The organism is Streptomyces sp. NPDC088746, from assembly GCF_044751065.1.
Classification (GTDB): Bacteria; Actinomycetota; Actinomycetes; order Streptomycetales; family Streptomycetaceae; genus Streptomyces.
Genome location: NZ_JBIVLA010000002.1, coordinates 1 through 56,224 on the forward strand (window position 1 = coordinate 1; position 56,224 = coordinate 56,224).

The 56,224-nt window shown below is 70.4% G+C and carries 53 protein-coding genes (1 of these 53 cut by a window edge); 19 read left to right on the plus strand and 34 right to left on the minus strand.

Annotated elements, in window-relative coordinates; all coding sequences use genetic code 11:
• Positions 1–235 precede the first annotated feature (235 nt).
• Positions 236–643: a YciI family protein gene (locus tag ACIP63_RS07270; RefSeq protein ID WP_401512307.1), complete on the plus strand. Its 408-nt coding sequence runs from the start codon at positions 236–238 to the stop codon at positions 641–643.
• A gap of 8 nt (positions 644–651) precedes the next feature.
• Entirely contained in the window at positions 652–1,794 is a 1,143-nt protein-coding gene (locus ACIP63_RS07275; protein ID WP_401514987.1) for an RNA polymerase sigma factor, read from the plus strand.
• 18 nt (positions 1,795–1,812) lie between these two features.
• Here ACIP63_RS07275 and ACIP63_RS07280 read toward each other — a convergent pair whose 3' ends face one another.
• Together ACIP63_RS07280 and ACIP63_RS07285 are read right to left on the minus strand one after the other, a co-directional pair.
• Positions 1,813–2,112: a hypothetical protein gene (locus ACIP63_RS07280; protein WP_401512309.1), complete on the minus strand. Its 300-nt coding sequence runs from the start codon at positions 2,110–2,112 to the stop codon at positions 1,813–1,815.
• A 107-nt stretch (positions 2,113–2,219) separates the two neighbouring features.
• Positions 2,220–3,200 (minus strand): TetR/AcrR family transcriptional regulator C-terminal domain-containing protein, encoded by a 981-nt coding sequence (locus ACIP63_RS07285; RefSeq protein ID WP_401512311.1) that lies wholly within the window; start codon positions 3,198–3,200, stop codon positions 2,220–2,222.
• A 158-nt stretch (positions 3,201–3,358) separates the two neighbouring features.
• On the opposite strand from ACIP63_RS07285, the gene ACIP63_RS07290 reads away from it, so the two are divergent.
• Positions 3,359–4,459, plus strand: a complete 1,101-nt coding sequence (locus ACIP63_RS07290; RefSeq protein ID WP_401512313.1) for an FAD-dependent monooxygenase — start codon at positions 3,359–3,361, stop codon at positions 4,457–4,459.
• Between the two features lie 53 nt (positions 4,460–4,512).
• On the plus strand, positions 4,513–5,067 hold the full coding sequence (locus ACIP63_RS07295; protein WP_401512315.1) for a GNAT family N-acetyltransferase: 555 nt from the start codon (positions 4,513–4,515) through the stop codon (positions 5,065–5,067).
• 22 nt (positions 5,068–5,089) lie between these two features.
• Here ACIP63_RS07295 and ACIP63_RS07300 read toward each other — a convergent pair whose 3' ends face one another.
• From ACIP63_RS07300 to ACIP63_RS07340, 9 genes are all read right to left on the minus strand, one after another.
• A complete protein-coding gene (locus tag ACIP63_RS07300) occupies positions 5,090–6,661 on the minus strand; it encodes a type VI secretion protein (RefSeq protein ID WP_401512317.1) in 1,572 nt (523 codons plus the stop codon).
• Position 6,662: 1 nt separating this feature from the next.
• Positions 6,663–8,081, minus strand: coding sequence for an ATP-binding protein (locus ACIP63_RS07305; protein ID WP_401512319.1), 1,419 nt, complete (start codon positions 8,079–8,081; stop codon positions 6,663–6,665).
• Positions 8,082–8,099: 18 nt separating this feature from the next.
• On the minus strand, positions 8,100–9,650 hold the full coding sequence (locus ACIP63_RS07310; RefSeq protein WP_104787694.1) for an SCO6880 family protein: 1,551 nt from the start codon (positions 9,648–9,650) through the stop codon (positions 8,100–8,102).
• On the minus strand, positions 9,647–10,993 hold the full coding sequence (locus ACIP63_RS07315) for a hypothetical protein (RefSeq protein WP_401512321.1): 1,347 nt from the start codon (positions 10,991–10,993) through the stop codon (positions 9,647–9,649). Before ACIP63_RS07315 ends, ACIP63_RS07310 begins: the two co-directional genes overlap by 4 nt.
• Entirely contained in the window at positions 10,983–11,852 is an 870-nt protein-coding gene (locus ACIP63_RS07320) for a hypothetical protein (RefSeq protein WP_401512323.1), read from the minus strand. Before ACIP63_RS07320 ends, ACIP63_RS07315 begins: the two co-directional genes overlap by 11 nt.
• Positions 11,853–12,022: 170 nt before the next feature.
• A complete protein-coding gene (locus tag ACIP63_RS07325) occupies positions 12,023–12,331 on the minus strand; it encodes a hypothetical protein (protein ID WP_014047394.1) in 309 nt (102 codons plus the stop codon).
• A 371-nt stretch (positions 12,332–12,702) separates the two neighbouring features.
• Complete coding sequence (locus tag ACIP63_RS07330) at positions 12,703–13,359, minus strand: DUF402 domain-containing protein (protein WP_401512325.1); 657 nt, start codon at positions 13,357–13,359, stop codon at positions 12,703–12,705.
• Complete coding sequence (locus ACIP63_RS07335) at positions 13,356–14,258, minus strand: aldo/keto reductase (protein ID WP_401512327.1); 903 nt, start codon at positions 14,256–14,258, stop codon at positions 13,356–13,358. The genes ACIP63_RS07330 and ACIP63_RS07335 overlap by 4 nt, the downstream gene beginning before the upstream one ends.
• Positions 14,255–16,867 (minus strand): polysaccharide lyase family 8 super-sandwich domain-containing protein, encoded by a 2,613-nt coding sequence (locus tag ACIP63_RS07340; RefSeq protein ID WP_401512328.1) that lies wholly within the window; start codon positions 16,865–16,867, stop codon positions 14,255–14,257. The genes ACIP63_RS07335 and ACIP63_RS07340 overlap by 4 nt, the downstream gene beginning before the upstream one ends.
• A 123-nt stretch (positions 16,868–16,990) precedes the next feature.
• On the opposite strand from ACIP63_RS07340, the gene ACIP63_RS07345 reads away from it, so the two are divergent.
• Together ACIP63_RS07345 and ACIP63_RS07350 are read left to right on the plus strand one after the other, a co-directional pair.
• Positions 16,991–17,620, plus strand: a complete 630-nt coding sequence (locus ACIP63_RS07345; protein WP_401512330.1) for a class I SAM-dependent methyltransferase — start codon at positions 16,991–16,993, stop codon at positions 17,618–17,620.
• Positions 17,621–17,973: 353 nt separating this feature from the next.
• Positions 17,974–19,278: an alpha/beta fold hydrolase gene (locus ACIP63_RS07350; RefSeq protein WP_401512331.1), complete on the plus strand. Its 1,305-nt coding sequence runs from the start codon at positions 17,974–17,976 to the stop codon at positions 19,276–19,278.
• Positions 19,279–19,383: 105 nt separating this feature from the next.
• On the opposite strand, the gene ACIP63_RS07355 is transcribed toward ACIP63_RS07350, so the two are convergent.
• The 4 genes from ACIP63_RS07355 to ACIP63_RS07370 all read right to left on the minus strand — a co-directional run bounded on the left by ACIP63_RS07355 (position 19,384) and on the right by ACIP63_RS07370 (position 22,654).
• Positions 19,384–21,066 (minus strand): hypothetical protein, encoded by a 1,683-nt coding sequence (locus tag ACIP63_RS07355; protein WP_401512333.1) that lies wholly within the window; start codon positions 21,064–21,066, stop codon positions 19,384–19,386.
• A 317-nt stretch (positions 21,067–21,383) separates the two neighbouring features.
• Positions 21,384–21,611, minus strand: coding sequence for a DUF397 domain-containing protein (locus ACIP63_RS07360; protein ID WP_401512335.1), 228 nt, complete (start codon positions 21,609–21,611; stop codon positions 21,384–21,386).
• The gene (locus tag ACIP63_RS07365; protein ID WP_401512337.1) at positions 21,604–21,792 is read right to left on the minus strand and encodes a DUF397 domain-containing protein; all 189 of its coding nucleotides are present in this window, start codon (positions 21,790–21,792) and stop codon (positions 21,604–21,606) included. Before ACIP63_RS07365 ends, ACIP63_RS07360 begins: the two co-directional genes overlap by 8 nt.
• 10 nt (positions 21,793–21,802) lie before the next feature.
• Positions 21,803–22,654, minus strand: a complete 852-nt coding sequence (locus ACIP63_RS07370; protein WP_401512339.1) for a Scr1 family TA system antitoxin-like transcriptional regulator — start codon at positions 22,652–22,654, stop codon at positions 21,803–21,805.
• 213 nt (positions 22,655–22,867) lie between these two features.
• Between ACIP63_RS07370 and ACIP63_RS07375 the strand changes: the two genes are divergently transcribed.
• Positions 22,868–23,332, plus strand: coding sequence for an ATP-binding protein (locus ACIP63_RS07375; RefSeq protein ID WP_401512341.1), 465 nt, complete (start codon positions 22,868–22,870; stop codon positions 23,330–23,332).
• A 12-nt stretch (positions 23,333–23,344) separates the two neighbouring features.
• Here the strand turns inward: ACIP63_RS07375 and ACIP63_RS07380 are convergent, their stop codons facing one another.
• The 3 genes from ACIP63_RS07380 to ACIP63_RS07390 all read right to left on the minus strand — a co-directional run bounded on the left by ACIP63_RS07380 (position 23,345) and on the right by ACIP63_RS07390 (position 26,422).
• Positions 23,345–23,728, minus strand: coding sequence for a VOC family protein (locus ACIP63_RS07380; RefSeq protein WP_401512343.1), 384 nt, complete (start codon positions 23,726–23,728; stop codon positions 23,345–23,347).
• 374 nt (positions 23,729–24,102) lie between these two features.
• Positions 24,103–25,680, minus strand: coding sequence for an adenosine deaminase (locus tag ACIP63_RS07385; RefSeq protein ID WP_401514989.1), 1,578 nt, complete (start codon positions 25,678–25,680; stop codon positions 24,103–24,105).
• 112 nt (positions 25,681–25,792) lie between these two features.
• Positions 25,793–26,422, minus strand: coding sequence for a histidine phosphatase family protein (locus ACIP63_RS07390; RefSeq protein WP_401512345.1), 630 nt, complete (start codon positions 26,420–26,422; stop codon positions 25,793–25,795).
• Positions 26,423–26,623: 201 nt separating this feature from the next.
• On the opposite strand from ACIP63_RS07390, the gene ACIP63_RS07395 reads away from it, so the two are divergent.
• The 6 genes from ACIP63_RS07395 (at position 26,624) to ACIP63_RS07420 (ending at position 34,829) form a co-directional block, all read left to right on the plus strand.
• Entirely contained in the window at positions 26,624–27,004 is a 381-nt protein-coding gene (locus ACIP63_RS07395; protein ID WP_401514992.1) for a hypothetical protein, read from the plus strand.
• Complete coding sequence (locus ACIP63_RS07400; RefSeq protein ID WP_401512347.1) at positions 27,001–28,782, plus strand: alpha/beta hydrolase; 1,782 nt, start codon at positions 27,001–27,003, stop codon at positions 28,780–28,782. The genes ACIP63_RS07395 and ACIP63_RS07400 overlap by 4 nt, the downstream gene beginning before the upstream one ends.
• A complete protein-coding gene (locus tag ACIP63_RS07405; protein ID WP_401512349.1) occupies positions 28,782–29,336 on the plus strand; it encodes a hypothetical protein in 555 nt (184 codons plus the stop codon). The genes ACIP63_RS07400 and ACIP63_RS07405 overlap by 1 nt, the downstream gene beginning before the upstream one ends.
• 115 nt (positions 29,337–29,451) lie before the next feature.
• On the plus strand, positions 29,452–30,441 hold the full coding sequence (locus tag ACIP63_RS07410; protein ID WP_401514995.1) for an NlpC/P60 family protein: 990 nt from the start codon (positions 29,452–29,454) through the stop codon (positions 30,439–30,441).
• Between the two features lie 301 nt (positions 30,442–30,742).
• The gene (locus ACIP63_RS07415) at positions 30,743–31,474 is read left to right on the plus strand and encodes a phosphatase PAP2 family protein (RefSeq protein WP_401512350.1); all 732 of its coding nucleotides are present in this window, start codon (positions 30,743–30,745) and stop codon (positions 31,472–31,474) included.
• Between the two features lie 268 nt (positions 31,475–31,742).
• A complete protein-coding gene (locus ACIP63_RS07420; protein ID WP_401512352.1) occupies positions 31,743–34,829 on the plus strand; it encodes a tetratricopeptide repeat protein in 3,087 nt (1,028 codons plus the stop codon).
• A 4-nt stretch (positions 34,830–34,833) separates the two neighbouring features.
• On the opposite strand, the gene ACIP63_RS07425 is transcribed toward ACIP63_RS07420, so the two are convergent.
• Positions 34,834–35,049 (minus strand): hypothetical protein, encoded by a 216-nt coding sequence (locus tag ACIP63_RS07425; RefSeq protein WP_401512354.1) that lies wholly within the window; start codon positions 35,047–35,049, stop codon positions 34,834–34,836.
• A 155-nt stretch (positions 35,050–35,204) separates the two neighbouring features.
• On the opposite strand from ACIP63_RS07425, the gene ACIP63_RS07430 reads away from it, so the two are divergent.
• On the plus strand, positions 35,205–36,089 hold the full coding sequence (locus ACIP63_RS07430) for a hypothetical protein (RefSeq protein ID WP_401512356.1): 885 nt from the start codon (positions 35,205–35,207) through the stop codon (positions 36,087–36,089).
• A gap of 99 nt (positions 36,090–36,188) precedes the next feature.
• Complete coding sequence (locus tag ACIP63_RS07435; RefSeq protein WP_401512358.1) at positions 36,189–36,398, plus strand: hypothetical protein; 210 nt, start codon at positions 36,189–36,191, stop codon at positions 36,396–36,398.
• A 22-nt stretch (positions 36,399–36,420) separates the two neighbouring features.
• Here the strand turns inward: ACIP63_RS07435 and ACIP63_RS07440 are convergent, their stop codons facing one another.
• On the minus strand, positions 36,421–36,768 hold the full coding sequence (locus tag ACIP63_RS07440) for a metal-sensitive transcriptional regulator (protein WP_322984270.1): 348 nt from the start codon (positions 36,766–36,768) through the stop codon (positions 36,421–36,423).
• A gap of 221 nt (positions 36,769–36,989) precedes the next feature.
• Here ACIP63_RS07440 and ACIP63_RS07445 point away from each other — a divergent pair, with 221 nt between their 5' ends.
• A complete protein-coding gene (locus ACIP63_RS07445) occupies positions 36,990–37,610 on the plus strand; it encodes a DUF47 domain-containing protein (protein WP_401512360.1) in 621 nt (206 codons plus the stop codon).
• 5 nt (positions 37,611–37,615) lie between these two features.
• Positions 37,616–38,614, plus strand: coding sequence for an anion permease (locus ACIP63_RS07450; protein ID WP_401512362.1), 999 nt, complete (start codon positions 37,616–37,618; stop codon positions 38,612–38,614).
• Positions 38,615–38,739: 125 nt separating this feature from the next.
• On the opposite strand, the gene pstB is transcribed toward ACIP63_RS07450, so the two are convergent.
• From pstB to ACIP63_RS07510, 12 genes are all read right to left on the minus strand, one after another.
• Entirely contained in the window at positions 38,740–39,516 is a 777-nt protein-coding gene (pstB, locus tag ACIP63_RS07455; RefSeq protein ID WP_401512364.1) for a phosphate ABC transporter ATP-binding protein PstB, read from the minus strand.
• 27 nt (positions 39,517–39,543) lie between these two features.
• Complete coding sequence (gene pstA, locus ACIP63_RS07460; protein WP_401512366.1) at positions 39,544–40,632, minus strand: phosphate ABC transporter permease PstA; 1,089 nt, start codon at positions 40,630–40,632, stop codon at positions 39,544–39,546.
• Positions 40,629–41,621, minus strand: a complete 993-nt coding sequence (pstC, locus tag ACIP63_RS07465) for a phosphate ABC transporter permease subunit PstC (RefSeq protein WP_401512367.1) — start codon at positions 41,619–41,621, stop codon at positions 40,629–40,631. The genes pstA and pstC overlap by 4 nt, the downstream gene beginning before the upstream one ends.
• Positions 41,622–41,753: 132 nt before the next feature.
• The gene (pstS, locus tag ACIP63_RS07470; RefSeq protein ID WP_401512369.1) at positions 41,754–42,890 is read right to left on the minus strand and encodes a phosphate ABC transporter substrate-binding protein PstS; all 1,137 of its coding nucleotides are present in this window, start codon (positions 42,888–42,890) and stop codon (positions 41,754–41,756) included.
• 275 nt (positions 42,891–43,165) lie between these two features.
• Positions 43,166–43,576: an NUDIX hydrolase gene (locus tag ACIP63_RS07475; RefSeq protein ID WP_401512371.1), complete on the minus strand. Its 411-nt coding sequence runs from the start codon at positions 43,574–43,576 to the stop codon at positions 43,166–43,168.
• Positions 43,573–44,565: a CHAD domain-containing protein gene (locus tag ACIP63_RS07480; protein ID WP_401512372.1), complete on the minus strand. Its 993-nt coding sequence runs from the start codon at positions 44,563–44,565 to the stop codon at positions 43,573–43,575. Before ACIP63_RS07480 ends, ACIP63_RS07475 begins: the two co-directional genes overlap by 4 nt.
• Positions 44,552–46,798, minus strand: a complete 2,247-nt coding sequence (locus ACIP63_RS07485) for an RNA degradosome polyphosphate kinase (RefSeq protein ID WP_401512373.1) — start codon at positions 46,796–46,798, stop codon at positions 44,552–44,554. Before ACIP63_RS07485 ends, ACIP63_RS07480 begins: the two co-directional genes overlap by 14 nt.
• Before the next feature lie 271 nt (positions 46,799–47,069).
• Positions 47,070–48,029, minus strand: a complete 960-nt coding sequence (locus tag ACIP63_RS07490; RefSeq protein ID WP_401512374.1) for a hypothetical protein — start codon at positions 48,027–48,029, stop codon at positions 47,070–47,072.
• The gene (locus ACIP63_RS07495; protein WP_401512375.1) at positions 48,026–48,925 is read right to left on the minus strand and encodes an ATP-binding cassette domain-containing protein; all 900 of its coding nucleotides are present in this window, start codon (positions 48,923–48,925) and stop codon (positions 48,026–48,028) included. The genes ACIP63_RS07490 and ACIP63_RS07495 overlap by 4 nt, the downstream gene beginning before the upstream one ends.
• Complete coding sequence (locus tag ACIP63_RS07500) at positions 48,925–49,332, minus strand: GntR family transcriptional regulator (RefSeq protein WP_401512376.1); 408 nt, start codon at positions 49,330–49,332, stop codon at positions 48,925–48,927. The genes ACIP63_RS07495 and ACIP63_RS07500 overlap by 1 nt, the downstream gene beginning before the upstream one ends.
• 92 nt (positions 49,333–49,424) lie before the next feature.
• Entirely contained in the window at positions 49,425–50,348 is a 924-nt protein-coding gene (mshD, locus tag ACIP63_RS07505) for a mycothiol synthase (RefSeq protein WP_401512378.1), read from the minus strand.
• A 78-nt stretch (positions 50,349–50,426) separates the two neighbouring features.
• Entirely contained in the window at positions 50,427–51,488 is a 1,062-nt protein-coding gene (locus ACIP63_RS07510) for a YhcG family protein (protein ID WP_401512379.1), read from the minus strand.
• Between the two features lie 181 nt (positions 51,489–51,669).
• On the opposite strand from ACIP63_RS07510, the gene ACIP63_RS07515 reads away from it, so the two are divergent.
• Positions 51,670–53,481 carry a bifunctional metallophosphatase/5'-nucleotidase gene (locus ACIP63_RS07515; RefSeq protein ID WP_401512381.1) on the plus strand — a complete coding sequence of 604 codons (1,812 nt, stop codon included), beginning with the start codon at positions 51,670–51,672 and terminating at the stop codon, positions 53,479–53,481.
• A 282-nt stretch (positions 53,482–53,763) separates the two neighbouring features.
• Positions 53,764–54,657 carry a phosphatidylinositol-specific phospholipase C gene (locus ACIP63_RS07520; protein ID WP_401512382.1) on the plus strand — a complete coding sequence of 298 codons (894 nt, stop codon included), beginning with the start codon at positions 53,764–53,766 and terminating at the stop codon, positions 54,655–54,657.
• A gap of 18 nt (positions 54,658–54,675) precedes the next feature.
• Here ACIP63_RS07520 and ACIP63_RS07525 read toward each other — a convergent pair whose 3' ends face one another.
• Positions 54,676–55,017, minus strand: a complete 342-nt coding sequence (locus tag ACIP63_RS07525; protein WP_401512384.1) for a hypothetical protein — start codon at positions 55,015–55,017, stop codon at positions 54,676–54,678.
• A 66-nt stretch (positions 55,018–55,083) separates the two neighbouring features.
• Positions 55,084–56,224: the 3' portion of a sensor histidine kinase gene (locus tag ACIP63_RS07530; RefSeq protein ID WP_401512385.1), read on the minus strand. 281 nt of this gene lie beyond the right edge of the window; the window shows 1,141 of its 1,422 coding nt (coding positions 282–1,422); the start codon falls outside the window, past its right edge; it ends in the stop codon at positions 55,084–55,086.

Here is a 56,224-nt window from a genome sequence, read left to right on the forward strand (position 1 = left end):
GCAGGGGGGACCCTGTGGGAGAGTAGGACGCCGCCGAACAATTATTCCGGGAAAGCCCCGTGCCCTTGTGGCACGGGGCTTTTCTGCGTTCACGGTCAGTCGCAGAGAGTCACAGGACGTCACGGCTCGGATCGGCCCGAAAAGTTTGGCCGGCGATGTCGAGAACCCGTGCCTGGCTTCGTCCCCGTAGTGAAGGCGACCACAATGGGGTCGCACCAGCATCGAGGGAGACGCAATGGCCAAGTACCTGCTGCTCAAGCACTACCGCGGCGCCCCGGATCCGGTCAACAACGTGCCGATGGACCGGTGGACGCCGGAGGAGATCTCGGCTCACGTGCAGTACATGAACGACTTCGCGGCCCGGCTGGAGAAGACGGGGGAGTTCGTCGACGGTCAGGCGCTCGCCCCGGAGGGCGCGTGGGTCCGCTACGACGGTGAGGGGCGGCCGCCGGTCACCGACGGTCCGTTCGCGGAGACGAAGGACCTCATCGCCGGCTGGATGATCATCGACGTGGACAGTTACGACCGCGCCGTCGAGCTGGCCGGGGAGCTGTCTGCCGCGCCAGGGGCCGGCGGCAAGGCGATCCACGAGTGGCTGGAGGTGCGTCCGTTCCTGACCGCGCATCCCACCATCACGGAGTGACGTCACCGATGGACGAGGTTCTGCTCAGGAGCCTCACTCCGAGCGTGCTCACCGTCCTCGTCCGCCGCGGAGCTGATTTCGCGGCGGCCGAGGACGCCGTGCAGGACGCTCTGGTCGAGGCGCTCCGGGTCTGGGCGGTCGACAGGCCGCGCGACCCGAAGGGCTGGCTGGTCACCGTGGCCTGGCGCAAGTTCCTCGACGCGGCCCGGGCGGAGACCGCGCGACGTCGGCGTGAGGACCGCGTCGAGGAGGAGCCGGCGCCCGGGCAGGCGCGGGCGGTGGACGACACGCTCCAGCTCTACTTCCTGTGTGCCCACCCGTCATTGACCCCGGCATCGGCGGTCGCGCTCACGCTGCGCGCCGTCGGTGGGCTGACGACCCGGCAGATCGCCCAGGCCTATCTGGTGCCCGAGGCCACCATGGCGCAACGCATCAGCCGGGCCAAGCGCACCGTCTCGGGGGTGCGGTTCGACCAGCCCGGCAATGTGGCCACGGTGCTGCGCGTCCTCTACCTGGTCTTCAACGAGGGGTACTCCGGCGATGTCGACCTCGCGGCCGAGGCGATCCGGCTCACCCGGCAGCTCGCGGACGCGATCGACCACCCCGAGGTCGCGGGGCTGCTCGCCCTCATGCTGCTCCACCACGCCCGGCGTGCGGCCCGGACCGCGCCCGACGGCAGCCTGGTGCCGCTGGCCGAGCAGGACCGGGGGCTCTGGGACACGGAGTTGATCGCCTCAGGAGTGGGGATCCTGCAGGCGGCGCTCGCCCGCGACCGGCTGGGGGAGTACCAGGCGCAGGCCGCCGTCGCGGCGCTTCACGCCGACGCGCCTGCGGCCGAGGAGACCGACTGGGTGCAGATCGTCGAGTGGTACGACGAGCTCGCGGGCCTTACGGACAGCCCGGTGGTCCTGCTGAACCGTGCGGTGGCCGTCGGCGAGGCGGACGGACCGCGCGCCGGTCTGGCGGCGCTCGACGGGCTGGACACGTCGCTGCCGCGCCACACGGCGGTGTCGGCGTACCTCCACGAGCGGAACGGTGATCTGGTCACGGCGGCACGGTTGTACGCGGAGGCGGCCCGCAAGGCGTCCAACCTCGCCGAGCGGGACCATCTGACGCGCCAGGCCGCCCGGCTCAACCTGGCCGTGCGGTGAAGGCCGGGATCGGCGTGATCACCGTGGGTTCACCATGCGGGTGTCGTACGCCAGGATGACGGCCTGGACGCGGTCCCGGGACCCGCGGGTGAGGCTCGGGGCGACGATCGCGTCCCCGTTCGCGACAGCGCGGATGCCGGAGATGCCGCAGGGCGATCGTGTAGACGGGCCCAGCTGGAGGAAGGCGGCCTGGACCACGGCGCCCGGCCCGTCGGGGCCGAGGAAGCCGGTGACGGTGCCCGGGTGGAGGGTGAAGTCCAGGCCGTGGAGGACGGTCGTCCCGCCGTACCGCTCGGTGAGTTCGTCTGCCCTGCTCATGTGGCCGACGCCACGGAGCGGGCGCGTGGCGGTCGTCCGACCGCGGGTTGGATGTGAGATCGGCCGTAGTAGCGGGGTACGACGCCGGGAGCGGGTGGGCCGGGCCGCTATCCGTGGGATCGTCCTCCGCCCTCGATGACCGGTGTCAGGCCGTCGAGGAGCGCCTTGAGGCCGAGCTCGAAGAGGGTGTCGAGGCGGAGGTCGTAGCCGTCGTCGAAGGAGCGGACCACCTTCGTGAAGGTCGGGAAACGTCCGGAGTCGGCGAGCCCCTGGAGGGTGTGGGCGCGGCTGTCCATCCACTGGTCCTCGGACTGGCCGGTGGCGGCCTCGGCCTGTGCCTCTCTTTCGAGATGGACCGCCAGCCCCTGGACGTGGCTGAAGAGGAGTACGTGGATGTCGAACAGCTCGGTGGTCGCCAGACCGTGCCCGTCGAGAGCGCTGAGCGACCATTCGCCGTGGACCATCAGGTTGGGGAGGAGCAGGGGGCGGGTGAGTGACGAGAGCTGTGCGAGCCAGGGATGCCGCTGGTGCAGGGTCCACAGCGTCCGGGCACCGAGTTCCAGGCGGGCACGCCAGCCGTTCGGAATGACGGCGGGATAGAACTTCTCGCCGAACGCGGCGTCCGCCATGAGCAGGATGAGGTCGTCCTTGCCGGTCACGTACCGATAGGGCGACATGGCGCCGACGCCGAGCCGCGCGGCGACCCCGCGCATGGAGAGAGCCGAGAGTCCCTCGGTGTCCGCGATGTCGATGGCGGTGCGCACGATCCGGTCCAGGGTCAGATCCTGCTCGGGGGGCGGGGCCGAGAGCGCGCCGGAGGACGGGACGGGCGCGCGCCTGCGGGACCGGGCGACGGGTGCGGCGACGACGGTGCCCACACGTGGCTTGGTCTCGACAGTGCCTTCCAGGCGGAGGTGAGTCAGGGCCTTGGTGGCGGTTGCGAGGGCGACCCCCCAGTCCCTCGCGATCTGGCGGGTCGACGGAACGCGTTCTCCTGGGGCCAGTTCGCCCTCTCCGATGCGTCGGCGGATCTCGGCGGCGATGCGTAGATACGGCGCCTCATCCGTGCATCCTGTGGCGTTCGTCACGTGTGGCGGCCTCTCGGTTCTGTACTAGTGCAGGTGGGAGCGGTGGCAATGATCTCTGATCGACATCTGTCCTAGTGCAGCACGGAAAAATGCCTGGTGGCGGGCGGCGTGCGTACGCCGTACGTTCGGATGAACACAGCCTACGAGAGGAGCTTCTGATGCGCACTGTTCTCATCTCCGGCGGAGGCATCGGCGGACCCGCGCTCGCCCATGGGCTGCGCCGCCACGGGTTCGAGGTCACCGTCGTCGAACGGGGGCCGGGTCTTCGGCCCGGCGGGCAGGCCGTGGACGTCCGGGGCGTTGCGCTCGACGTGATCGAGCGGATGGGCCTGCTGGAACCGGCACGTCGGGTCCGTACCCGCATGCGGGGCATGTCGATCCTCGACCCCGACGGCAAGGAGATCGACCGCTCCACCGACGCCACCTTCAGCAGCGGTCGGCTGGACAGCGACGACATCGAGCTGCTGCGCGAGGACATGGTGCGGCTGGTGTACGAGTGCACGCGCGGAGACGTGGAGTACCTCTTCGGGGACACCGTCACGGCACTGGACGAGGACGAGACCGGGGTGCGGGTGGACTTCGCCGGTGCGGCGTCCCGTTCCTTCGACCTCGTCATCGGAGCCGACGGCCTGCACTCGACGGTACGGCGGCTGGCGTTCGGGCCCGAGGAGGGCTTCTCGCACCACCTCGGCAGCTACCTGTCGGTGTTCAGCGCGGACAATTTCCTGGGGCTGGAGGACTGGCAGGTATGGCTGAGCGACGGTGACGTCGGCTTCGGCATCATGCCCGTACGCCAGAACACCGAGTTGAGGGTCGCGTTCGGGTTCGGGTCCGGGCCGCTCGCCCGTGACGCGGACGCACTGCGCCGCATCATCACGGAGAGGCTCGCATCGCTGCGGTGGGAGGGGCCGCGTCTGGCTGAGGCAGCGCGGCGAGCCCCCGACTTCTACTGCGATGCCATGGCGCAGATCCGGATGGACCGCTGGTCGCACGGCCGGGTGGCCCTGCTCGGTGATGCCGGCTACTGCCCTTCGCCCCTCTCCGGGCAGGGCACCAGCCTGGCGCTCGTGGGCGCCCACGTGCTCGCCGACTCCCTGGCGCAGGCATCCGGCGATCACACGGCCGCCTTCGCCCGTTACGAGGACCGGATGCGCGATTTCGTCGCGCTGAACCAGGCGCTGGCAACGGAGAACCCCGGCGGGCCCGCGTCCGAGGCGTCCGTCGCGTACGCCAAGAACGCCGTGTCGCTGGACGGCTGACAGCCGGGTGTATCTCGTTTGCCGTGGTGGGGGTGGCGGTGCACGATCGGCGGATGGACTACGTAGTACGTGCGGTGCGGGCGGAGGAGTGGGAGCGGGCCAGGGAGATCCGGCTGGCGGCGCTGCGGGACCCGGTCGCCTCGATCGCCTTCCTGGAGACGTTCGAGCAGGCCCTGGCCAGGCCCGATGTGTTCTGGCAGGAGCGGACGGCGGGTGCTGCCGAGGGGGTGCACAACCGTCAGTTCGTCGCCGAGGCTCCGGACGGGAAGTGGGCGGGGACGGTGTCGGTGCTCGTCGAGCGGGCGGCGGGCCAGCCGGGGTTCGGGGAGGTTGCGGAGGTCGACCAGGCCCACTTGGTGGGGGTGTTCGTACGGCCGGAGCACCGGGGGAGCGGGGTGGTGGACGCGCTGTTCCGCGAGGCCGTCGACTGGGCGTGGTCGCTGGCCGGGCCGCCGCTGGAACGGGTGCGGCTCTACGTCCACGAAGCCAACGCGCGTGCCGAGGCCTCCTACCGGCGGATCGGCTTCGTCCCCACGGGGCAGACGCTGCCCATGCAGGGTGATCCGACGTCCCTGGAACTGGAGTTCGAGATCCGTCGGCCGAAGTAGGAGCGCCCGTCGGTCGTCGCGGTCAGCTCGGACCGGGCGCCGGCAGGCGTTCCCGCCAGCGGGCACGGGCCTGTTCCTCGGAGCGGAGCAGGACCAGGGCGGGCATCCCCTGGTCCTGGCCGGCGAGGAGCAGTTCCGGCAGCTGGGGGAGCGGGGCCACGGCGGCGACGTCGTCGAGGACGAGCGTCATTGGTGGGTCGAGCCGACCGTCGGTTGACCGTGCGGCCATGCGGCGGCCGTGCTCGACCACGTGCGAGGCGAGTGCGGTGAGCAGGGGCATCGCACCGGGGTGGTGGTGGGGATCCTCGATGGGTTCACCGACCACATAGAGCGTTCCCCCTTCATGTGCAAAAGAATCCAGCACGAGCGCATCGGCTCGGTTGGGTGTGCACGCTTCCCGGATGTGGACCGAGGAGAGCGCCTCGAAGGCCCGTACGGTCAGTTCCTGGGCCAGCTCCCGGCGTTCGGGATAGGCGGTGAGCGCGGACTCCAGGAGCCCGGCGAGCCCCGACGCCGCCTTGGGGTGCGCACGGAGCACCCGGACCGGTTCGTGACCGCCGGAGCCGGAGGCCCAGCGGTGGACCTGGCGGAAGGGGCGGCCGTCCACGGCGGCGGCGTGCAGCCAGCACCGGAGGAGGGTCTGGGCGGTGTCGGCGACGGCCGCGTCGACCCTGGCCAGGGGGCGGACCGGGGCGAGGAGGGCGGCCGCCCGGGAGCCGGCGGTGGCGGGGTCCTCGCAGCCCGCGACGGGGGACCAGTGGAGGCGGGCCGGGGTGTCGCAGAGGTGGCCGGGGTCGTAGACGAGGACCGGGCCGAGCTTGCTGCGGGCGTCCTTCGTCTCGGCCCAGACGGTGGGGTCCGAGGTGACGACGAGTGCGGGGCCGTCGGCGTCCCGGATGGCCTGGACGGCGGCGGGGCGGCGGGTGGCGGAGGCGCCGTAGAGGATCTGCGGGGTACGGGGCGTGGGGACCAGCGGGGAGGACTCTCGCGCGTACGCGGCGAGGGCGGGCTCCTGCGCGTGCGGGGCGGCGGAGGTGGGGGCCGCCTCCACGGGGGCTGCCTCCACGGGGGCCCGAGCGGGCGCAGGAGCGGTTTCCTCAGGGGTGTGAGCCCCGGGTGCTGTCTCGGTGGTGGTCGTCGCTTCCCGTGTGGGCCGCTGGACCGCCGGGCCCGTGCGTACGGGCTCCCGGTCGGGTTCGTACGGTGCGGGGGCCGCGCGCCTCTGTTTCCGGACCAGCCGCCAGCGGGCCACCACACCCACCGCGAACACGGTCAGGACGAGCAGCACCATCACCTCGCCGATGAACAGGCCCCAGAACAGCCCGTACCCGGAGAGCTCGCCCGGCGGGGTGTCCGGCCAGGCGCCCGGCAGGTCCGTCGGCTCGACGGCCAGGGCGCGCAGGGCCAGTGGCGTCCGCGGAAACGTGACGCCGTCCGGCCAGCCACCGTGGGCGAACAGTCCGGCGAGGCCCGTGGCCGTCCAGGCCAGGATCGTCAGCCCGAAGAGGAAGGCCAGGAGGCCGATCAGCAGCCCGTCCGGGACACCGCCCTGGCCCTCGCCGCGCCCCGAACCGGATGGTGCCTGGCGTGCCATGTCATGCCACCGTTGACTCGGACGACTCGTTCAGCCGTTGCTGGTTCTCGATCCGCGCCGCCCGCTGCTCCGCCTCCAGCTCCGCGGCCCGTACGTCCTCGGGGAGCAGGTCCATCGCGGAACCCTCGGTCATCGCGCGGTCGGTGAAGACCAGGGGGCGTTCCGCCTCGGTGATCAGGTGCTTGACGACCTGTACGTTGCCGTTGACGTCCCATACGGCGATGCCGGGCGTCAGGGTCGGGATGATCTCCACCGCCCACCTGGGCAGGCCGATGACCTTGCCCGTCGCTCTCGCCTCGTCCGCCTTCTGGGCGTAGATCGTGCGGGTGGAGGCCATCTTCAGGATGGCCGCCGCTTCCTTCGCCGCGGCTCCGTCGACGACGTCGCTGAGGTGGTGGACGACAGCGACGAAGGACAGCCCGAGGCGCCGGCCGAACTTCAGCAGGCGCTGGAAGAGCTGTGCCACGAAGGGCGAGTTGATGATGTGCCAGGCCTCCTCGACGAGGAAGATGCGCTTCTTCCGGTCGGGCCTGATCCAGGTGTGCTCCAGCCAGACACCGACGATCGCCATGAGGATCGGCATCGCGATGGAGTTCCGGTCGATGTGCGAGAGGTCGAAGACGATCAGCGGCGCGTCGAGGTCGATGCCGATCGTGGTCGGGCCGTCGAACATGCCGCGGAGGTCACCGTCGACGAGCCGGTCCAGGACGAGGGCGACGTCCAGGCCCCAGGCCCGCACGTCGTCTATGTCCACGTTCATCGCCGCGGCGGACTCGGGCTTCGGGTGGCGCAGCTGCTCCACGATGTCCATCAGGACCGGCTGGCGGTCGACGATCGTGTCGTTGACGTACGCGTGTGCGACCTTGAGCGCGAAGCCGGACCGCTCGTCGAGGCCATGGCCCATGGCCACCTCGATGATCGTACGGAGCAGGGCGAGCTGGCCCGTCGTGGTGATCGAGGGGTCGAGCGGGTTGAGCCGGATCCCGTCGTTCAGCGCGGCGGTCGGGTCGAGGCGGATGGGCGTGATGCCCAGCTCCTCGGCGATGAGGTTCCACTCGCCGACGCCGTCCTCGCCCTGGGCGTCCAGGACGACGACCTGGCGGTCGCGGAAGCGGAGCTGGCGGAGCACATAGGTCTTCTCCAGCGCCGACTTGCCGTTGCCGGACTCGCCGAGCACCAGCCAGTGCGGGGCCGGCAACTGCTGCCCGTAGAGCTGGAACGGGTCGTAGATGTAGCCCTTGCCGGAATACACCTCACGCCCGATGATCACGCCGGAGTCGCCGAGGCCGGGCGCGGCGGTCGGCAGGTAGACGGCCTGGGCCTGGCCCGTCGACGTACGCACCGGCAGCCGGGTCGTCTCCACGTTCCCGAAGAGGAAGGCGGTGAACGCATCCGACAACGCGGACAGCGGATCTCGCATGGCGTGACTGCCCTCTCGTTAGCGACGGATGCCGGTGGCGAACGGCAAGGTGTTCACGAACGCGCGATGGTGCTCCCGGTCGCACCACTCCAGCTTGAGATACGACTTGCCGGCCGAGGCGCGGATCGTGCGCTTGTCGCGGGCGAGTGCCTCGGGGGACCTGGACGACACGGTGATGTACCCCACCAGATTCACCCCGGCCGCGCCGCTCGCCAGATCTTCACCCCGCTGGTCGAGCCTGCCGTGGGCGGCGATGTCGCGCGGGTCGACCGTGCGGTTCATCTTGGCCTGGCGGCTGGCTTCGGCGTCGTCGTTGGTCTTCTCCGTCAGCATGCGCTCGATGGCGACCTCGGTGGGTTCGAGGTCCATCGTGACCGCGACCGTACGGATCACGTCGGGTGTGTGGACGAGGAGGGGAGCAAGGAAGTTGACGCCGACGGGAGTCATCGGCCATTCCTTCACCCAGGCCGTCGAGTGGCACCAGGGGGCGCGCGTCGTCGACTCGCGGGTCTTGGCCTGGAGGAAGGTCGGCTCGACCGCGTCGAGTTCGGCCGGCCAGGCGTTGCGCTTCGTCATCGCCTGGATGTGGTCGATGGGGTGGTCCGGGTCGTACATCGAGTGCACGAGGGAGGCCAGCCGGCTCTGGCCGAGCGGCTGGCGGACCCGGATGTCCGCCTCGGCTAGGCGGGCGCAGATGTCGGTCAGCTCGCGCGCCATGACGACGGCGAGCCCCGCGTCGCGGTCGATCCTGCGGCCGCCCTTGGGGCGTACGGCGCGGGCCATGGCGTTGGCCTCGGCAGCCAGGTCACGGCTGTAGTGCATGCAGGCGACGAGGTAGGCGCGGTGCTGCTCGCTGGAGGTCGACACCATCGACTGGAGCTGGTCGTAGGACTCCTGGAGCCAGCCGGGCGCCGACCGGTCGCCACGCTGGGCGACGTCCTTGGCGTGCGCGTCGGGGTCGGCGGGCAGCGTACGGGCCAGCATCTGGAGGCGTGTCACGAAGCCGTCGCCGTTGGCCACGTGCTTGAGCAGGGTGCCGAAGCGGTCGACCAGGGCCTCCTGGTCCTCGCTGTCACGCAGCCCGACCCCGGGGCCCTCGATCTCGATGGCGGCGGTGACCGTACGCCGGTCGGCGTGCAGCAGTACGGCGATCTCGTCGGGGCCGAACGGTGCGGCGAGCCAGCTGATCCGGCCGATGCCCGGGGGCGGCCCGATCTCCACCTCACGCCCGTCGGCGCTGACCCCGGCCTCCATGGCGGAGGAACGGTAGGCGGTGCCGCGGCGCAGGGTGCGCTTGAAGCTGCGGTTGATTTCGAACCACTTGTAGAAGGTGCGGCCCTTGTACGGGAAGTACACGACGGCCAGGGCCAGCATGGGGAAGCCCACGAGCGTCACGATCCGGAGGGAGAGGACCGGGACGAGGAGTCCGCTCATCATGCCGAGGAACGCTCCGGCGATGATCAGCGCGATCTCGCCCGTCTCACGGTTCTTGCCGACGATCGCGTTCGGCCGGGCGCGGCCGATGAGATACGTACGGCGGGGCGCGATCGTGTGGGACTGGGTCGTCAACGCCCTCCACCTCCTGTGCTCGTGTTACCTGTGCTGCCTGAACCGCCTCGGGGGGAGCGGCTGCTGTGAGGGGTGCCGGAGGTGGGTCCGGACCCGCTGCGGGGCGAGGGCGCGGACCCGCCTCCGCCCGGGGTGCGGGAGCTGTGGGCGGCGACTCCGCCGCTGACCGGGTTGGCGGGCCTGGCGCCCCCGCCTCCGCCGCCTCCTTCACCGCCGCCACCGCCGCGGCCGCTGTGTGTCTTGATGCCCTGGGAGACGAGAGCGGCGGGCGAGCTGATCATCGCGGCGGCCTGGGAGCCGTCGGTGGCCTGCTTGCGGTTGGTGCGGGCGCCCTGGATCTCGTCGCCGAAGCCGGGGACGAAGCGGTAGATCATGGCGGAGGCGAAGATGGCCAGCAGGATGATGGCGAGGCCTGACACGACGGCCGAGAAGGCGTTGGGCCCGTCGTCGGCGGAGAGCGCCCCCGCGAGCCCCAGCACGATGACGATGACGGGCTTCACCATGATCACGGCGATCATGATGCCCGCCCAGCGGCGCACGTGGCCCCACATGTTCTTGTCCACGAGCCCGGAGTACACGACGACACCCAGCAGGGCGCCCACGTAGAGCAGGGCTGCCCGGATCACGAGCTCCAGCCACAGGATGCCGGCGGCGAGGATCGACACGAGCGACACGACGATCAGCATGATCGGGCCGCCGCCGATGTCGGTGCCCTTCTTGAGCGCCTCGGCGAACGAACCGAAGAAGACATCGGTCTGCCCGCCTGTGGCGGCGGAGATGACCTCGGTGACGCCGTCGGTGGCCGAGACGACGACGTACAGGATGAGCGGGGTGAAGGCCGAGGCCAGGACCGTGAGCCAGAGGAATCCGATGGCCTCGGAGATGGCGGTGGTGAACGGCACGCCCCTGATGGCGCGCTTGGCCACGGCGAACAGCCAGAGGACCAGGGTGAGGATGGTGGACGCGGCGAAGACGACGGCGTACTGGGTGCGGAAGGTGGAGTTGGTGAAGTCGACGGTCGCGGTGCTCTCCACGGCCTCGCTCAGCTTGCCCACGAGGTAGGCGGCGGCGTCGGCGCAGCCGCGGGCGAGGGAGGTGAGGGGGTCGAGGGCGTCGTCGGTGATGGGGGGAGTGCTGCGGTTGCCCCCGCCACTGGATTCGCCGTCCTCGCAGTAGTCCTTGGCGAGCCCGACGATGAGGTCGCAAGGTTTGTCGCTGGTACTCGGCGACGGCGTCGGCGTGGGCGCCGCGTAGGCACGAGATGCCAGGGCGATCACCGCGGCTGGAAGGCTTCCCAGGATTCCGGCGAGAGAAAGGGCTCGGAACCGGCGGCTATCGGGCATAGGTGAAGCCTCCGTATCCGTCAACCGCACCGGCGATGTCATCCGCAGTCGACGCCCGGTTGTCGCCGTTGACGGGTGTCGGTCCCTCGGCTTGGGTCGAGGACTCGATCTTCCAGTCGTCCCCGACCCACTTGAGCTTCTCGGTAATGGTGAACCAGGTAGCGGTGACAGGCTTGGTGGAGCCCTGACCTGCCATGCCGACGAGCCCCGTGCACCAGACCTCCACGGTCGCGTCGTCCGTGCCCTGGGCCGTCACCTTCGTCCCCACCGGAATGGTTCTGGAGACGAATGTCAGTCCGCTCGGTGTGCTGCCGTCGTCATTCAGTCCGACGTTCGCGAGGAAACTGGGGGAGTACGCCTTCTCCATGTCCGCCTGGAGGGTCGCTACCACGGCGGGGTCGTGGGTGGCCTGCAGGATGCCGTCCCGCTTCGTCTTGTCGAACATCTCCGCAGACCCCAGCGCCACTGCGTAATTCGCCGCAGCGCTCTGCGCCCCCTGCTCGTCGTGCGCGAAGCCGGAGGCGATCGTGCCGTTCTTGCCCTGGACCGGCTTCGTGCCCGTCGCCGCCGTGGGGCCCGCTCCCGCCGCTTCCGACTTCTTCTCGTTGCCGCCGCCGTCCGACCCCCCGCCCCCGCCCTGGTTCGCGAACGCGATCGCCGCGACCAGCAGGACCACCACGCCCACCACCATGATCAGCGAGCGGGAGTTACGGGCGGGCCGGCGGCCGTAGCCGTCGCCCTCGTCACCGCCGGGCAGGCGCGTGCGTGTCTGGCGCGTCCCGCCGAGGGTGCTGTACGCGTCGTCCGGGTGGCCCCCCGGCTCGTTGCCGCCGTAGCCGCGCTCGTCGCCCTGGCTCATGCCGCGTACGCCCCCTCAGCCGTGTGCGGTTCCGCGTGGTACGACCGTAGCGGTGCTGGTTTCCGCGTGGGCGCGGTGTGGTGACTCGACATCAGGGGACGCAACCTCTGCCGGTGGGCACGACGGACGGGTGGTGTGGGGTGGACGGGAATGGGCGGCCTGACGGGCGGTCAGACAGCCATGCCGTACACAATGGTGAACAGTGTGCCCAGCGACCCGATGATGAAGACGCCGGTCAGCCCCGCCACGATCAGGCCCTTGCCCTGTTCCGCGCTGAAGGTGTCGCGCAGCGCCGTCGCGCCGATGCGCTGTTTCGCAGCACCCCAGATCGCGATGCCGAGACAGAGCAGGATGGCTACCGCCATCACCACCTCGATCATGATGCGCGCCTCGTTGCCCAGGGTCCCGAACGGCCCCCAGTTCGGGGCGATTCCGCCGATGATGGTGGTGATATCGCCCTTTTCAGCTGCCAGGATCATGTAAGTCACCGCCCCTGTTGGGTAGTTCGCAGCCCGTGCCGTGCGACACGGGTCGGCCTCTATCTTCGCTGATGAAACCGGCATCGCACGACGCCTTCCCGGGTCTCTTTACCCGGATCTCGCACGTTTGACCGGAGAAACCGCCCTGACCTGCGGCTCGCGTAGGGATCTGCCTGCATATGCATGGTTACTCTGTGTATCACGCGGTGTGACGGCTAGCAACGACGGTGGCCATGGTTCCGGATGCGGTCGATGCGTTCACGGGCCGGCGGACATTCGTACGCGCTGTTCGAGAGCCGTGTGTGCGCCGGTGGCTTCCGGCCGACGCGTCATCAGGTGCCGTACGGGGTAAGCCTCGCGGGCTCCCGCTCTCAGAGCACGGTGCGTACGGGCGCCGGGCCCCGGGGCGGGGTCCTCCAGTGGGACGGTGGCTTGAAGTCGCACCAGGAGCCGTCGAACGGGAACTCCCCCGATGCGGCGAGACGGGCCACGCGTTCCCCTTCGGCGCGGATCGCCGCCGCCTCCTCCGCCGACCAGTACGCGGGGTGTCCGGTCTTCTCGGCGAACGACCGCTCGTCCTTCCATCGCCAGCTGCGGTCCACCGCCACGGTGATGTCCAGCTCGTGGTCGGCCACGTCGATGTCCTCGCCGTGATGGGTCCGGTGCTCCAGGTTCACGTACCAGCCGGCGAACTTCTGCCTCCGCCCGAAGAACCACATCACCGCGTGGCCGGCCCCGGCCGGCTGGTGGATGAGCGCGCTGCCGAGGGGCCACCGGCCGGCCCTCGCCGGATAGCCCTGGGCGGGCCGGTGCTCGGGCGCGATGTCCCGGAGGTGGGCTCCACGGGGCAGGTGCGTACGCCACATGGGGGTGCCGGTCTCCAGCCACACCAACTGTCCCTCGTCCGTGTGTTCGACCATGCGTACGGGTACGGAGGAGCTCAGGTGTCCGCCGATGAAGAGGTTCCAGCGCAGGAACTGCCCGCCATCCGCCCCGCTCCCGGTGCCGCTCATGACGGTGCCGCTCATGACGCGAGGAGGCTCAGGTCTTCCGGCGTGAGCCGCAGCGCCCCGGCGGCCACGTTCTCGGCGAGGTGGTCCGGGTTGCCGGTGCCGGGGATGGCGAGCACGTGGGGCCCCTGGTGGAGCGTCCAGGCCAGGCGTACCTGCGCGGGTGTCGCCCCGTGGCGGCCGGCGACGGTCAGCTCTGCCTCGCTCCGGTCGTCGTTCGAGCCTTCCTCGCGCCCCGCGCCGGCGATGGCGAAGAACGGTACGAAGGCGATGCCCTGATCGCCGCAGGCACGGAGGAAGGCATGGTCCTCGGCGGGGGAGCCGATGCCGTACGCGTTCTGCACGCAGACCACGGGCGCGATGCCCTGAGCTTCGGCGAGCTGTTCCGGTGTGGTGTGGGAGATGCCCAGGTGGCGGATGAGTCCGGCCGTGCGGAGTTCGGCCAAGGCGCCGAAGTGATCGGCGACGGAGGCGGTGGCCTGGCTGCGCGCGAGGCGCAGGTTGACCACGTCCAGGTGGTCACGGCCGAGCTGGCGCAGATTCTCCTCGACCTGGCCGCGCAGCTGCTCCGGAGTGGCCCACACCCATGCGCCGGAGGGGTCCCGGCCGGGGCCGACCTTGGTGGTGATGACCAGGTCGTCGGCGTACGGGGCGAGCGCGCTGTTGATGAGCTCGTTGGCGGACCGCAGCGGTGAGAAGTAGAAGGCGGCGGTGTCGATGTGGTTCACGCCGAGCTCGATCGCGCGCCGCAGGACGTTCAGTGCCCGGTCCCGGTCGCTGGGGGTTCCGTCGCCGAACGCCGCGCCGTTCTGGGGGAGGCGCATCGTGCCGAAGCCGAGGCGGTTGACCGTCAGGTCGCCGAGCTTCCAGGTGCCGGAGGCCGATGCGGTGATCGTTTCCGATGATGAGGGCATCATCGGATTCTTTCACCGGTCGGGCGCCGGGCGCCCCCTTCTTGCCAGGGACTCTCGGTCAGGGTCGCCGTGAAGCTCCGGCCGTAGGCCTGGTGGGTCGTGATGTCGAGCCGGGTGCCGCCGGGGACGTGGCGTACGCGGACCCCGGCGTCGGCCGAGACACGACGCAGTGGCCGGCCGTGGAGGGTGACCGAGACGGTGCGCCGCTTCGTCGTGGGGTCCGACACCGCGATGGCGTACGTGCCGCCTCCCGTGCGGCGCAGCAGGACCGACGCCGGGCCGTCGATCGAGAGGCGCCCCGCGTGGTGCGTCCCCGGGGTGAAGGCGTTGGCGGCGGTGATGCCGAGAAGGGCGTGTACGGCGGCCTGGAGGCGGACCGTGTTGGACAGCACGGAGAGCGGGCCATGGGCGTACAACGACAACTGCTGCGCGGAGGCGTTCGGGACGAGGGCGTGCGCCGTCGCGATGGGTCGCCCTCCGGCGGCCTGCTCGTAGGACAGTGTGAAGAGCTGCTTGGTCACCGCTGTGTCCGCGTTGGTGAGCCGTACGAGTCGCCGGCTGCGCGTGACCGTGGCGAGTGCGACGACCGGGGCGGGGCCTGTCAGGAAGACGTAGCCGACCGCGGTGCCCTGCCCTTCGTCGGCGTACCGCAGCCAGGCGGGCGCTGCGGTCCCGGCGGCCTCCCAGGGCGATCCGTCGCGCAGGCCGCCCGTGACGGCGACGGGGGAGGAGGGGTCGGCGATGCGGCTGTCGACCGTCGTGGTCGCCGCGCGGCCGGCCAGGCCGGTCACGCCCGCGGAGAGGACGAGGATCTCGTCGTCGAACATGAGCCACGACCTGGTGGCACCCGCCGCCCGGTAGGCGACGAAGTCCCCGGGCAGCGTGCCCGCCTGCTGGGCGGCGTACGCGGCGTCGTCGGACTGCACGAGACCGGCCACGCCGTACGCGCCGAGACGGGCGCCTCCGGAGAACGCCTGGGTGCCACGGGGGAAGTAGACGTACGCGTTCTGGGACTCGGAGGACGAGGTGAAGCCGCGCTCCGGATTGTCGTACCAGAGGGTGCCGTAGAGCTCGGGGACGGTGCGCCGCGTCTCGACGGGGGCGGTGACGCCCGCGAGGCGGTGGGGCGGGACGGCGGTGAAGTAGTCGACGCCGGACGCCTGCCGCTGGTCCACGCCGGAGAGGTAGAGGTGGTGGGCGCCGTCGCCCTGGAACCAGGGCATCAGGTTCTCGCCGCTCATGTACTCGTACTTGCTGACGCGTTCGGAACTGCGGGCGAGGGCGAAGGCGTAACCGGGCCGGCGGTGGACGGTGCGGTCCATCGCGTTGAACGCGCGGTGGGACGCGGCGGGGCCGAGGTCCCGGGCGGGCGCGGGTGAGGCCAGGATGTCGGCGTAGCGGGCGATGCTGACGGGGGAGACGAAGGACGTGGTGTCGAGGGCCACCTTCGAGGTGTCCCGCACGTATTTGACGTACCCCTCGAGAGCTTGGGCGTCGCTGCCCGAGGTGTGTGCGGAGAGGTCGACGACCGCCTCCACGACGGCGGTGACGTCCGCGTATCCCGTGCCGGTCCGGGAGACCGCCCGTCCCTTGACGATCTCCATCATCCAGCCCTCGAAGATCAGCGGGGCGAAACCGTCGGCGACCCAGCCCTGTACGACGCCGACGAGGCTCTCGTCGGGGAGGTAACCGGTGCCGTCGAGGATCTTGACGGTCTGGACGATCCGGGTGAGCAGCCCCTTGCCGTAGGAGCCGGTGTACGCGACGGAGGAGTGCTGGACGAACGAGCCGTCGGCGTAGAAACCGTCGGTGACCCCGTGGCGCGGCTGGTACGGGTCGACCGTCGAGTAGACGGTCAGCTGGTCGGCGAGGGCCTTGGTGATGCGGGCCTCGTCACCGAGCAGGGCGCCTTGCAGGATCCGGTTCGTCGTGATGTCGGCGAGATTGGCGCCGGTGTGGAAGCGGGAGTCGAGGTCGACGTCGCCGTCCTTGCCGTTGCGGAGGTACGCGTCCATGGAGGCGATGTACGTCGCGGTGAGCTCCGGCCGGTATGCCGCGAGCTCCTCCCTGAGCAGGACCAGGGTCTTGGTCACGTAGGCCGGGATGCCGATCTCCCAGTGGAACCAGTTGCCGTAGTAGCCCTTCGACTGGTCGCCGAACCAGCCGTCGTGGAGCCGCGCCAGGCCGTCGACGACCCGGCGCCGGACGGTTGTGTCATCACGCGGGGCGGAGGCGCCGGTGCCGGGGAGGCAGGTGGCGAGGGCGATCTCGTAGAGGTACTGGTACGACGTGCTCAGGTTGGGATCGCTGGTGCCGAGCGGGACGCCCTTGAAGAGCTCGTCCGGCCCGGCCCCGTCCATCGCGGCGAGCCGGGTCTGCGCCGTCGCCCGCAGGGCGGCGAGTTTCGGGGCGACCTCAGGGCGGGCGTTCGATTCTGCGGTGCCGGCGAGGACCGCGACGGTGTTGGTGAGCAGGGCGTCCGGGACCCTGTCCGAGGAACGGGGCGACTCCTGTGAGGCGGCGGGAGCGGCCTCGGCCCGCAGGGCCTGGGACAGTGCCCAGAGCGTGGCTGCGGGGATCACGGACAGTGCGGAACGACGCGAGAACTCCACCAGTACGCTCCAAAGTCCGGCCCGGTAAGCGCTTGTTCCCCCTGCCGCCCAGCCAAGCGTCGGCCTCCGGCCGATGTCAACGGCCCGGACCGTTTGTCGGTGCGCGGTGTTAGCTTCCTCTCCGTGGCGGGACACCAGGACAGGACCAGGACGGCCTACGACGGGGTCGTCGAGCTCTACGCGTCGATGTTCGCCGACCGGATGGAGACGCAGCCGTTCGCGCGGTCCATGATCGGCACCTTCGCCGAGCTGGTGCGCGGGACGGGGAACCTCCGGACGGCCGACGTCGGCTGCGGGCCCGGGCATCTGACGGCCATGCTCAGCGACCTGGGGCTGGACGCCTTCGGGCTCGACCTCTCCCCGGGCATGATCGGCCACGCCCGGCGGGCCCATCCGGCGCTGCGGTTCGACGAGGCGCGCATGGAGGCCCTGCCGGTCGAGGACGGCGCGCTCGGCGGTGTGCTGGCGCACTACTCGATGATTCACACCCCTCCCGGTGAACTGCCCGCGCTGCTCGCCGAGCAGGTCCGCGTCCTGGCCCCCGGCGGCCTGCTCATGGCGTCGTTCTTCGGGACCGAGGGGCCCGAGCCGGTCCGCTTCGACCACAAGGTGGCACCCGCGTACAGCTGGCCGGTGGAACAGTTCGCCGAGCTGCTCACCGGGGCCGGTCTCATACCGTTCGCCCGGCTGCTCTTCGACCCTGCCTCCGAGCGGGGCTACCTCGACACCCACCTGCTGGCCCGCCGCCCGTAGAGCGCGCACTGCCGCTTCGTCCGGCCCTTAGGGGGCGCTCCAGGGTCTTGCCGGATACGGGGCGGGGCGAACGCGGACGATGCTCGATGCCTCGGACGAGGTGAGGGGCAGTCGCTGTGATGGGCAGTCATGCGTGGGGAGTGCGGCGGGGCGGGCGAGGTCGGTCGCACCTTGCCTGGGGTTCTGTGCTGGCATTAGTGGTCAGTTTCACGGGCGTGGAGATCGCGAGCGGTGCGCCAGGTCCGGGGGAGGGGCGACCGCCCTCGCCCGGGCCGGCTGGGGCGAGCTCGCACATCGGGTGGAAGCCCTGCAAGGCCGACGCGTCGGCGGAGTGCGGCGCGCTTTCGGTGCCGGTGGACTGGAGCGACCCGAACGGGGCCCACTTCGACCTTCAGCTCGCCCGGCGCAGGGCCACGGACCCGGGCGCACGGGTCGGTTCCATGGTGTTCGGGCCGGGCGGTCCCGGGGATTCGGGCGTGAGCCGGATCGTGGACGAGGGCAACATGGGCCGGTTCAGCGACCGCCTCCGCAGCCGGTTCGACATCGTCAGCTTCGATCCGCGCGGGGTGGGGCTCAGCAACCCGATCCTCTGCTCGCAGGAGCTCCTGGACAGGCGTCCTGCGCCGGTCATGAAGAGCCGGGCCGAGTTCGACGCCACGGCGAAGTACAACCGTGCACTGCGGGCCGACTGCCGGAAGAACACCGAGAACGGGCTCTTCGACCACGTCGACACCCTCAGCACGGTCAAGGACCTCGACGCGGTCCGCGCGGCCCTCGGCGAGAAGTCCCTCACGTTTCACGGCAGTTCGTACGGCACGCTGCTCGGCGAGCAGTACGCGGAGCAGTACCCGAAGCGTGTCCGAGCCATGGTCCTGGAGGCCGTGGTGGACCACAGCCTGGACACCCGGGAGTTCCTCTCCACCCAGGCCGCCACGCTCCAGGACTCCTTCGACGAGTTCGTGGCGTGGTGTGTACGGACGGAAAGCTGCGCCCTGCACGGCTCGGACGTACGGCCACTCTGGGCGGATCTGCTGGAACGCGCCGAGCGGGGGGAGCTGTCGGACGACGGCAGGACGCTGACCCCGTTCGACCTCAACGTCGTGGTGATGAAGCGGCTGTACGACCCCCAGTGGAGGAGGCTGGCCACGTTTCTGCGCGCCTTGGAGGAGAGCGAGCCGGAGGCGGTGCGGGCGGCCGGAACGACGGGAGACAGCTCCGAGCCCGCGCTCGGGGAGAACTCGTTCGAGATCTTCTGCCAGGACTGGAGCCTGCCGGTCAGCGGCTACCAGGGGTACGCGCGGGAGCTGCGCCGCATCAGCGGGATCGCCCCGGACATGAAGTACCCCCGCTCCCTGATGGCCCTCTCCGCCTGCCTCGGCGCCCCGGAGCCTGACAACCCGCAGCACCGGCTGAAGGTGAGGGGCAGCAGGACCGTCCTGCTCACCAACTCGATCCACGACCCGGCGTCCGGCTACAACTGGGCCACCAACGTGGCGGAGCAGCTCGGCGGCAACGCGGTCCTGCACACCTACGAGGGCTGGGGCCATGGCACGTACAGCAGCAGCCACTGCGCCCAGGAGGTGGTCGACGCCTACCTGATCTCACTGACGGTCCCGCCGGGCGGCGCGAGTTGTCCTGGGGTCGAACCGGTGGGGTGAGGCCAGGGGGGGGGGCCGGCCGACGACAGAATGGCCCGGCCCCGGCCCGGCCCGGACGCGATCGATGTCCCGGCCGGGGCGCCCGGCATCAGCGAGGACGCTCATTCAGCTCTTGTACTGGACGTCGCCCTGCTTGATGCCCACGGACCACGGGATCATGACCTGTGGCCGGACGTAGTCCTTGAGGAGCATGTCGACCAGTGCGTCGCCCGACATGTTCTTCATCCGAGCGACCATCGGCTCGTTACCGCCCGCCGCCTCCATGCGGGCGATCTCCAGGACACCCCGAGCGGCGAGGCCGGGCAGGATGTGTGATCCGGCCAGGATGTTGCCGTGCAGGTGCTCCTTGTACCGTTTGACGGCGCCCTGCATGTTCGCCTGCGCATTGCTCGTGTTCTCGGTACCGGCGCCGTGCATGTGGCGCATGGTGCCACCCAGCAGGTAGGGGTCCGGATCGAAGCGTCGGACCTGCCTGTTGAACTGTGCGGCCTTCTTGGACTGGGCCGTGATCTGCTCCGCGAGCGCGTCGTATCCGAGCTTGAACGCATTGTTGTTCTTGAGCTGCTTCGCGAATTCCGCGCTGGCGTCCTTGCGTAGCTGGGCGAGGTCCGTGATCGCCTTGGTCTGTTCGGACCATGCCGCATTGGTCATCATGGATTGGGCAAGTCCATGGGCGAGATCATGCGCCTTCTTGTCGAGGTCAGGGGCATTCTTCCAGTACTGCCGGATCCCGTCCCTGGCCAACTCCATCTTCGCCTCAGGGGAGTTGTGCTTGCGGTCTTCCGGGGGCACGGAGGGGTCTCTTATGTCCCGCTTGTAGGAAATGGAGTTCCCGTCCTTGTCGGCACGGACAGTTGGGTTCTCCTGGTCGATGAAGTCGTTCATCATGATCCAGCCGTCCTGGATCATGCCGGCCATCGGCAGGACGATGCGCGCGGGTTTCCCCTTCCCCGCGGCGAACCTGGTGTCGCGGAAGGGCGCGTTGTCCTTGGCGATGAAGAAGTACACGAACCCGGTGTTGGCCAGGTGATCCACGTCGATCTGCTGCGTGTTGTGGTCGTTCTTCTTCGATGGGTCCTCCTGCGTGAGTTTGTCCTTCGACTTCATCTCGCCGACCCCGTCGCTGCCGAGCATCTGGCCGATCCGGTCGCTGGTGGTGTAGTGGTGGAGAACCCTGGTATTGAGTGCCGCCAGCATCTTCTGGTAGATGGGTACCTGCCAGTCCCCGCCGGGTGAAACCGCCTCACCCCACGTGTTCGACAGGTTCTTCTGGGACTTCTCGGCGACGAAGGCCCGACCTGTCTGGGCACTCGGCTCGACCTGCCGTGAGTCCTTCCACAGCTGCCCCTTGTCGACCATGGTGCGATAGGCGCCCGATTGGTTCGCTTCGGTGGACCAGTTCGCGAGTTCCGGGGTCTGAAGCCGGATGAATTCGTTCTCGAAGTGGCTCTTCACCTGTTCCACGATCGCCTGGACCTGTTCCGGGCTCATGATGGGCGTCGGGGCGTTCTGAGGATTCTGCTGGCCCGTGGGGCCGGACTGCTGAGGCTGCTGGACCGGCGGGTTGTGGCCACCGGGCTGCGCGCTCGGCGGCGGTGTGGACCCACCGCCCGCACGCTGCACGGTGACGCCCGCCTGTGGGGCCTGCGCGCGCTGAACGGGGTCGGCGTGATCATGACTGGACCGCCCCGCCGGCTGCTGCCCGGGCCGTGTGTCCTGCTCGTGCCGCTGCTGCTCCACCATCCGCGACGCCGCCCCGTTGCCCGCCGTGGACTGCAACGCCGACATCGAGGCTGCGGATCTGCCACCCGCGGCAAGCAGCAACTGCGCCGGCGGAAGCGGCTTCCCCGACTTGGGTGGCGCCTTGCGGGGTCGCCCAGTAGCTTTCGCCGAGTCGTGATCGCGAGCCTGCATGACCGAGACGCCCCCTGTAGTTCGCTTGCCCAGGACCAGTTCTGCAGCCCACCGCCGACCTTGTTTCTAGGCGGACCGCCGGGCCCCGGCAAGGGCCGAAGAGGCAGTCTGCGGTGCATCGAGTGGAGCGCGAGGGGCCGGTTCCTGCGGCACCAGGTGGTGCGATGCCGCCTGAGTGGCGACGGAGAGGGTCAGCCCGCGTCGGTCTCGGCGAAGTGATCGAACTCGCCGGCCACGACGCCCTTGGTGAAGGCCTCCCACTTCTCCACGGTGGTGGTCACCACCGTCCCGGGGTCGCCGGTCTCACGGAGGTGCACGAGCTCTCCGGGGCCGAACGCGATCTCGATCCAGGGCCCGGGGCCCTGCGCGTCCTCGGGGGCGGCGCGGGTCCAGGTGAGGTCCTCAGGGGCGTCAGCCACGGTCGTGGGTTTCCTTGACGGTGCGGATGAGAGCGGCCCAGGCGGACGGGCTGGTCCGGAGTATCGCGCCGGTGGGGTCGCTGCTCTCGGTGAGGGCGACGGATCCCTGGTCGGCGGCGATGTGTATGCAGGCTTCGCCCTGCGCGCAGTAGGAAGACTTCTGCCAGTCGGGGGTGGTCATCTTCGTTCCCTCACAGTTCCTGAGCGATGGCGTGGATGAGTTCTCGCGACTGCTCCGCCGGCAGGGCAGCAGCGTCGAGTCGTTCGAGCAGGAGCCGGTACTGCGCCAGTTGGGCCTCGGAGTCGATGAACACCGGCCCGTGGGACTGGTCGAGCTGTGCGGTGTCGAGGGCCGGTACCGGTCCCTGCACGTAGTACACGGACTGACCGGACCCCGGGTAGTACGTCGCGGAGAACGGAATCACCCTGATGCTCACGTGGGAGTGCTCGCTCAGCGAGAGCAGATGCTGAAGTTGGGCGCGGGCGACATCGGGGCCGCCGAATCGCATGCGAAGGGCGGCTTCATGGATGAGGGCGCTGTACGGCGCGGCGTCATCGCGGTACAGGACGGCTTGTCGCTTCACGCGGTACGAGACCCGGTGTTCGATCTCGGGCGGTGAGATCTCAGGCACCGCCTGCCGGTAGATCTCACGTGCGTGGTCGACGGTCTGAAGGAGGCCCGGAACGTGCATGCTGTGCGCAGCCCTCAGGCTTGTGCCGTGGTGCTCGATCTCGGCCAGATCAAGGAGCTTCGGAGGCAGGATCTCCCTGTACTCCTCCCACCAACCGCGCTTGCGCTCGCCGGTCATGCCGACCAGGGCCTCGATGAGGGCCTGGTCGGTGCAGGAGTACGTGTGGGCCGCGACCCGCACCCGGTCTGCGCTGACGCCGAAGCGCGCCACCTCTATGTTGCTCAGCTGCCCCGCGCTCGTGCCGAGGAGATCGGCGGCCTGCGTGGTGGTCAGTCCGGCGCGCTCGCGCAGCTTGCGCAGTTCCGCGCCCAGCCGCATGCGGCGCGCAGTGGGTGCGGCCCTGCCTGCCATTCGAACTCCCCCTGGGGTCAGCTGCGTTGTGGAGCGTCACTCACACGAGTGGTAAAAACCAAGGATTCCGCGCTATCGGTGCAAGTAATCCTTGCGAAAGTCTAATCTCGGGCCCAGGCCACCCGCCCGGAAGTACCCCGCTCGACGGAGCGGCCTCGTCACCGGGCCATGCGACACGCACATCCCAACGCTCCTCCGTGAACGGAGACTTCCATGGCTCTGGCCACCGTAACGCCGCCCTGGGCGTACACCTTGCAACTTCCGCAGGATCCCCGGGGCCCCGGGATCGCCCGGGCAACTCTGCGGACCGTGCTGACGGTGCACGGGATGCGGGATCTCATCGACACCGCCGAACTGCTGGCGAGCGAACTGGTCACCAACGCCTACCGGCACTCCTCGGGCTCGTACTCGCTCCGGCTGTGCGGGGCGGGACGGAACCGGGTGCGGGTCGGGGTGTGGGACTCCAGCCCGGAGATCCCGGACCCGTTCGGCCGTGGCGGCACTCTGCCCCCGCCTGCGGTCCTCGCCGAGCGCGGGCGGGGCCTGCACCTCGTGCGGGAGTACGCGGACAGCTGGGGCGCGTACCTGATCCGGGGCGGTCTGCCGGGGCAGGGCGGCAAGGTGCTGTGGGTCGAATGCGCGTGGAAACCGGAGTGCCGCTGGGATGGCCCGACGTGACACGCGGCGCGGTCAGAGGGGCTGGAGCCGGGCGCGCAGGAGGCAGAATTCGTTGCCTTCCGGGTCCGCCAGTACGTGCCAGCTCTCCGTGCCGGTCTGGCCCACGTCCGCGCGCCTGGCGCCGAGGCCGAGCAGCCGCTCCAGCTCGGCGTCCTGGTCGCGGTCGGTCGCGTTGACGTCGATGTGCAGCGGGAGCTTCCCGGCTCGTGGGGCGCTGCTGGGGCTCAGGACGAGCGTGGGCTGCGGGCCGCCGAAACCGGCGTCGGGCGGCCCGATCTCGATGCTTCCGTCGTCCTCCCGGCCGAGCTCGACGTAGCCGAGGACCTCGCTCCAGAACGCGGCGAGCCGCTCGGGGTCGGCGGCGTCGATGACCAGCTCACTGATGCGGCATGCCATGCCGGTCAGTGTAGGCATGCGCTGGGAGGTCGAAGTGTCAGAGGGTCGCTGTAGCGTGACGGTGTGTAGTCATCGGGGATCGGCGGGGGAGGTTTGCATGTCGGAGGCTTACGGATTCGACCGGCAGTACGGTGGAAGCGCCGCAGCACGGGATACGGGCCCTCCCCCCCCGGATCCATGGCAGCGGGCACTGCATCCGCGTGGCAGGTACGGGGAAGGTGTCGCACTCCCGCCGCCCCTTGCTGTGACGGCGGCGACGGACTCGTTTCCCCTGTACGGCGAACCTCCTCGGCACGGGTGAGGGGGAGCGGTGTGGGGCGGGCAGGTGCTGTGTCGCGTGCACCGACCCGCCCCCCTGATCGGGTCAGGTCAGGTCAGCCGGCGTACCGGGCCTCGAAGGCGCGGAAGGACCGCTCCTGGCGCAACTCCAGGCCGGCCTTCGGGTTCTGCGCCGTGAAGCGGGCGCAGCGCGCCGACTCCAGGACCCGGCACTCCTCGACCGGGCGGAAGCCCTGGCGTACGGGGTCGGGACGCCACAGGCCCCGGCCCGGCAGGAAGCTGTACTCCAGGGAGGCCCGGGCCAGGTCCTTCAGCTCCGGGTAGCCGAGTGCGTACGTACGGGCCGCGCGGCGGTACTCCTGGCCGATGTCACCGCGTGAGACCCCGGGGTCGTCGGTGGACAGCACCACGGGGACCCCGTACTTCCGGTAGACGGGGAACGGGTGCTCGTCGCCCTCGACCTGGAGGATCTGCGCGTTGCTGGTGAGCGGGACCTCGACGGCGATCTGGCGGCGCGCCATGTCGCGGGCCAGGCGCTGCCAGTCGTCCTCCTGGACGAGGTCGACGCCGTGGCCGATGCGTTCGGCCTGGCCGGTGCGTACGGCGTCGTCGATGTGGAAGGTGAGGTCCTCGGGCTTCACCAGTCCGGGGACGAGCTCACCGGCGTGCAGGGTGATGTGGGCGCGGGGGTAGACGCCGTGCAGGTAGTTCAGCATGCGCATGTGCAGGCGGTAGTCGCGGAGGGAGATCTCACCGTCCTCCGGCTGGACCAGGTTGACGGCGACGAACCGCTGGTCGCGTTCGGCCAGGCGGAGCCCCAGGGCGATCTGGGTGAAGACGCGCTCCGGGGCGCTGTTGCGTGACACCTGGGAGATCCAGCGCACCGTGATCCCGCATGCCGGGCCGGGCTCGGCGGTCGCGCACTTCGCGGTCTCGCGGAACTCGGCGTCGGCGGTGTCGGCTTCCTGCTTCGCCGTCGTCACCAGCTGGTCGAGCCGGCCGCCGGCGAGCAGCTTGCGGTGCAGGGCGGCCAGGTCGGTGTCCCAGCCGACGTCCGCCGCGAGCTGCTTGGCGCCCGCCGAGGCGGGGCTGACCATGGTCTCCAGATACGTCTGGTTCTGCGCGGCAGCGGTACCCGCCACGCCGGCCAGCATCTTCCCCCGGTGTGACGTCGCGGCGCCGAACTTCCCGAACGTGGCGAAGAAGTGGTCGTGGCCCGACTCGCCCTGCGGGAAGTCCTGCATGGACCAGGCCCGGACGATCTCCTGCCGGAACCGGCTGTCGGTGAGGGCGTCGGCGGCAGACCGGGTGCCCGCACCGCACGGTGGTGCGACGGCGGTCATCGTGGAATCGATACAGAGGCCGTCGTCGGCCGCGAGCTGGATGAGGTACTCGGTCCGTACCGCGCCGGACAGATGATTGTGCAGGTCACCGCCCTTGGGCAGGTCCCGGAAGAAGCGGCCGGCCTCCTTCGGGTGGGCGTTCAGCCAGGCGGCGGTACGGGCCTCGGCGGGGGTGGCGGTCCGGGGCGGAGGTACGGGTGCGGAGGCGGCGGCCTGCGCCGGCGGTCCGGCGGGCAGCGATGCGGCCAGGGCGGCTGCGGCGAGGCCTGCGGCGGTCAACAACCGTCGGGCACGCGATGAGTTGTGGTGTACGGAGATCACGCCTTGCATGATCACGAAGAGCGGCTCGCGTCAGGGCGGACCGCGAGGGCGGTGGCCCGTAAACCATCCGTCCGGGGGACACGCGGGGACACCCGTAAACGCATGAGCCGCCCGGCACGGCCTACGCGCGGAGCTCCGGCGGGAATCCTGTCCAGCGGAGGTCTTCCGGGAGGTGCGCCATGTCGTTGACCACGACCAGGGCGGCGGGCCTGCCGGGGGTGTACCGGATGACGGTCAGCGCCGCGTTGGCGTGGTTGAGGCCCAGCCAGCGCCAGGCGGGGGCGTCGAGGGCGTCGCGTACCAGCCAGGCGGCCAGGAAAGCGTGGGTGACGACCAGTTCGTAACGGGGCTCGTCGCCGTCCGCCGGGCCGGTGAACCGTGCCGCCGCGGAGCCGGCCAGCTCCGGGCCCCGGCTGCGTTCGGCCTCCGGGAACTGTTCGACGAAGCCGAGGAGCCGGTCCGCCGACTCCTCGGGCAGCTCCTCCCGTCGCGGGACGTACGGCACGTAGTCCCCGGCCGGCTCCGAGACGCGGAGGGGGATGCCCTCCCCGAGCCGCTCGTGGACCAGCCGGGCGGTCTGCGCGGCCCGGGGGAGCGGGCCGTGGTGGACGGCGGAGAACGGTATGCCCCGGAGCCGCTCGCCGAGGAGAGCCGCCTGACGGCGGCCCCGTTCCGTCAGTTCGGTCTCGTCCGTGGACGCCTCGCCGTGCCGGGCGATGTAGAGGAAACGGGTCGCGTTCGCGGTGGCCATGGGGCCCTTTCGGCTGGTCCGGGTGATGCAGGGATGGACGGTGTCTCCCTCCGGCCGGTTCCGGGTCGCGCGTTCGGGTGATGTCGGTGAGGTCGCTTCCTTGCGGGGGCGGGGGTCCGGCTCACGCCGCCGGTACGCCCGGCGTGTCGGGTACGCCGCGTTTGGCACAGTGCCGCTCCGTGATCGAGGAACGGGGTGAGCATGATGGCCGTGGCGCAGGGGCTGGATGAGCCGGCGGGCCCGCCGGGCGGGGGTGACTGCGGCCCGAGGCTGCATCACAGCGACGGGCCGTGGCTGCGGGCGGCAGGGGGCGCGGCGGAGCTTGCGACGCAGCTGGCACCCGTACGGGGGGAGTTGGGGCTGGCGCACCAGGGGCTGATGGCGGGGGCAGGCCGGCTGACCGCCCTCGCGGAGCTGGCGGCCGTACGGGAGACCTGGGAGCGGCGGTTCCAGGCGGCACAGGGCGAGTGCGGAAGCCTGGCGGCCAAGCTGCGGGACGTCGCGCGTACGCAGGGCGCCACGAACGAGGCCGTCAGGGCGTCCTTCGCCGCGGTGACGCCGTGCACGGGTGACGAGCGGTGACGCCGACGCCGGCGCTGACGTGGGCGCAGTTACGGGACCTGAAGTGTGCCGAGCTGGAGGGCGCGGCCGACGGGTGGGGCAAGTCGAGCAACCGTGCCGACGCCGCGCGGGACCGCATCGAGCAGCAGCTGCTCACCGGCCTCCGCGACACACAGGAGGGCGAGGCGGCACAGGCGGCGGTCGCGCGGCTGCGGCAGCTGGGGCGGAACTTCCAGTACGTGTACACCGAGTGCGGGTTGCTCCGTACGACCCTGAACTCCCTTGCCCACGAGATGAAGGCCCAGCAGCGGGCACTGAACGAGGCGCTGGACGATGCGGCCGCGCTGAGGTTCACGGTGGACGCGGACGGTTCGGTGACGTACCCGGCTGCGGGGGCGGGCCTCGTCGACGGCGCGGCCGTCCGGGGCGGCACGGCGTCGTCGAACGGGCTGCCGGGGCTCGTGCCGCCCTCGGGCCTGGTCGCGCCGAACCCCAACGCGGCCAAGGCGCAGGACATCGCGGACCGGGTGACCGGGGCGGTGCGGGCGGCGGCCGAGATCGACTGGCGGTACGCGGGGATCCTGCGCCGGCTGAAGGCGGAAGAGGGGCTGAAGGTCCCGGACTCCACCTGGAAGGACGCGGCGGGCGACGCGGCGGCGGTGCGGGGGGCGGCGGGGGCGTACCTGAAGGACGCCATCCCGCACGATGCGTCTCCGGCGGAGCGGCGGGACTGGTGGGCGGGGCTGACCCAGGAACAGCGCGAGGAGTACCTCGCGGTGTACCCGGACCAGATCGGGAACCTGGACGGGATCCCGGCCCTGATCCGCGACGCGGCCAACCGGGACAACCTGCGGTTGCTGATCGGGGAGCTGGAGGGGCGGGACGACGAGAGGTCGGTGACGCAGCTGGCGGGGCTGCGGGAGATCGACCGGCAGTTGGGGGCGGGGACGCAGCCACCCATGTTTCTGCTCGGCATCGGGGACGAGGGGAACGGGCGGGCGATCGTTTCTTTCGGCAACCCTGATACGGCGAAGAATGTGGCGGCGTATGTGCCGGGGTTGAACACCTCGCTGGACAGGGATTTCGCTGAGGGGGATCTCAAGCGCGCCAGGGATACAGCCATTGCTTCCCAGGACCTCGACCATTCCAGTGCGGTGATCGCCTGGTTGGGATACGACGCTCCACAGACGCCTGACGGCCTTGCAAGTTTGGCCGTGGCGGGCGAAGAGGCGGCTAATAATGGCGGGCGCGCGTTCAACGCATTTATGGGCGGAATCGTGGAAACTAACGAAGCTGGCGACCCCCACCTGACGGCAATCGGCCATTCGTACGGATCTCGCACGGTGGGTTCGGCAACACAGCAAGGAGATGGGATCCCTGGAGTCGATGACATCGTTCTTGTGGGCAGCCCTGGAGTTGGCGTCGATCACGCGGATGACCTCAAAGTAGGCAGCGGGCACGTATTTGTGGGTGCCGCTGAGAACGATGTTGTGACAAAGCTCCCGTCCAAGCAGCAGGTAGCCGTTGGGGCAGCGACCGGGCCATTTGCCTACGTCGTCGGGGACATCATGGATCGAGGGGACGACGATTTGTGGTTCGGCAAGGATCCGGCCAGCCAGGAATTTGGTGCGAGGCGCTTCCCTGTTGAAGACGGCCCGCGCTTGGTCGGCCCCCAGGGCATCTCGACCGACGCCCATTCGCAGTACTTTGATCCCGAGAGAGACGCGGTATCGGCGGATAGTATTGCGCTAATTGCTGCCGGTCGGTCTCGTGAAGTCAAGATGGAGGAGCCGCGTTGATGCGCTCGATCCGAGGGTTGGCGCTGTTGCTGATCAGTTCGTCGCTAGTCGGGTGTGTCGGCGAGGGCGATTTGACGAATGGTGGAGGTCGACCAGACATGGATATGCAAGAGGCTGCTGATCATGCGGACGCGATTCTAGACTCTGCATTCGATGGGATTCAGCCGAAGGTGAACTGGGCTCATGGGCCGACTACTACGGGCAGTTGTGATGTCTCCCGTAGGCGAACCGTAATGACGGTTATTTCGTCTCAGCGCAGGGGCAGCTTCTTGGGCCTGGTCGATCGGCTCTGGAGGAAGAGCGGTTACCAGATCAAGGCGGTGAACAACAGTGTGGAGCTTCCCGCGGTCTACGCCCAGACCAAGGAGGGGTTCGGCGTGAGCCTTCGCTTTGGAGGCAGGGGCCAGGCTTTCTTCCAGGTGGACAGCCCCTGCGTCGAGAAGTCCCAGGTAGCCGATCCGACCACGCCGCCGAACGGCCCCTCCTACGAGGGCGTGTACCCCATCCCCCGCCCCAACATCCGCTCGCCCTTCTGGTCCGCCGGCGCCCCCTGATCCCCCTCGGCCGCCCCTGACGCCCCCTCATGCCTCCATCCACCCGTACACACCAGCGAATCGCGTCGTGAACCACGCCCGAATGGGGGATGGTTGAGGCGTGCGGAAATACTGGGTGTTCGTCGGCGGTGGGATCGGGCTGGGCCTGTGCTTCATCGCCCTGCTCGTCGTCGGTACGTACTCCGCCGCCGCCGGGATCGCCGGGGCGAGCGGAGCCGTCGGGCTGGCCAAGGGGGCCGTGCCCGCTCGGTACCAGCCGCTCGTCGAGAAGTGGGGCAACCTCTGCCCCGCCATCAACCCCGCCCTGCTGGCCGCGCAGTTGTATCAGGAAAGTGGCTGGAATCCGCGCGCCCAGAGCCACGCCGCCGCGCAGGGCATCGCGCAGTTCATCCCCGGGACCTGGGCCTCGCACGGCATCGACGGGGACAAGGACGGGGACCGGGACGTATGGGACCCCGCCGACGCCATCCCGTCCGCCGCGTCCTACGACTGCGAGCTCGCCGGGTACGTCAAGAAGGTGCCGGGCGACGCGACGGACAACATGCTCGCCGCGTACAACGCGGGCGCGTACCGGGTGATCCGGGCGGGCGGGGTGCCCGCGATCAGCGAGACGCAGAACTACGTAAAGATCATCAGGTCGCTGGAGAAGAGCTTCGCCAAGCCGGTCGGCCGGGTGCAGCCTTCGCAGCAGGCCGCCGGGGCCATCTACTTCGCGCAGAAGAAGCTGGGTACCCCCTATCTCTGGGGCGGGAACGGGACGGCCGACCAGGGGGGCCGGTTCGACTGTTCCGGGCTGACTCAGGCCGCGTACCGGACGGTGGACATCGAGCTTCCCCGGGTGGCCAACGATCAGTACAACGCCGGCCCGCACCCCTCCCGGGAGGAGCTCCTCCCCGGAGACCTGGTGTTCTTTTCGGACGATCTGAACAACTCGCGGGCCATCCGGCACGTGGGGCTCTACGTCGGTGGCGGCTACATGATCAACGCGCCGTACACCGGCGCGGTGATCCGGTTCGACAAGATCGACACCCCTGACTACTTCGGTGCGACAAGGGTCACGGAAGACGGGGCCGCGGCGCTTCCCACCGCGCTCCCGGAAAGCTGACAGGCAGTCGGCCATGGCCGGAACTCTCCGTGAAGCCCAGGCCCTGAGCTGCGACGATGAGTCACTCTTCGATAACGTCATGGTGATCATTCGGTGGAGAGCGGAACGTAGAGAGCTGACAGGCCGTTCCCTGGACTGGGACAGCATGCGTACATGACCATGCGCGGCTGTTCAGACCGGTCAGGCGTGACGGCATCATGGCGTGGCGCGGCACTGAATCCGCACCGACCACGGGGGTCAGACCAAGGCGACGCACGCCGTTGTGCGTCGCAGCAGCAGACAAGGCAAGGGGCCGCGGCAGATGGCTGGACTCGCACTCGATGGGTCGAACCCCGATGTCAGCCTGCTCTACGACATCAATGGGCTGGCGAAGGCCGCTCCGACCTGGTTCGACCGGGTCATGGAGTTCGTCGGTGAATTCGGGATCATGTTCGCCATGGTCCTGGCGGTCCTGTGGTGCTGGTGGAGCGTACGCCGACGCGGGACGACCGAGGACTCGGTGACGGCGGTTGCCGGGCTGGTGTGGGCGCCGCTCGCCGCCGGGATCGCGTTGCTCGTCAACATCCCGATCAGGGGCTTCGTGGAGCGGCCCCGTCCGTTCTTCGACCACAAGGGGCTCGAAGTCCTGGTGAAGGGCAAGACGGACTTCTCCTTCGTCAGCGACCACGCGACGATGGCGATGGCGATCGCCGTGGGGCTCTTCGTGGCCAACAGGAAGTTCGGCCTGGTGGCCATCGCGCTGGCGCTCCTCGAGGGCTTCTGCCGCGTCTACATGGGCGTGCACTACCCGACCGACGTGATCGGCGGCTTCGCTCTCGGCACCGCCGTGGCGCTGCTGCTCGCCCCGCTCGCGATGATGCTGCTGACTCCGCTGGTGGGGGCCGTGGCCCGTGCCGGGGCGGTCGGCCGGCTCGTCCGCTCGGGCAGGGCGGGCGCCACCGCCGGCGGGCGGGGCGAGGCGCAGGGGATCCCCGAGCCGAGCTCGGGCTCCGGCCGTGGCGGTGCGGCGGGCGAGAGGGACCTCGCCGCGTAGGCATGGCGACCTTGTCCGCATAGGCATGGCGACCTCGCCCGCGTGGGCGTAGCGACCTCGCCGCGTACGGGGAGCGATCTCGCCGTGCAGGCGGAGAGAACCGAAGGTCCGTGAGGGGTGTCCCGTGGAGGGGCGCCCCTCACGCATGGGCCGGGCAGCCCGAGGGGCCACTTCGGTGGTTCCGATCCCGTGCCCCGGACGGCGGGGCATCATGGCCGGAGATCCGGGGGTGGTGCATGTGGCCGGTCGGCGGCCGACGCGGCAGGAAGTGAATCGGCGGCACGAGCGGTCGGGTTTCGTGGGGCGCCGCGGTGAGCTCGCGGTGTTCCGGGAGACGTTCGCGCGCGATCCGGAGGAGGCCGACTTCCCGTTCCTGTTCCATGTGCGCGGCAACGGGGGTGTGGGCAAGTCCACCCTCGTACGGCAGTGGGAGTCCACCGCCCGCGAGCAGTCCACCGTCGTCACGGCGTTCGTGGACGACGAGGTGCACGACGCCGTCGAGGCGATGGAGGCCGTCAGTGCCCGGCTGGGCCGGCAGGGGCACCCGCTGAAGCGGTTCGACAAGCAGCTGGCGACCTACCGCCAGCGCCGGCACCAGGCCGAGAGCGCCGTCCCCGCACCGCAGCCCGACCCCGGGGGCGGTCAGGCCGCGCCGGCCGCGTCGCCGTCCAGCACGGTGGCGGCGCAGGTGGGGCTGGCCGGTCTCGGCCTGGTGCCCGGGGTCGGGGCCTTCGTCGGCGCGATGGATCCGCAGCAGGTCGCGCTGGGCGCGGACCGGGTGCGGGCGGCCCTCAACACGCGCCTGCGCAGCCATGACGACGTGCGGCTGGTGATGGATCCGGTCGCGGTTCTCGCCCCGGTCTTCCTGGAGGACCTGGCCGAGGTCGCGGAGCGGTGTGAGCGGGTGGTGCTGTTCTTCGACGTGTACGAGCGGACCGGGCCCGTGCTCGACGCCTGGCTGCACGACATCGTCTTCGGCGAGGAGTACGGGGGCCTGCCGGTCAACGTCCAGGTCGTGCTCTCCGGCCGGCCGCGCCTGGACACCCGGGTCTGGGGTGACCGGCTGGGCCAGGTCACCGAGGTGCGCCTGGAGGTGTTCACCGAGGAGGAGGCGCGCACGCTGCTCGCCACCCACGGCGTCACCGAGGAGCCCAGCGTCGATCTGGTCCTGCGCCTGTCGGGGCGGCTGCCGCTGCTGGTCGACATGCTGGCGCGCAGTGAGGCCAGCAGCGGCGACAGCTTCGGGGACCCGTCGGAGACGGCGGTCGAGCGGTTCCTGAAGTGGGAGCCGGACGCCGGGCGGCGTGAGGCGGCCCTGGCCTGTGCGCTTCCGCTGCAGATCGACGAGGACGTGTACCGGGCCGCCGTGCCGGAGGCCGCCGCCGACGACTACCCGTGGCTGCGCGGCCTCGCGTTCGTCTCCACGCAGGCGGGCCGGTGCCGCTACCACGACGTGGTGCGTGCGGCGATGCTGCGCCTGCAGCGCGGTCGGTCGCCGGCCCGCTGGCAGCAGGCGCACACCCGTCTTGCCGAGGTGTTCGAGCGGTGGCGCCTGGGTGCGGAGTCCGGCCTCGGTACCGGCGCCAGTACCTCCACGTGCTGGGAGGACGCCGTCTGGCGCGAGCACCGGCTCAACGAGACGTACCACCGGCTGTGTGCGAACCACCGGACCGCGTTGCCCGACGCCCTCCACCAGGCCGTCCACGCGATCGACCACGACCTCGCCACGCTGCGGCGCTGGGCCCAGATCCTCGGGCAGGCGGGAGACGACACGGAGACGGCGGTCCTCAGCGCCTGGGGGCGGCGTCTGGAAGCCGCCGGTGAGCAGGACCGGGCGGGCACCGCGGTGCTGGACACGCTGCTGGCCGCTCCCGAACTCGGTGCGCCGGGGCGCGCCCTGGCCTACTCCGTCCGGGCCCGGGAGCACCGGATCGCGGGCGACCACGAGGGGGCGCTGGCGGACTACGCGCGGGCCACGGACATCGATCCGGACGCCTCGCGCCCCCACGCGGGCCGTGGTGAGACGTACCGGCTGATGGGCCGTCACGAGGAGGCGGTGGCCGCCTGTACCCGTGCGCTGGAGCTCGATCCCCTCGACGCACGGGCCGTCGGCAGCCGCGGGGACGCCTACCGGAACCTGGGCCGCCACGACGAGGCGCTCGCGGACTTCGCCCGCGCCATCGATCTCGACCCGGGGTACGCGTGGGCGTACGGCAGCCGCGCCCAGGTCCACGAGGCGTCGGGCCGCCCCGAAGACGCGGTCGCCGACTACACCCGGGCCATCGAACTCAACCCGCGGTACGCGTGGGCCTTCGGGAGCCGGGCGTACGTCCACCAGCTCCAGGGCCGCCACGCCGAGGCCCTCGCCGACTACACCCGGGCCATCGGGATCAACCCGCGCTACGAGTGGGCCTTCGCCAGCCGTGCCCGGGTCCACCACATCATGGGCGAGTACGAGGAAGCTCTCGCCGACTACGCCCGGGCCGTCGAGATCGACCCGGACTACGCGTGGGCCCTCGCCAGCCGGGCGGACACCTACGAGAAGCTCGGCCGTCACGAGGAAGCGCTGGCCGGCTACACCCGGGCCATCGAGGCCCACCCCCGCTACGAATGGGCCCTCACGGGCCGCGGGGAGCTGTACCGGCGGCTCGGCCGCTACGAGGAAGCGCTGGCCGACCACTCCCTGGCCCTCGAGATCAACCCCCGCTACGACTGGGCCGTCCTCAACCGAGGGATGGTCCTCCGCCGGCTGGGCCGGTACGCGGAGGCCGCCGCCTCCTACACGCGGGCCATGGAGATCGACCCCCGGTCGGGGACGTTCGTCTCCCACCGCGCGGAGATGTACCGGCGCGCGGGCCTCCACGAGGAGGCGGACGCCGACTACCGCCTGGTCATGGCGGCCGAGGCTCCGGCCGCGTGGTCGTACGCCGGCCGTGCGCAGATGCGCCTGCGGCTCGGGCGCTACGAGGAGGCGCTCGCCGACTGCGTACGGGCCGTGGAGATCGACCCGGACGAGGGCTGGTACGTAGGCCTGTACGCCCTCTCCTCGCGTCTGACGGGGGACGAGCAGGAGGCCGGGACGCATTTCCGGCGCGCGATCCGCATGCTCCTCGCGGACGGGGCGGGGGACAGCAGCAGGCAGGCGCTGGTGCTGGGGTGCGTCCTGTTCATGGACTGCGCGCTCCAGGAATGGGAGCGTGCCACCGCGCGGTGCGACGACCTTCTCGGCCGGAGGCCGGAGGCGCACGTGATCCGGGAGGTGCTGGAGGACCTCTCACTGCTCCGGGGCGTACAGCCGTCCCTGGTGCCCGGCACCGACCCTCTCGTGCGTCGGCTGGGGGACGCGCTCGCCTGAGCGCTCAGCGGTCCGTGCCGGTGCGGTGTCCGGCCGCGTCCGTGCGGGCCCGGTCACGCGAGCGCCGGGCCGGTCCCGACCAGCCGCAGCTGCAGCGGGCGATGCAGAACGAGCCTCGTTCGACCGTGGTGATGCTGTGTGGCGGGGCGAGGGCGGTGGTGGGTGCGGAGCCCGGAGCGAGCGACGGGGCCGGGGCGTGGGCTGGGGGGTCCTCATGCACGGATCCACGGTACTGCGGCCGGCCGGCGCCGTCACCGAGTGGGCCGATCGGCTTCCGGAAGGGCTCCGGTGGCGTGACGGGGCGCCCCGGCCGTCGTTAGGCGAGACGGGCGGGAACTCGGTCAGGTGTGCGTCGTTGGGGGGTGGCAGGTGGTGATGGTGCAGCAGCGCAGGTGCGGAGGCGGGCCACTGGCCGTGTTGGCCCTGGCCGTCGCGGGCGTGGTGTCGGTGGTCGGCGGATGCTCCGGTACGGGTGGTGACGGCGGCGACGCGGCCGGTGAGCGCGTCGCCCGGGCCGGCCCGGCCGGCGCCCCTGCGGCCGTGGTGCGCGGGGCGGCCGAGGCGCTCGCCGGTGCGGGCAGCGCCGAGACGCGTACGTCGATGGAGACCGCGGCCGGCGGGACCCGGGTGACGATCAGGGGCCAGGGGGCGTACGACTTCCGCAGACAGCTGGGCCGGATCAAGGTCGTCCTGCCCAAGGACGCCGCCGGGGCCGACGAGCACCGGCCGATCACGGAGCTGCTGGCACCCGGTGCGCTGTACATGAAGAACCGCGGTGCCGGGGTGCCCGACGACAAATGGGTACGGATCGACACGACGGCCTTGGAGGACGGGAATCTGGTCACCGGAGGCGTGACCGATCCGATGGCCTCGGCCGAGCTGCTGCGCGGCGCGGGCGAGGTGACGTACGTCGGGCGGACGGAGCTGGCCGGGGTGGCGGTCCGGCACTACCGGGGGACGGCGGATCTCGGCCGGGCGGCGCGGGAGGCGTCGCCGTCCTCGCGCGGGGCGCTGGCCGCCGCGGCGAAAGGGTTCAGCACGGACACGGTGCCCTTCGACGTCTATCTGGACGACGAGGGCCTGCTGCGGAAGGTGCGCCACCACTTCACCTTCGCGACCGAGGGCCCGGCGGTCGCGGTGGTCTCGACGATGCTGCTGTACGGCTTCGGAACGCCGGTCTCCGTGGAGCTTCCGCACGCGGCGGACATCTACACGGGGCGGGTCCAGCAGGGCGGGGGCAGTGGCCCGGAAACGCCGTAGGGAGGGGGCCGAAATGGTCCGTCCGTGCCATGCGCGGCGCGTGCCGCGCTCCCTACGCTAGGGAGTCGGTGCGCCAGGAGTCGGCGACAGCAGAGAGAGGTGACGCAGGTGGTGACGCTCAGCGCTCCGAACGCTCAGGACTGTGTGGCCCTCGCCGAGATCGAACTCTGCGGCGAGCTCATGATCGCCGCGGCGGACGCGCTCGAGGACCGGCTCAGTTCCGACCGTATCGACGAGGTGCTCAACGTCAGGGCCGTTCCCTCCGAGCCGGTGCCGACCATCCCCCGGCAGAGCCGCCACCGGGGATGACCTTTCCCACTCCGGCCCGCGGTCATGTCCGCAGGAGGCGGGCGATCGCCTTGGTGGCCTCCTCGACCTTCGCGTCGATCTCCTCGCCGCCCTTGAGGGCGGCGTCCGCGACGCAGTGGCGCAAATGCTCCTCCAGCAGCTGGAGCGCGAACGACTGCAGGGCCTTGGTGGACGCCGAGACCTGGGTGAGTATGTCGATGCAGTAGACGTCCTCGTCCACCATCCGCTGGAGGCCGCGGATCTGGCCCTCGATGCGGCGCAGCCGCTTGAGGTGCTCGTCCTTCTGGTGGTGGTACCCGTGGATGCCGCGGTCGTGGTCGGTGACGACTGCTTCCGTACCGCCTGCTCCGGTGGCCTCGGTGGTGGTCATGGGGTCCTCCCGTTGTCCTCGTGGCCTGCGGTGAGCGTGCCGTTCCGTACCCTCTGTATACCCCTGCCGGGTATATCGTACCGAATCCAGCCGAAACGTGACCGGGGGGCCGTGCTGATCACTGTGCCCGATGCGCGACACTGAAGAACGCCGGTTAGCCGTGGCCGGATGATGCGCCTAGCATCAGCCTGACCGAATCCAAAGCACCCCGAGGACCCCACGTGCGCTTTCGTCTGACCCCCAGGGAGACGAGCTTCTACGACATGTTTTCCGCATCCGCGGACAACATCGTCACGGGCTCGAAGCTCCTGATGGAACTGCTCGGGGCGGATTCTGCCTCCCGAGTCGAGATCGCGGAGCGTATGCGGGCAGCGGAGCACGCGGGGGACGATGCCACCCACGCGATCTTCCACCAGCTGAACTCCTCCTTCATCACGCCGTTCGACCGCGAGGACATCTACAACCTGGCCTCGCAGCTCGACGACATCATGGACTTCATGGAGGAGGCCGTCGACCTGGTCGTCCTGTACCAGATCGAAGAGCTCCCGAAGGGTGTCGAGCAGCAGATCGAGGTCCTGGCCAGGGCGGCGGAACTCACCGCCGAGGCCATGCCGAGTCTGCGGACCATGGACAACCTCACCGAGTACTGGATCGAGGTCAACCGCCTGGAGAACCAGGCCGACCAGATCCACCGCAAGCTGCTCGCGCATCTGTTCAACGGCAAGTACGACGCCATGGACGTGCTGAAGCTCAAGCAGATCGTGGATGTGCTGGAAGAGGCGGCTGACGCGTTCGAGCACGTCGCCAACACCGTGGAGACCATCGCGGTCAAGGAGTCCTGAACCTCGTGGACACCTTTGCGCTGATCGTGACCATCGGTGTCGCGCTCGGCTTCACGTATACGAACGGCTTCCACGACTCGGCGAACGCCATCGCCACCTCGGTCTCCACCCGGGCGCTGACCCCGCGTGCGGCTCTGGCGATGGCCGCTGTGATGAACCTCGCAGGCGCCTTCCTGGGCCAGGGGGTCGCCAAGACCGTCAGCGAAGGCCTGATCGCCACGCCCGAGGGCCAGAAGGGGATGGGCATCCTCTTCGCGGCACTGGTCGGCGCGATCATCTGGAACCTCGTCACCTGGTACTACGGTCTGCCGTCGTCGTCCTCGCACGCCCTTTTCGGCGGCATGGTCGGCGCGGCGCTGGCCGGCGGGACGATGGTGCACTGGGACGGCGTGCTGTCCAAGATCGTCATCCCGATGTTCCTGTCGCCCGTCATAGGTCTGGTCGCCGGCTATCTGGTGATGGTCGTGATCATGTGGATATTCCGGAAGTCCAATCCCCACAAGGCCAAGCGCGGCTTCCGTATCGCGCAGACGGTCTCGGCGGCGGGCATGGCGCTCGGACACGGTCTGCAGGACGCCCAGAAGACGATGGGCATCGTGGTGATGGCCCTGGTCATCGCCGATGTCGAGGGCCCGAACGACGAGATCCCGGTCTGGGTGAAGATCGCCTGTGCGGCGATGCTGTCCCTCGGAACGTACGCGGGCGGCTGGCGCATCATGCGTACGCTCGGCCGCAAGATCATCGAGCTGGACCCGCCGCAGGGCTTCGCCGCGGAGACGACCGGCGCGTCGATCATGTTCGGCTCGGCGTTCCTCTTCCACGCACCGATCTCCACGACTCATGTGATCACCTCGGCGATCATGGGTGTCGGCGCCACGAAGCGGGTGAACGCCGTGCGGTGGGGGGTGGCCAAGAACATCATCCTGGGGTGGTTCATCACCATGCCGGCCGCCGCGCTGGTGGCCGCGCTCAGCTACGGGATCGTCGTGCTGCTCTTCGGGTGAGCGGTTCTGCCGGGCGGAACGTGCCCGGCTGCTCATGGGTCCGCCCCTGCTCTCCTGTGGAGAGCGGGGGCGGGCCCTTCGCCTTGTGGTGGCACCGCCATGCAGCACCCCAAGGCCGTCTGTGGTTATCCGAAGCGGCCCGAGATGTAGTCCTCGGTCGCCTGGACCGACGGGTTGGAGAAGATCCGCTCCGTCTCGTCGATCTCGATCAGCCGGCCGGGCTTGCCCACCGCCGAGAGGTTGAAGAAGGCCGTACGGTCCGAGACGCGCGCCGCCTGCTGCATGTTGTGCGTCACGATGACGATCGTGAAGCGCTCCTTCAGCTCGCCGATCAGGTCCTCGATGGCGAGGGTCGAGATCGGGTCGAGCGCGGAGCACGGCTCGTCCATCAGCAGCACGTCCGGCTCGACCGCGATCGCGCGGGCGATGCACAGGCGCTGCTGCTGTCCGCCGGAGAGGCCCGAGCCCGGCTTGTTCAGGCGGTCCTTGACCTCGTTCCAGAGGTTGGCGCCCTTGAGGGACTTCTCGACGATGTCGGACAGCTCGCTCTTGCGGTACGAGCCGTTCAGCCGCAGGCCCGCCGCGACGTTGTCGAAGATCGACATGGTCGGGAAGGGGTTCGGGCGCTGGAAGACCATGCCGACCGTGCGGCGCACGGTGACGGGGTCGACGCCGGGACCGTACAGGTTCTCGTCGTCCAGCAGCACCTTGCCCTCGACGCGGCCACCGGGGGTGACCTCGTGCATGCGGTTCAGGGTGCGCAGGAAGGTGGACTTGCCGCAGCCGGACGGGCCGATGAAGGCGGTCACGGAGCGGGGCTCCACCGTCATCGAGATGTCCTCGATGGCCTTGTGGGAGCTGTAGTAGGCGGTGAGGCCGCCGATGTCGATGCGCTTGGCCATGTGGAATCAACTGCTTTCTGCGTGGCCTCAGCGGCCGGTCTTCGGGGCCTTCCAGCGGGCGATGCCGCGGGCCACCAGATTGAGGATCATGACGAAGGCGATCAGCACCAGGGCTGCGGCCCAGGCGCGGTCGTAGGACGCGGCCTCGCCGACCTTGTACTGCTCGTAGATGTAGAAGGGCAGCGAGTTCTGGGCGCCTTCGAAGGGGTTCGTGTTGATCAGCTGGCTGCCGAAGACCAGCAGGATGATCGGTGCCGTCTCCCCCGCGATGCGGGCGACGGCGAGCATGACGCCGGTGGTGATGCCGCCGATCGCGGTGGGCAGGACCACCTTCAGGATGGTGCGCCACTTGGGGATGCCGAGGGCGAGGGATGCCTCGCGGAGCTCGTTGGGGACGAGCTTGAGCATCTCCTCGGTGGAGCGGACCACGACCGGGATCATCAGGATCGTCAGGGCCAGGGCGCCCATCAGACCGGAGGGCTCGAGGTCGGCGATCAGCATGATCGACAGGATGAAGAGACCGGCCACGATGGACGGGATGCCCGTCATGACGTCGACGAAGAAGGTCACGGCCTTGGCGAGCGCGCCCTTGCCGTACTCGACCAGGTAGACCGCGGTCAGCAGTCCCAGGGGGGCGGAGATCACGGTGGCGATCCCGACCTGCTCCAGGGTCCCGATCAGCGCGTGGTAGACACCGCCGCTGTCGTCGGAGCCGAGGACTCCGGCCATCGAGTGGCTGAGGAAGTAGCCGTCGAGGCGCTCGGAGCCGCGGCTGATCGTGGTCCAGAGCAGCGAGGCGAGCGGGACGACGGCGATGAGGAAGCAGACCCAGACGATGCTGGTGGCGAGGCGGTCCTTGGCCTGGCGCTGGTTCTCGACGAGGGTCGTCGCGACGTACGAGATGGCCAGGAAGAGCAGGGCGGAGATCAGGCCCCACTGGACGCGGCTGTGCCAGCCGGCCGCCAGGGAGATCCCCACACCGAGCGCGATGGCCAGGACGGCGAAGCCGACCGGGGACCAGCGGGGAAGGCTGCGGCTGCTGAGGCCGCCCTTGCCGGGTTCCGGCGAGATCCGGGGACGGTCGTCCTGGATGTCGGTGGTGGTGGCGTGGGTCATGCGTTGGCCCCCGAGTACTCCTTGCGGCGGGCGATGATGAGCCGGGCCGCGCCGTTGACCAGCAGGGTGAGGACGAAGAGGACGAGGCCCGAGGCGATCAGGGCGTCACGCCCGAATTCGTCGGCCTCGCCGAACTTGGCCGCGATGTTCTGGGCGAAGGTCCCGCCGCCCGGATTGAGCACGTGCAGCGAGATGAGGAAGTTCGGCGACAGCACGGTGGCGACGGCCATCGTCTCGCCGAGCGCGCGGCCCAGACCCAGCATCGAAGCCGAGATGATCCCGGAGCGGCCGAAGGGCAGCACCGAGAGGCGGATGACCTCCCAGCGGGTGGCGCCGAGGGCGAGCGCCGCTTCCTCGTTCATCTTCGGGACCTGGAGGAAGACCTCGCGGCTGACGCTGGTCACGATCGGCAGGATCATGATCGCGAGCAGGATGCCGACGGTGAAGAGCGAGCGGGCGACGCCGATCTCGGTCTTCTCGAAGAGGTAGGTCCAGCCGAAGAACTGGTCGAGCCAGAGGTTCAGGCCCTCCAGATACGGGACGAGGACCAGCGCGCCCCAGATGCCGTAGACGATGCTGGGCACCGCGGCGAGGAGGTCGATCACGTAGGCGACGGGGGCCGCCAGCTTGCGCGGCGCGTAGTGCGAGATGAAGAGGGCGATGCCGACAGCGATCGGAACCGCGATGACCATCGCGATGATCGAGCTGACGACGGTGCCGAAGAGGAGGACCGCGATGCCGAAGACCGGCGGGTCACCGGCAGGGTTCCAGTCGAAGGTGGTGAGGAAGTTCCCCTCGTCCTTCGAGATGGCTATGGCGGCGCGGTAGCTGAGGAACACGGCGATCGACGCCATGATCACGAGCAGCAGAATGCCCGAGCCGCGTGAGAGGCCCAGGAAGATCTTGTCGCCGGCGCGTCCGCTGGACTTGGGACGCGATCGTGTTTCCGGCGGAGCCGGTGGGATGTCGAGCGGTGTGGTGGAAGCCATGGTCTTTCCGGTCTGTGTGGGGGAGCGGCTGCTCCCCTGGCGGCGGTGCACCGGATGTTCGGGCGGTGGGGGCCGGTCCGGAGGGGTGCGCCGGACCGGCCCGCCTGTGCGTGCGTGTCGTGCGGGGTCGGGCTACTTGAGGCCGGCGACCGTCTCGCGGACCTTGGCGTTGATCGCCTCGGGGATCGGGGCGTAGCCGGCGTCGGTGAGGACCTTCTGGCCGTCCGCGGAGGCGGTGTAGGTCAGGAAGGACTTGACGGTGCCGAGGGTGTCGGCCTTGTTGCCGGTGTCGCAGACGACCTCGTAGGTCACCAGGACGATCGGGTACGCGCCCTCGGCCTTGGTGGTGTAGTCGAGGTCGAGCGCCAGGTCCTTGCCGGTGCCCTTGACCTTGGCGGCGGCGATGGCCTTGGAGGCGTTCTCCGAGGTGGCCTCGACCGGGGCGGCACCGCCGGTGTTGATGTCGACGGTGGTGATGTCCTGCGACTTGGCGTACGACAGCTCGAAGTAGCCGATGGAGCCGTTGACGGCCTTCACCTGGCTGGCGACGCCGGACGAGCCGGAGGCTGCCTGGCCGCCGGGGGCGGGCCACTTCTTCTCGGCCTCGTACTTCCAGTCGCTCGGCGCCGCGGCGTTCAGGTACTTGCCGAGGTTCTGCGTGGTGCCGGAGTCCTCGGAGCGGTGGAAGGCCTGGATGTCCGTGGCCGGCAGCTTGACGCCGTCGTTGAGCTCGGCGATCGCCGGGTCGTTCCACTTCTTGATCTTGTTGTCGAAGATCTTGGCGAGTGTGGAGGCGTCCAGCGTGAGGCTGTCGACACCCTCCACGTTGAAGCCGATCGCGATCGGGCCGCCGACCATCGGGAGGTTGATCCCCTGGCCGCTCTTGCAGATCTTCTTCGACTCGGCGACCTCTTCGGGCTTCAGGGCGGAGTCCGAGCCGGCGAAGCCGACGGTGCCCTGGTTGAACGCGACGATGCCCTCGCCGGACGAGGAGGAGCTGTAGTTGATCTCCACGCCGGAGCAGGCGGCCATGTAGTTCTTGACCCAGAGGTCCATCGCGTTCTTCTGGGCACTGGACCCGGAAGCGCGCAGCTGGCCCTCGGCACCGTCGCACTTGATGTCCGACGCCGCGGCGCTCGTCTTGCCGCCGCCGTCCGCGTCGGCCCCGGTGTTGTCGTCCGAACCGCACGCCGTGAGGACCAGGGCGCCGGAGACGGCGAGGGCACCGAGCGCGGTGGCACGAAGCCGGTTCTTGCGCTGAAGCTTCACTTTCGGGGTGTTCCTTCCAGGAGCCGCCGCGGCTGGTGGGGGTCGAGGCGGCGTGCGATGTGGAGTGGTGCGGCGGCTTGGCGCCGCGCACCTTGTACGTCCGAAATTAGGCAGAACAGGTGAAGCGGTCTGCGGGGGAGAGTGAACGGCAGGTGAACCGTGTCGGGCGGGCTGGTTCCGTCGCGCGGCGGGAGGGGCCGGCGGGCCCGGAGGGGACGTACGCGAGCCTTGGGCGGCCCCGGCGAGGGGACAGGGGGGGCCGACCGGCGAGGCCCTCAGACCTGCGGGCCGCTCTCCAGGAAGGCGTCCAGCTGGACGCGGTCGCCGGGGCGGCTCAGGCGGGCACGGGCCGTGCCGGGCGAGAGCCACGCCAGTCGGTCGACCTCGTCGTTGGGCTCGAAATCGCCGTCCGTCGCCTCGGCCGCCCAGTAGCTGACCTCTTTGGGGCGCCCGTTCGCCATGTAGTGGGCGGTGGGCAGGGCGGCGCCCGGCGCGCAGTGGTGGCCCGTCTCCTCCAGGACCTCGCGCAGGGCGGCCTCCAGCGTCGTCTCGCCGCGCTTCAGCTTGCCCTTGGGGAACGACCAGTCGTCGTAGCGGGGCCGGTGGACCAGGCAGATCTCCAGGCCGCCGTCCGGGGTGCGGCGCCACAGCACGCACCCCGCGGCCAGGACCGGTGTGCCGCTCATGGCGCGGTCACGGCCGCCGCGTACGGCCAGGTCTCCCGGAACACGGCGCGCGCCGCCTCCACCTCGTGCCGCTGGTCGGCGTGGAGCACCCCCAGGGCGTACGCCGTCGCGGGGGCGATGCGCGGGGTGCGCGCGGCCGCCGCGGCGGCCGCCGCGGCCTCTGCCGCGTCCCGGTGCAGGTCCAGCGCGTGACCCGGCCCGGCCAGGGCCGGATCGGGTGCGCCCCGCAGCATCTCGTGCGCGTACCGGTGGAGCCGCAGCAGCAGGCGGGCCTGGTGCCAGAGGGCGTCGTGGGCCTCGTTGTACGGCTCCACCGCCTCGTCGGGCGGGAGCGCGGCCACCGCGTCCAGCATCAGCTGTTCGGCCAGCCCGGCCGGTGCGTGCAGCACCTCCTCCGCCGGTTCCGCAGCCGAGGCCGACAGGGGGACCTCCGAGGCGAGCAGCGCGACGGCGTCGGCGACGGCGTGGAAGCGGGAGGAGCCCAGGGCCTGGAGCGCGGCCGAGTGGGCGCGGGTCCGGGCGAGGGTCAGCCGGCGCTCCAGGAGCGCCCCGGCCCGGGCCGCGCCGACACCGAGCGCGGCCCGCTCCTTGTCGCTGCCGTCCGTACCCTCCCCCGGAGCGGGCCTGGCCGCCGGGAGCGCGGCGCCGGAGAGCTGGTGCAGCGCCTCCAGGAGCCGGCCGAGCCGGGTGGCGTACGCGTGCTCGCGGGCCAGGGTTCCGGAGAGCCAGGCCAGTTCGGCGCGGAGCTGGTCGGCCCAGGCCGGGTCGAGCGCACCCCGGAAGGTGTGCAGCGTGCCGCTGATCCGGCGCGCCGCGTGGCGCAGCGCGCGGGCGGCGTCGTCGGCGCTCTGCGTGCCGGCGTCCGCGGGGGCGCTGTGCTCGCGGTGCAGCCGCAGGCCCCGCAGGAAGCAGGCGGCCTGTTCGCGCAGGTAGGGCGCGAGGACCGCTTCCGCGGAGAGGGTCGTCGTCTGGTGGTCAGGGCGTCGCACGCCGGCGCCTCCGGGCGTCAATGAGCATCTCTTGTACGTGCCGCAGCGGCTGCCCGTCCGCGTCCGTGGAGTGCCGGGTCCAGTTTCCGTCGGGGCCCAGGTGCCAGGAGGCGGTGGTGTCGGACATCCCTGTCTCCAGGAGCCTGCTGAGGGCGGCGCGATGCGCGGGATCGGTGACGCGGACCAGTGCTTCGATCCGGCGGTCGAGGTTACGGTGCATCATGTCGGCGCTGCCGAACCACACTTCGGGTTCGCCGCCGTTGCCGAAGGCGAAGACCCGGGAGTGTTCGAGGAAGCGGCCGAGTATCGAGCGGACCCGGACGTTCTCGGAGAGTCCGTTGACGCCGGGGCGGATCGCGCAGATGCCGCGCACCCAGATGTCGACGGGCACGCCGGCCTGTCCCGCCCCGTAGCAGGCGTCGATGACCGCTTCGTCGACCATCGAGTTGACCTTGATCCGGACATAGGCGGAGCGTCCGGCGCGCTGGTGGGTGATCTCCTTGTTGATCCGGGCGATCAGGCCGTCGCGCAGGGACTTCGGGGCGACCAGCAGCCGGCGGTAGGTCTCGCGGCGGGAGTAGCCGGAGAGCCGGTTGAAGAGGTCGGAGAGGTCCGCCCCGACCTGGGGGTCCGCGGTGAGCAGGCCGAGGTCCTCGTAGAGCCGGGCCGTCTTGGGGTGGTAGTTGCCGGTGCCGACGTGGGAGTAGCGGCGCAGGGTGTCGCCCTCCTGGCGGACGACCAGCGACAGCTTGCAGTGGGTCTTGAGGCCGACGAGGCCGTAGACGACGTGGCAGCCGGACTCCTCCAGCTTGCGGGCCCACTTGATGTTGGCCTGCTCGTCGAAGCGTGCCTTGATCTCGACGAGGACGAGGACCTGCTTGCCGGACTCGGCCGCGTCGATCAGGGCGTCGACTATCGGCGAGTCCCCGGAGGTCCGGTACAGCGTCTGCTTGATCGCGAGGACGTCCGGGTCGCCCGCCGCCTGCTCCAGGAAGGCCTGGACGGAGGTGGAGAAGGAGTCGTACGGGTGGTGCAGCAGGACATCGCGCTCGCGCAGGGCGGCGAAGATGTCGGGCGCGGACGCGGACTCGACCTCGGCGAGGTCGCGGTGGGTGCCGGCGATGAACTTGGGGTACTTCAGCTCGGGCCGGTCCAGCGAGGCGATGCCGAACAGTCCGGTGAGGTCGAGCGGGCCCGGCAGCGGGTAGAGCTCGGTCTCGGAGATCTTCAGCTCGCGCACGAGCAGGTCCAGGACGTACGGATCGATGGACTCCTCGACCTCCAGGCGGACCGGCGGGCCGAAGCGGCGCCGCATGAGCTCCTTCTCCAGGGCCTGGAGCAGGTTCTCGGCGTCGTCCTCCTCGACCTCCAGGTCCTCGTTCCTGGTGACCCGGAACATGTGGTGGGCGAGGACCTCCATGCCCGGGAAGAGCTCTTCGAGGTGGGCCGCGATGATGTCCTCGATCGGGACGTAACGCTGCGGGGACGCCTCCAGGAAGCGGGTGAGCAGCGGCGGCACCTTGACGCGGGCGAAGTGCCGGTGGCCGCTGACGGGGTTGCGCACGACGACGGCGAGGTTCAGCGAGAGCCCGGAGATGTACGGGAACGGGTGCGCGGGGTCCACGGCCAGCGGGGTCAGCACCGGGAAGACCCGCTGCCGGAAGAAGGTGAACAGGCGGGCCTGTTCCTTCTCGGTCAGCTCGGGCCAGCGGACCAGCTGGATGCCCTCGTCGGACAGGGCCGGCGCGATGTCCTGCTGGTAGCAGGCGGCGTGGCGGGCCATGAGCTCGCGGGAGCGGGTCCAGATCAGGTCCAGGACCTCGCGGGGCTGCAGCCCGGACGCGGAGCGGGTGGCGACCCCGGTCGCGATACGGCGCTTGAGACCGGCGACCCGGACCATGAAGAACTCGTCCAGGTTCGAGGCGAAGATCGCGAGGAAGTTAGCCCGTTCGAGTAGGGGTGTGGCCGGGTCCTCGGCGAGTTCCAGAACGCGTTCGTTGAACGCGAGCCAACTGCGCTCCCGGTCGAGGAACCGTCCCTGCGGCAGCTCGTCGCCGTCGCCCTCGGGCTCGTACGCGTCCGGGTCGTTGTCCAGATCGGGGTCGAGGTCGGCGGCTGTGGACAGGCCTGCGGGCACCGCGCCCGCGACGGCGTGGGGCCGGTGGGCGGCGAGGGAGCCCACCGACGGCTGGGCGGGCTGGACCGGGACCTCGGAGCTGGGCTGCTGGCTCATGGACCTATTCTTCCGCGCGTTCGGCTCCTCAGGCGCGTCGGAGCCCGGAAAGATCGCGGAAGGAGCGGAAGTGGCCCCTGGACCGGGGCCGCTCCCGTTGCGGGGGGCGGGCACAGCTGGCTGCATCCCGTGAGGGTCGCAAGCCCGTCTGAATGGCCGGTAACGGTGACATGACGTACAGGAAGCGGTGTGGCTGCGGGTGCCGTCCCCTCCTCACCGTAGGTGAACCTTCCGCCCGGGCTCCCCCCGGGGCCCGGACGGAGGGCGGCTCTCAGGCGGCGCGGCGGCGCAGGACGCGGAACGCGACGGCGACGGCCAGGGTGGCGAGGGCGAGCACGATGCCCGTCTCGACGAGCTGGAGGGGCCAGAAGTGCGAGGCGGGGTGGTAGTCGGCGAACCGGCCGGTGATGCCGCGTTCAGCGACGCATCGGGCCTCGTCGACGTTCTGCCCCCAGCACACGTCCACCGGAAGCCGCTCGCCACGGCTGGTGAGCTGTCCGGTCTCGAGGATCCAGGGGTCCGAGACCGAGTCGAGCGCCCCGGTCGCGGTCTGTGACGGCCACAGGCTCTTCCGGACGCTCCCGACGATGACGACGACCGCGCCGACGGCGAGGGCCGCCGCTGCCATCGAGGGCACGGTGCGGCGGATCAGGAGCCCCATGAGCGCTCCGGCCGTGAGCCCGAGCAGCGCGTAGCCGAGGGGGGCGATGCCCATCGTGACGAAGACCGGGCCGTCGAACCATTCGGCGGGGTACTCGGCGCCCGTCCTCTCCCGCGCCCAGGTGAAGGCGACGGACAGAGCCGAGACGCCGACGAGCAACGGCACGGCCGGGACCGCGAGCTTCGCGGCGAGCCACCGTGCGGGGGTCACGGACTGCGACCAGGCCAGCTTGTAGGTGCCGGTCTCCAGTTCGCGGGCGATCAGCGGGCCGGCGGCGAAGGCACCGACGAGCACGGGCAGTATCAGCATGATCAGCCCGGCGTAGACCTGCACGGCGTGCATCAGGTACTGGTCGTCGAGATAGCTCCGGACGGTGTCACCGCACCCGAGCACCGTGTGCTCCACCGAACAGCCTGTGCCGGAGAACCGCTCGGCGAACCAGGCCGTGAGTAGACGGGTGGCCGCAATGAGGGCCACTCCCACGGCCATGAGGGCCGCGACGGTCCATAGCGTCACACGGTGCTGCCGCACGATGACGCGGGCGGAGCCCCGCAGGGCGAGGGTGCTCATATCGCGGCCACTTTCTCTTCCTCGCGGGCGTGCGCGCTCGGCGTGAGCAGCGGCGGTGCCTCCGGGGACCGCAGATGGGCGAGCAGCAGCTCCTCCAGGGAGGGTTGCGTGACGTCCCAGGCGGCGGGGTCCACCGGACCCTCCTTGCGTACGAGTGCGGTGAGCTGACGTCCCGTCGTGCGGGATTCGACGACGGTGTGCGGGGTGAGGTCGCGGGCCTGGCCGGTGACCAGGGCGTGCGCGGCGACGATGTCCTCGCTCTCGCCGCCGAGCCGGACCCGGCCGCCGTCGACGAACAGGAGGTAGTCGCAGGAGCCTTCGAGCTCGGTGAGGATGTGCGAGGACATCACGATGGTGGTGGCGTTCTCCGCCGCCTCGGCCATCAGGACGCCCATCAGCTGGTGCCGTGCCAGCGGGTCGAGATCGGCCATCGGCTCGTCCAGCAGCATCAGTTCGGGTCGCTTGCCCAGCGCCAGCGCGAGGGCGAGCCGGGTCCGCTGCCCGCCGGAGAGCGCCCGGACCTTCGCGTCCTGCGGGAGCGGTGCGGCGACCCGGTCGGCGGCCGCGCGGTCCCAGGTGACGGGGTTGAGCTCCTGGCCCGCCCACAGGGTGTCGGCCACGGTGAGCTGCCCGTACAGCGGCTTGTCCTGGGATACGTACGCGATGCGGGGCCGCGCCTCTCCGGGACCGGTGCCGAGCACGCGCACCGAGCCCTCGGTGGGCCGGAGCAGGCCGGCGGTGAGGGCGAGCAGTGTGGACTTCCCGGCCCCGTTGGGCCCGACGAGGGCGCAGACCCGCCCCGTGGGCAGCCGGAACGAGCAGTCGCGCAGGGCCCACCCCCGCTTGCGTCCGTACGTCATACCGAGGCCGTACGCCTCGATCGCGGCGCCTGTCATCAGTCCTGGTCCCCCTTGAATGTGCTGTCCAGTACGTCGGTGAAGAGCGCGCTCACGTCGTCCTTGTCCAGACCCGCGGCGCGGGCCCTGCGGGTCCAGTCGGTGAGTTCGGCGCGCAGGGGTGCGTCGGTGGTGACCGCCGCGCTGCCGAGGGTGCGGCGGACGAAGGTGCCGAGGCCGCGGCGGGCCTCGACGAGGCCTTCGCGTTCCAGCTCGCGGTAGGCCTTGAGAACGGTGTTCGGATTGATCGCCGTGGCCTCGACGACCTCACGGGCCGTCGGCAGCCGGTCGCCCGGCTCCAGCACACCGAGGCGGAGCGCCTGCTTCGTCTGCTGCACGATCTGCAGGTAGGTGGCGACGCCGCTGCGCCGGTCGATGCGGAACTCGACCGCTGCGGATCCTGCCATCTGCACCACCCTTTCACTAATTGAGTAGTGAAAGGGTGGCGTAAAGGAGGGGCGGAGTCAAATGACGCCGCCCCTGCGGTGGTTGTGCCTGGTCAGGACTCCGTGCGGTACATCAGGTCCACCTCGTGCGTGGCGAAGCCCATCCGCTCGTACACCGACAGGGCGGCCGGGTTGTCCGCGTCCACGTAGAGCATCGCCGTCGGCAGCCCCCGGGAGGCCAGGTGCCGCAGGCCGATGGCGGTGAGCGCCTTGCCGAGCCCGCCGCCCTGGGCGTCGGGGAGGACGCCGACGACGTAGACCTCGCCGAGCTCGTCCTCGGCGTGCACCTTCGTCCAGTGGAAGCCGATGATCTCGCCGTCGCGCTCGGCCAGGAAGAAGCCCTCCGGGTCGAACCACGGCTCGGCCTTGCGGTCGTCCAGGTCGCGCTGGGTGAGGGAGCCCTGCTCGGGGTGGTGGGCGAAGGCGGTCCTGTTGACGGCGAGCCAGGCCGCGTCGTCCTGTCCCGGGACGAAGGTGCGGACGGTGACGCCCGGCGGAAGCACCGGCTCGGCGATGTCCAGGTCGGTCAAGGAGCGCCGCAACTGCCGCAGTTCGCGGAAGAGGGAGAGGCCCAGCACCTGTGCGAGGTGCCGGGCGGCCGACTTGCCACCGTGCGCCCAGACCCGCAGCCGCTTCCCGGTCGCTGCGAGGAGCGCGGCACCCAGGGCGCGCCCGTGTCCGCGTCCGCGGTGGGAGGGGTGGACGACGAGTTCGGCGGCGGGAGCCTCGACGGGGTCCGTGTCCTCCAGCTGCGCGTATCCCGCCAGGGTGCCGTCGACGTTCAGCAGGAAATGCCGGACGCCCTCACGGTGTCCGCCCCTCAACTGCAGGCGCCCCTGCTCGGAGACGGCCTGCCGGCCGTCCGTCCCGGCGGCCTCGCCGAGGAGGGCGAGGACGGCGTCGGCCTGCTCGGGGGTGAGCGCGTCGAGGGTCTCGATCTCGCGCCCGGGGGAGGGGAGGGGTGCGTCAGTCGTCATGGGTACGAGCCTACGGCGCGGGGGCGGGAGGCCGGGGCACGTGGTAGCGCGGTCCGACCGGGCGCCGCCCGCCCCCTGTCACCCCTCGCGGTGCAGGACTTCCTGGGCGATGCGGGAGAGGTCGTCCGAGCTGGGCATCAGCTCTCGTACGCGTGAGGGGAGGGCCGCATACGTACTGACCGCGAGGGGCTCGTTCTGCGACTGGAGGGCGAATTCGACGACGGTCTCGTCCTTGCTCTCCGCGATGAGGATCCCGAGTGTCCGGTCGTCACGCTCCGGGTCGCGGAGGAGGCGGTCCACCGCGGTGACGTAGAAGCTGAGCTGACCGAGGTGTGAGGGATGAGCCTTGGTGGTCTTCAGCTCGATCACCACGAAACGGTGCAGCCTGAAGTGGTAGAAGAGCAGGTCGATGCGGAACTCCGTATCGCCCACGGTGAGGGGATACTGCCGGCCGACGAAGGCGAACCCGAAGCCGAGCTCGGTGAGGAACTGCACGATCCTCGTGACGAGCGCGTCCTCGAGGTCGCGTTCCGCGGCGGTGTCCGACAGCTGGGTGAAGTCCAGGCGGTACGGATCCTTGAACACCTGCTCGGCCGCATCGGATGCCTGGGGGAGCGTGACGTCGAAGTTGTTCGCGGCGGCGCCCTGAGCCAGGTGGAGGCCGCTGCGGATGTGTGTGCTGAGACGGTCGCGGGACCAGCCGTGGTGGACGGCGTGCTGGGCGTAGAAGTCCAGCTCGAAGCGGGTTTTGCACTTACTCATGAGGGTGACGACGTGACCCCAGGGCAATTGGCCAACAGCTTGTTGGCCAATTGGGTCGGGCCAGGTCCGAGCCATCTGCTGCATGTACTTGACGTTGCTGTGGCTGAACCCCCGCTGGTTCGGGAATTCGGTCCGCAGCTCCGTGGCGATCCGTCCGACGACCTTCGTCCCCCACCTCTCCTCGCCCTGCCGCTCCAGGATCGTCCGCCCGATCTCCCAGTACATCAGGAGCATCTCCGTGTTCACCTTGAGCTGCGCCCGCATGTGCGCGCCGCGCACGATCGACTTCAGGTCGTCGACCATCTCGTGGAAGCCGGGGGGAAGTTCGCCCCGTTGCTGGGCCGGCACCGTCGCCTCGGCCATGAGTTCGTTGTCCATGGGGCACATGCTTCCGGCATGTACGCGTACGGTGACGTTTCTGCTCGCATATGTACGCCCTACGGGTGATCGACCCCTTTCTGAGCGTGCGGCAACCAGTTCGTAACCCCGTACATCTGTCGCGCTACGCGCGTTGACTCTAGGCTGCCGCACGCAGGATCCAGAGACTCGAAGGGGACCGATGTCAGCGACACCGCATCCGCAGAAGAACCGTGCGCCCCGGCGGGTGCTCGCCGCCGCGGCCGGACTGGCCACCGTCGGCGCGCTCGTCGCCGCGATGCCGGCCGGCGCCCACGACCGAGGGCACGACCACGGCCACCCGTCCCGCACCGTCGACGTGCAACTGCTCTCCTTCAACGACCTGCACGGCAACCTGGAGCCGCCGGCCGGCTCCGCCGGGACGGTCAGCGAGACGCAAGCGGACGGCACGGTGAAGTCGGTCCCGGCCGGCGGCGTCGAGTACCTCGCCACCTCGCTGCGCAACGCGCGCAAGGGCAACCCGTACTCCGTCACGGCGGCCGGCGGCGACATGGTGGGAGCGAGCCCGCTGCTCTCGGGGCTCTTCCACGACGAGCCCACCATCGAGGCGCTCAACGGGCTCGACCTCGATGTGACGGCCGTGGGCAACCACGAGTTCGACGAGGGGGCCACGGAGCTCGCCCGTCTGCAGAACGGCGGCTGCCACCCCGTCGAGGGCTGCTACGAGAAGGGCAAGACGTTCGAGGGCGCGGACTTCCCGTACCTCGCGGCCAATGTGACGGCCGAGAAGACCGGGAAGCCGATCCTCAAGCCGTACACGGTCTGGAAGAAGAACGGCGTCAAGATCGGCTTCATCGGGGTGACCCTGGAGGGCACGCCGAACATCGTCACGGCCAACGGCGTCAAGGGCCTGAAGTTCCACGACGAGATCGAGACGGTCAACAAGTACGCCAAGGAGCTCGACCGGCAGGGCGTCAAGTCCATCGTCGCGCTGATCCACGAGGGCGGGGCCCCGGCCTCGTCCTCGTACAACTACGACTGCGACAGTCCGGGCGCCGGTGACGGCATCTCCGGCCCGATCACCGACATCGCCAAGGGCATCACGCCGAAGGTCGACGCCCTGGTCACGGGCCACACCCACCAGGCGTACGTCTGCACGGTCCCGGACCCGGCGGGCAACCCGCGCATGGTCACCTCGGCCTCGTCGTTCGGCAAGGTCTACACGGACACGACCCTCACCTACGACCGCCGCACCAAGGACATCGTGCGTACGTCGGTGGAGTCGGCCAACCACGTCGTCAGCCGTGACCAGTCCAAGGCCGCCGACATGACCGCGCTGATCACCCGCTGGAACACGCTCGCCGCCCCGATCGCCGGCCGGCCGCAGGGCTTCATCTCCGCCGACATCAACGGCCGCGGTTCCACCTCGCCCGAGAAGCCGCTGGGCAACCTGATCGCGGACGCCCAACTGGAGGGCCTCGCCCCCGCCGACAAGGGCGGCGCGGTCGTCGCGTTCATGAACCCGGGCGGTATCCGCTCGGACCTGGTGTACACGGCGTCGGGCAGTGAGGGCGACGGGGTGGTGACGTACGGGGAGGCGTTCACCGTCCAGCCGTTCACCAACATGATGAACGTCGTCGATCTGACCGGTGCGCAACTCGTCGCCGCACTCCAGCAGCAGGTCAGCGGCTCCAACGAGGCGTCGCCGAAGATCCTCCAGGTCTCGAAGGGCCTCACCTACACGCTGGACATGACGAAGGCGGGCGCCGAGCGGGTGGTCGCGGAAACGATCCGTCTGAACGGTGAGGCGATCGACCCGGCGAAGACGTACCGCGTCGCGATGAACGAATTCCTCGCGGGTGGCGGCGACGGCTTCGCGGCCCTCGGCTCCGGCACGAACAAGCTGGTCGGCCCGTCCGACCTGGACCTGTTCAACACCTACCTGGCGGCGCACTCCACGGCCGCCGCGCCGCTGGACCCGCCGGCCACGGACCGGATCACGGTCGTGCAGTAGCCCTGCACGGCCCGGTCCCGGGCCCAGGGGCACCGACGGCCCACCACGGGAAGTGGCGGGCCGTCGGCTTGTTCAGGCCGGTCCGGGGACGAAGCTTTCGTGTCCCCCCACGTGGCGCCACAGGATGTGCGTTTCCCCTGGACGGAATTCGTCTCCGTACTGCCAGGTGGCACGCCCGTCGGGAGCCCATGTCATCTCCATGACGGTCCTGTTCCGTGATTGAAGTGAACCCGTCATAATTCAGGCCCCGCTCCCCCCACGGCTGACCGGAGACGCATCCGCATGAGTCCGTACACCACTACACGCCGGACCTTCCTCGCCGGCGTCCTGGGCGCCACCGCCGGAGTCGCCGTCGGCGCGACGCCTGCCCTTGCCGCCGCCCGGAAGGCGACCGGCGTCCAGGACTGGATGAGCGCCGTTCCCGACGCCACCGCGCTGCGGCGCCTCACGATCCCGGGAACGCACAACGCCGGGGCGCGGTACGGCGGTCCGTGGACGGAGTGCCAGAACACCACGATCGCCCAGCAGCTCGACAGCGGCATCCGCTTCCTCGACATACGCTGCCGGATCAGCGGAGACGCGTACGCCATCCATCACGGGGCGTCGTACCAGAACCTGAACTTCGACGATGTGCTGGGCGCCTGCCGGGACTTCCTGGCCCGGCGGCCGTCGGAGACGGTGCTGATGCGGGTGAAGCAGGAGTACTCGGAGGAGAGCGACGCCGCGTTCCGGCGGATCTTCGACCTCTACCTCGACGGCAAGGGCTGGCGCCCGCTCCTCCACCTCGATCCCGTGCTGCCGGACCTCGGCGGCGCCCGCGGCAAGGTCGTGGTGCTCGCGGACAACGGCGGTCTGCCCGGTGTCCGGTACGCCGACCCGGCGGTCTTCGACATCCAGGACGACTACATGGCGGAGCCGTTCGGCAAGTACCCCAAGATCGAGGCGCAGTTCCGCAAGGCCGCGCAGCAGCCCGGCAAGCTGTTCATGAACTACGTGAGCACCGCCGCCCTGATGCCGCCGCGCTGGAACTCCGACCGGCTCAACCCGCAGGTGCACTCGTTCCTCGACGGATCGGAGGCGGCGGGCTGGACCGGTCTCGGCATCGTCCCCCTGGACTACCCGGCGACCCGTTCCGGCCTGGTCGAGTCGTTGATCCGGCACAACCCGACGGGCTGAGCCGCACGCCTGCGCCGTCTACGAAGGCCATGTCCCCTGCTGCCGGACATGCCGCCGCATGACCACAGCGGGGATGCCGAGCGCGAGCAGGACCGGGATCGCGAGGGCGATCCCGGCCCAGAGGGCGAGGGCGAGGTAGCCGTAGGCGGCGTTCCGCGTGTCCGCGTCCGCCCGCACGAGCAGGACGAGGCTCGCGACGAACGCGGCCGCCATGAGGAACGCGACGGCGGCGGCGAGCCGGAAGAGGATGCCGGCCCACCGCCGGTAGGCGTCGCTGACCGCGGGGGCCCGCGGTGGCGCGTACGGCATGGGCACACCGGGGGCCCTGTCCGGGTGGCGGGGCGGCTGCTGGTCTGACATGGGGCCCAGTTGTACTGCGCGCGGCCCGGAAACACCAGGCCCGCCGGGCCGCCCCTTGGCCGGTCCTCACGCCCCCGGCGGTGGCTGCGGCGCGCCGGGGAGGCGGATCGATGCCACCGTGCCGCCTCCCTCCGCGGGGCTCAGGGTGACCTGGCCGCCGGCGTGCTGGACCGTCCGGGCCACGATGGAGAGACCGAGGCCGGAGCCGGGGAGCTGGCGGGCCGAGGGGGAGCGCCAGAAGCGGTCGAAGACGTGGGGGAGATCCTCGGCCGGGATGCCGGGGCCGTGGTCCCGTACGGTCAGCTCGCCGCGGTGGAGGACCACGTCGACCGTGCCGCGCGCCGGGCTGAACTTCACCGCGTTGTCGAGGACGTTGACGACCGCCCGCTCCAGGGCGGCGGGCTCGGCGCGTACGTACCAGGGGGCGAGCTCGGCGGTGATGGTGAGCTCCGGGCCGCGCAGCCGGGCGCGCTGCAGGGCGTTACGGGTGATCTCGTGCAGCGCGACCACCTGGAGGGGGCCGGGCTGGGCGGCGTCGGGGCGGGAGAGCTCCTGGAGGTCGCCGATGAGCGCGGCGAGTTCCGTCATCTGGGCCTTGACCGAGGTCATCAGCGCCTTGCGGTCGTCGGGCGGGATGGCGCGGCCCGTCTCGTCGCTGCGGGCGAGCAGCTCGATGTTCGTGCGGAGCGAGGTGAGCGGGGTGCGCAGTTCGTGGCCCGCGTCCGCGATGAGCTGGGACTGACGGTCGCGGGAGGTGGCCAGGGAGCTGGTCATGGCGTTGAAGGAGCGGGAGAGGCGCGCGATCTCGTCCTCGCCCTCGGCTGGAATCCGGATGGTCAGGTCCTCGGTCTCGGCCACGTGCTCGACCGCGTGGGCGAGGTCGTCGACCGGGCGCAGACCGGTACGGGCGATCCACAGGCCGGCCGCCCCGGCCCCGACGACGCCGATGCCGGCGACGAGGAACAGCACCCAGGCGAGCGTGGAGAGGGGGGCGGTGACCTCGCTCATGGGACGGGCGATGGAGACCGCGAGGCTCCCGGCCTGCACCCCGGGGCCCCGGACTTCGAGCGGCGTGGTGTAGACCCGCATGTCCGTGCCGTTCTCGGCCGTCTCCGTGTGCAGGGCGTAGGAACGCTGCCGCTTGGCCACCTCCAGGTCTTCCGAGCTCACCGGGAGCTTCGACGTCGCGGCCTCGGGAGCGATGCAG

Bases quoted from the DNA above. Each gene is read 5' to 3' on its own strand.
- ACIP63_RS07270 (WP_401512307.1), top strand. From the start codon at position 236: ATGGCCAAGTACCTGCTGCTCAAGCACTACCGCGGCGCCCCGGATCCG.
- ACIP63_RS07275 (WP_401514987.1), top strand. From the start codon at position 652: ATGGACGAGGTTCTGCTCAGGAGCCTCACTCCGAGCGTGCTCACCGTC.
- ACIP63_RS07280 (WP_401512309.1), bottom strand. From the start codon at position 2,112: ATGAGCAGGGCAGACGAACTCACCGAGCGGTACGGCGGGACGACCGTC.
- ACIP63_RS07290 (WP_401512313.1), top strand. From the start codon at position 3,359: ATGCGCACTGTTCTCATCTCCGGCGGAGGCATCGGCGGACCCGCGCTC.
- ACIP63_RS07295 (WP_401512315.1), top strand. From the start codon at position 4,513: ATGGACTACGTAGTACGTGCGGTGCGGGCGGAGGAGTGGGAGCGGGCC.
- ACIP63_RS07300 (WP_401512317.1), bottom strand. From the start codon at position 6,661: ATGGCACGCCAGGCACCATCCGGTTCGGGGCGCGGCGAGGGCCAGGGC.
- ACIP63_RS07305 (WP_401512319.1), bottom strand. From the start codon at position 8,081: ATGCGAGATCCGCTGTCCGCGTTGTCGGATGCGTTCACCGCCTTCCTC.
- ACIP63_RS07315 (WP_401512321.1), bottom strand. From the start codon at position 10,993: ATGCCCGATAGCCGCCGGTTCCGAGCCCTTTCTCTCGCCGGAATCCTG.
- ACIP63_RS07320 (WP_401512323.1), bottom strand. From the start codon at position 11,852: ATGAGCCAGGGCGACGAGCGCGGCTACGGCGGCAACGAGCCGGGGGGC.
- ACIP63_RS07325 (WP_014047394.1), bottom strand. From the start codon at position 12,331: ATGATCCTGGCAGCTGAAAAGGGCGATATCACCACCATCATCGGCGGA.
- ACIP63_RS07330 (WP_401512325.1), bottom strand. From the start codon at position 13,359: ATGAGCGGCACCGTCATGAGCGGCACCGGGAGCGGGGCGGATGGCGGG.
- ACIP63_RS07335 (WP_401512327.1), bottom strand. From the start codon at position 14,258: ATGATGCCCTCATCATCGGAAACGATCACCGCATCGGCCTCCGGCACC.
- ACIP63_RS07355 (WP_401512333.1), bottom strand. From the start codon at position 21,066: ATGTCGGCGTTGCAGTCCACGGCGGGCAACGGGGCGGCGTCGCGGATG.
- ACIP63_RS07365 (WP_401512337.1), bottom strand. From the start codon at position 21,792: ATGACCACCCCCGACTGGCAGAAGTCTTCCTACTGCGCGCAGGGCGAA.
- ACIP63_RS07370 (WP_401512339.1), bottom strand. From the start codon at position 22,654: ATGGCAGGCAGGGCCGCACCCACTGCGCGCCGCATGCGGCTGGGCGCG.
- ACIP63_RS07375 (WP_401512341.1), top strand. From the start codon at position 22,868: ATGGCTCTGGCCACCGTAACGCCGCCCTGGGCGTACACCTTGCAACTT.
- ACIP63_RS07380 (WP_401512343.1), bottom strand. From the start codon at position 23,728: ATGGCATGCCGCATCAGTGAGCTGGTCATCGACGCCGCCGACCCCGAG.
- ACIP63_RS07385 (WP_401514989.1), bottom strand. From the start codon at position 25,680: ATGCAAGGCGTGATCTCCGTACACCACAACTCATCGCGTGCCCGACGG.
- ACIP63_RS07390 (WP_401512345.1), bottom strand. From the start codon at position 26,422: ATGGCCACCGCGAACGCGACCCGTTTCCTCTACATCGCCCGGCACGGC.
- ACIP63_RS07395 (WP_401514992.1), top strand. From the start codon at position 26,624: ATGATGGCCGTGGCGCAGGGGCTGGATGAGCCGGCGGGCCCGCCGGGC.
- ACIP63_RS07405 (WP_401512349.1), top strand. From the start codon at position 28,782: ATGCGCTCGATCCGAGGGTTGGCGCTGTTGCTGATCAGTTCGTCGCTA.
- ACIP63_RS07415 (WP_401512350.1), top strand. From the start codon at position 30,743: ATGGCTGGACTCGCACTCGATGGGTCGAACCCCGATGTCAGCCTGCTC.
- ACIP63_RS07430 (WP_401512356.1), top strand. From the start codon at position 35,205: ATGGTGCAGCAGCGCAGGTGCGGAGGCGGGCCACTGGCCGTGTTGGCC.
- ACIP63_RS07440 (WP_322984270.1), bottom strand. From the start codon at position 36,768: ATGACCACCACCGAGGCCACCGGAGCAGGCGGTACGGAAGCAGTCGTC.
- pstB (WP_401512364.1), bottom strand. From the start codon at position 39,516: ATGGCCAAGCGCATCGACATCGGCGGCCTCACCGCCTACTACAGCTCC.
- pstA (WP_401512366.1), bottom strand. From the start codon at position 40,632: ATGACCCACGCCACCACCACCGACATCCAGGACGACCGTCCCCGGATC.
- pstC (WP_401512367.1), bottom strand. From the start codon at position 41,621: ATGGCTTCCACCACACCGCTCGACATCCCACCGGCTCCGCCGGAAACA.
- ACIP63_RS07475 (WP_401512371.1), bottom strand. From the start codon at position 43,576: ATGAGCGGCACACCGGTCCTGGCCGCGGGGTGCGTGCTGTGGCGCCGC.
- ACIP63_RS07485 (WP_401512373.1), bottom strand. From the start codon at position 46,798: ATGAGCCAGCAGCCCAGCTCCGAGGTCCCGGTCCAGCCCGCCCAGCCG.
- ACIP63_RS07490 (WP_401512374.1), bottom strand. From the start codon at position 48,029: ATGAGCACCCTCGCCCTGCGGGGCTCCGCCCGCGTCATCGTGCGGCAG.
- ACIP63_RS07495 (WP_401512375.1), bottom strand. From the start codon at position 48,925: ATGACAGGCGCCGCGATCGAGGCGTACGGCCTCGGTATGACGTACGGA.
- ACIP63_RS07500 (WP_401512376.1), bottom strand. From the start codon at position 49,332: ATGGCAGGATCCGCAGCGGTCGAGTTCCGCATCGACCGGCGCAGCGGC.
- mshD (WP_401512378.1), bottom strand. From the start codon at position 50,348: ATGACGACTGACGCACCCCTCCCCTCCCCCGGGCGCGAGATCGAGACC.
- ACIP63_RS07510 (WP_401512379.1), bottom strand. From the start codon at position 51,488: ATGGACAACGAACTCATGGCCGAGGCGACGGTGCCGGCCCAGCAACGG.
- ACIP63_RS07515 (WP_401512381.1), top strand. From the start codon at position 51,670: ATGTCAGCGACACCGCATCCGCAGAAGAACCGTGCGCCCCGGCGGGTG.
- ACIP63_RS07520 (WP_401512382.1), top strand. From the start codon at position 53,764: ATGAGTCCGTACACCACTACACGCCGGACCTTCCTCGCCGGCGTCCTG.
- ACIP63_RS07525 (WP_401512384.1), bottom strand. From the start codon at position 55,017: ATGTCAGACCAGCAGCCGCCCCGCCACCCGGACAGGGCCCCCGGTGTG.